A 55,819-nucleotide genomic window follows, 5' to 3' on the forward strand; every position below is an offset into this window, starting at 1 on the left:
CCTCCAGGTAGCCCTGGACCTGCTCACCGCCCTGCCAGCCGCCGGTGAACTGCCCCCGCGCCGAGTGCGTGGACAGGTCCTCGGGGAGCTTGACCGCTGCGAGGACTTTTTCCTTCTCCGCCCGCAAATCATCGGCGTTGAAGGAGATGGGCTCCTCCATCGCCGTGAGGGCCAGCAGCTGCAGCAGGTGGTTCTGGATAACGTCGCGGGCAGCGCCCACGCCGTCGTAATACCCCGCCCGGCCGCCGGTGCCGATGTCCTCTGCCATCGTGATCTGGACGTGGTCCACATAGTTCGCGTTCCACAACGGCTCAAACAGCTGGTTCGCGAACCGCAGCGCCAGGATGTTCTGCACCGTTTCCTTACCCAGGTAGTGGTCGATCCGGAACACCGCATCCGGCGGGAACACGGACTCCACGATGTCGTTGAGCTTCCGGGCGGACTCAAGGTCATGCCCGAACGGCTTCTCGATCACCACCCGGCGCCACTTGTCCCCGTCGGCCTGCGCGAGCCCGTGCTTGGACAACTGCCGGCAGACCTGCTCAAACGCCTTCGGCGGGATCGACAGGTAGAACGCGTGGTTCCCGCGGGTGCCGCGGACCTCATCGAGTTCCTTGACCGTGTCACCGAGCCGCTGGAACGCTCCGTCGTCGTCGAACTCGCCCTGCACGAACCGTATGCCCTCGGCGAGCTGGTTCCACACCGCCTCATCAAACGGCGTCCGCGCATACGACTGCACCGAGGACTTCACCTGAGCGGCGAAATCCTCATCACTCCACTCCCGGCGCCCGAAGCCCACCAGCGCGAAACTCGGCGGCAGCAACCCGCGGTTGGCGAGGTCATACACCGCCGGCATCAACTTCTTCCGCGCCAAATCGCCAGTGACCCCAAACAGCACCAACGACGACGGACCCGCAATCCGGTTCAAACGGCGGTCCCGCGGATCCCGGAGCGGATTCCGCCCCCGGCCCGCGGCCTTCCTGCCGCATTCAGTTTCTGGCATAGTGCTTGTGCGCCTTTAGCTTTCGGTTGCGGATGCGCGGGCGGAGAGCGCTGCGATGATGTCTTGCAGCTGCGCCACGCCGGCGGCACGGTTGGTCAGGTGCAGGCGGAGGACGGGGCGGCCGTGTCCTTCCAGGACCTGGGCATCGCCCGCAGCCTGCGCGGAAATCAGCTCACCGAACGTGAAGGGCCGGTCCGGGATGGCCAGGTCTTCCGCCGCGGATGCCGTCACCTGGAGGAACACACCGATGGCGGGACCGCCCTTGTGGAACTGGCCGGTGGAGTGCAGGAAGCGCGGTCCCCAGCCGAAGGTCACGGGCCGCCCGGTGGCGGCCGCGAGCTCGTCGCGGATGCCTTCCAGTTCCGCGAAGGCCAGGCGGTCGAAGTAAGCCTGGACGCTGAGGTAGCTGTCCGGGGACAGCGTGCCCAGCAGGGCCTTCACGGCACCTTGGACGGTGGCTGCGTCACCGAGCCAGTCGCCGCCGCGGACCTCGATGGCGCCGTCGACAAACGCCGCAGCCGTGGGTTCGGGCTGTGCGTCCAGCAGGCCGCGGGCAGCGACCTTGGCTGCCTCCACGTCCGGCTGGTCGAACGGGTTGATGCCCAGCAGGCGGCCGGCGACGGCCGTTGCGAACTCCCACACCATCATCTGCGGTGCCAGGCCGCCGGCGATGGCTACCTGGTTTTCGCCGAGTTCGACGTCGGCGTCCGCGTTCACAAGGCGCACCACCAGCACGTCCGGGGCGCCGTAGCTGACCTCGGGGGAGGCGGGGCCTGCAACAACCGGCAGGACACCCGTGCCCAGCTTGCCCGTCGATTCCGCGATGAGCTGCTCGGCCCAGTCGGCAAAACCGACAATGCCGGATCCGTCCTCGGCAATCACGATCTTGTTGCGCAGCGGCGTGGTGCCGCCCAGCGCAGCACCGAGGGCCAGGCCGATGTTCTCCGGTGCGTCCTCATTGAGGATTTCCGCAGCTTCTTCGGCTTCATCCAGGAAGGCCTGGATGTCCACGCCGGCCAGGCCCGACGGCACCAGGCCGAAGGCGGTCAGCGCCGAGAAACGGCCGCCCACGTTGGGGTCGGCGTTGAACACCGCACGGTAGCCGGCCTCACGGGAAGCCTTGTCCAGCGGGGAACCCGGATCGGTGACAATGATTATCCGGCTTGCGGCGTCGATGCCGGCGTCGTTGAACGCCTTCTCGAACACGCGGCGCTGGGAATCCGTTTCCACGGTGGAGCCCGACTTGGACGAGACCACAATCGCGGTCTCGGCCAGCCGGTCCGCCAGGGCAGCACGGACCTGGTCCGGGTCCGTGCTGTCCAGCACTGTCAGCTCGACGCCGGCGGTACCGGTAATGACCTCGGGTGCCAGCGAGGATCCGCCCATGCCGCAAAGCACGATGCGGGTCACACCCTCGGCCCGAAGGGCGTCACGGAGTTCCAGGATGTCCTGCACCAGGGGCTGGGAGACGGTGGCTGCTTCCACCCAGCCAAGCCGGATTGCCGACTCGGACTCGGCGTCCGTACCCCACAGGGTGTGGTCCTTGGCGAAGATCCGGGTGGCAATCCGATCCGCCACCAGGGTGGGAATGTGCTGCTCGAGTGCCTGCTGTGCTGCGCCGGTGGCGTCGTAGCTGAGAGTGCTCATCTGGGACTAGGAAGCCTTCCGTGCGGAGGCGAGGGCACCTTCGACGTCGGCCAGGAGTTCCTTCCAGCTGGCCACGAACTTGTCCAGGCCTTCGGATTCCAGGATCGCGACGACGTCGTTGTAGGAGACGCCGAGGTTCTCCAGGGCGTCGAGGGTGGCATTGGCCTCGGCGTAGGTGCCGCTGATGGTGTTCCCGGTGACCACGCCGTGGTCGAAGGTGGCATCCAGGGTCTTCTCGGGCATGGTGTTCACCACGCCCGGGGCGACGAGTTCGGTGACGTAGAGGGTGTCCGGGTAGGCCGGGTCCTTCACGCCGGTGGAGGCCCAGAGCGGCCGCTGCGGGCGGGCGCCGGACTGGGCCAGCAGGTTCCAGCGTTCGGTGGCGAAGAGCTCTTCGTAGACCTGGTAGGCCAGGCGGGCGTTGGCGACGCCGGCCTTGCCCTTGAGGGCGAGGGCTTCATCGGTGCCGATGGCGGTCAGGCGCTTGTCGATCTCTGTGTCCACGCGGGAGACGAAGAAGGAGGCCACGGAGTGGATCTTGGAGAGGTCGTGGCCGTTTTCCTTGGCCTGTTCCAGGCCTGACTGGAAGGCGTTGATGACGGCGCGGTAGCGCTCCAGGGAGAAGATCAGGGTCACGTTGACGCTGATCCCCTCGGCCAGGGTGGCGGTGATCGCCTCAAGGCCTTCCAGGGTGGCGGGGATCTTGATCAGGACGTTGTCCTTGTTGACCTTCTTGAACAGGTGCTTGGCCTCGGCGATGGTGCCGGCGGTGTCCCAGGCCAGGCGGGGGTCCACCTCGATGGAGACGCGGCCGTCCACGCCGTTGGTGGCTGCTGCCACCGGGGCGAAGAGGTCGCAGGCGTCGGCGACGTCGGTGGTGGTGATTTCGAAGATGGTGTCTTCGATGCTGGCACCGGCGGCGGCCTGCTTGGCGATGGTCGCGTCGTAGTCGGTGCCGGCGGTGATGGCGGCGTGGAAGATGGAGGGGTTGGTGGTCACGCCAACCACGTTCTTCTCTTCGATGAGCTTGGCAAGGGTGCCCGTTTCCAGGCGTCCGCGGGACAGGTCGTCAAGCCAGATGGAAACTCCGGCGTCGGAGAGCTGCTGGGTGGGAGTAGTCATGATGGTTTATCTCCTCAAGTGTTCTGGGTTTAGGCCTGGAGGCCGGCGAGGGAGTCCTTGGCGGCGGCGGCGACTGCCTCCGCGGTGATGCCGAACTCCTGGAAGAGGCGCTTGTAGTCGGCGGAAGCGCCGTAGTGCTCGAGGCTGATGGAACGGCCGGCGTCGCCGACGAATTCCTTCCAGCCCAGGGCAAGTCCTGCTTCGACGGACACGCGGGCCTTGACGGCGGCAGGCAGGACGGATTCGCGGTAGGCGGCGTCCTGCTTGTTGAACCATTCAACGCACGGCATGGACACGACGCGGGCGGCAATGCCTTCGGCCTGCAGGGTTTCGCGGGCCTTGACGGCGAGCTGGACCTCGGAGCCGGTGGCGATCAGGATGACGTCGGCCGGGACGGTGGCACCGTCCTTGGACGCTTCGGCCAGGACGTAACCGCCCTTGGCAACACCGGCGGTGGAGCCGAAGGTGTCACCGGAGGCAACGCCCTCGCCGCGTTCCCAGGTGGGGATGTTCTGGCGGGTCAGGACTATGCCGGCCGGGTTGTCGTGGTTTTCCAGCATGGTCTTCCAGGCAACTGCCACTTCGTTGGCGTCACCGGGGCGGACGACGTCCAGGCCCACGATGGCGCGCAGGGTGGCGAGCTGTTCCACCGGCTGGTGGGTGGGTCCGTCCTCGCCCAGGCCGATGGAGTCGTGGGTCCAGACGTACAGGGACGGGACTCCCATCAGCGCACCGAGGCGGATCGCCGGGCGCTGGTAGTCGCTGAAGATCAGGAAGGTGCCGGAGAACGCACGGGTGCGGCCGTGCAGGCTGATGCCGTTCACGATCGACGCGGCGGCGTGTTCGCGGATGCCGAAGTGCAGGACCCGGCCGTAGGGGTTGCCGGACCATGCATCGGTCTGCTTGGACGCCGGGACGAACGAGGGCGAACCTTCGATGGTGGTGTTGTTGGACTCGGCGAGGTCGGCGGAGCCGCCCCAGAGTTCGGGAAGGACCGGGCCGAGGGCGTTCAGAACCTTGCCGGACGCGGCGCGGGTGGAAACGTCCTTGCCGGCCGGGAAGACCGGCAGGGCCTCATCCACACCGGCCGGAAGTTCCTTGGCCTCGATCCGCTGCAGCAGCGCGGCGGCTTCGGCGTTGGCGGCCTGCCAGGCGTTGAAGGACTCCTCCCATTCCTTGCGGGCTGCGGCGCCGCGGTCCACCACGGAGCGGGCGTGGGCCAGGACTTCCTCGTCAACCTCGAAGGACTTGGCGGGATCGAAGCCCAGCACCGTCTTCAGCGCAGCGACTTCCTCGGCACCCAGGGCCGAACCGTGGATTTTGCCGGTGTTCTGCTTCTTCGGGGCGGGGTAGCCGATGATGGTGCGCAACGACACGATGGACGGCTTGGAGGTCTCGGCCTTCGCAGCAAGCAGCGCGGAGTAGAGCTCCTGGACGTCTTCCTTGTACTCGCCGGTCTTGGTCCAGTCAACGCGCTGGACGTGCCAGCCGTAGGCCTCGTACCGCTTCAGGACGTCCTCGGTGAAGGCGATGTCGGTGTCGTCCTCGATGGAGATGTGGTTCTCGTCGTAGATGACAACGAGGTTGCCCAGTTCCTGGTGGCCGGCCAGCGAGGAAGCCTCGGCCGTGACGCCTTCCTGCAGGTCGCCGTCGGACGCGATAACCCAGATGGTGTGGTCGAACGGGCTGGTGCCCGGGGCGGCGTCGGCGTCGAACAGGCCGCGCTGGCGGCGCTGCGAGTAGGCAAAGCCCACCGAGGAGGCCAGGCCCTGGCCAAGCGGGCCGGTAGTGATTTCCACACCGGCGGTGTGCTTGTACTCCGGGTGGCCGGGGGTCAGCGACCCCCAGGTCCGCAGCGCCTGCAGATCCTTCAGCTCCAGGCCGTAGCCGGAGAGGAACAGCTGGATGTAGATCGTCAGCGACGTGTGGCCGGGGGAGAGGATGAAGCGGTCACGGCCGATCCAGTCCGGATCCCGCGGATCGTGGCGCATCAGCTTCTGGAACAGCAGGTAAGCGGCCGGAGCCAGGCTCATCGCAGTGCCGGGGTGGCCATTGCCAACCTTCTCCACGGCATCGGCGGCCAGCACGCGGACGGTGTCCACGGCGCGCTGGTCCAGGTCGGTCCAAGACAGTTCTTGCTCTTCCAAATGTGGCACGAAAACCGGGCCCCTCTCTGTGCTGATGGCAGGCGGCACACCGGGTCCGAGTAAAGGCACGCTGTGTGGCGCCCGCTGCGGTGTGTACCAGCCGTTCACCATCGAAACGTTGATCTCTCACTCAGCCACTTGCAATCTGGGAATGCGTTTTCCACCGCTTCCCTGCTGCGTGCTGATCTGGTGACAGCTTAGCTCCATTCCAAAGTCCGGGCAGCGCAAATCTCAGGATTTGGACGCAATTTCCCCTTATATGAATCAGCCTGAAGTGAGCCTGAGTTAATCTGCTCGAATTGGCACCCGAGCGATCAAGTGTGCATATCAGCGGGCAGGTGGGAGGGTGGCGGCACGGTATGATATTCGGAGGCCAATGCCGGGCAGCGGACCTTTCCAGCCGTCCGTAGCTGCACCGCCAGACACAACTGCCACACAGAACGGGTGACTGCCACCGTGAGCACAACAGATACGCCGCTGAACGCATCCCGGTCGTCAGGTGCCGGGTTTGCCCGTAAGGCCAAGGCGTATCTCGCCCTCACCAAACCCCGCGTTATCGAACTGCTGCTGGTCAGCACGCTGCCCACCATGATCTACGCGGAGCGCGGCTTCCCCTCCATCGGACTGATTCTGGCCACTCTGGTGGGCGGTGCCTTCGCGGCAGGCAGTGCCGGTGCCTTCAACTGCTACATCGACCGCGACATCGACAAACTGATGCACCGCACCGAAAACCGTCCGCTCGTGACCGGCGAGGTCACCCCGCGCGAGGCACTCGTGTTCTCGTGGGTCCTGGGGGCAGCGGCCATCGCCATCCTATGGTTCGGGGCCAACCCGTTGTCCGCCTGGCTGGGCCTGGGCGCCATCTTCTTCTACGTGGTGATCTACACGATCATCCTCAAGCGCCGCACCGCACAGAACATTGTCTGGGGCGGCGCCGCAGGCTGCTTTCCCGTGCTGATTGCCTGGGCGGCCGTAACCAATACCGTGGAATGGCCCGCCATCATCCTCTTCATGGTGATCTTCCTCTGGACGCCGCCGCACTACTGGCCGCTGTCCATGCGGTACGGCGAGGACTACCGCAACGCAAAGGTGCCCATGCTGGGAGCCATCGCTGGCGCCAAGGTGGTCTCTGTCCAGGTGGTCCTCTACGCCTGGGCCATGGTGGCCTGCTCGCTCCTCCTGGTTCCGGCCGGCGGTGCGGGATGGGTCTACACGGCAACCGCGGTCCTCGCCGGTGCATGGTTCCTGTACGAATCACATTCCCTGTACAACCAGGCCCAGCGTGAAGAGATCTCCGGCAAGCGTGCCATGAAGGTCTTCCACGGTTCCATCAGCTATCTGACCCTGCTGTTCATTGCGCTGGCTGTTGACCCGTTCATCGGTCCGGCCGTTATGGGAGGCTAAGTCCGGCGCCTGTCGGCACGGACCCGCTTTCCCCCGTCGCAGCGGGACTAAACCTGCGTCTGGTCTGCATCTTCGGCGCGAAGCGCATTGTGGAACTGATTGGCATCTCCTGGCGGAAACCGTCGATGTCACCTTCCAAAGCGAACGCAGCCAACTTCTCGTGCTCAACGGCGATTTTATGGAGGTCGCTGCAAGTTCAATGGTCGACCGAGAAATAGAGACGCAGTCTGCTCTCCAGACCGTTCCATAGGGTGCAGGGCTGCGTTCCCCGAGAATTGCTTCCCCAGTTCACGATCTCGTCACTTGTCGATGACGCACTCCTGCGGGTACCTCCGTGAGTTTTGATTAATCTTCATGTGTAGACATTGGCTTCGCGATCCATTACGATTGTCAACAATTGACAACGCGACAAAAGGAGAACTTTATGCGTCCGTACGTGTACGTGCCTGCGGCCAAAATCGTCGGGGAGCTCGAGCCCAATGGTCACCGTCCTGGCTACGACTCGGGCGACCCGAAGACGTCGATCCTGAAGTTCGACACCGCCATCAAGACGGGTGTCTGGGAGTGCCAGCCCGGAGGCTGGGATGTGACTCCTCGGGAAGACACCGAGGTGTGCTACATCGTGAGCGGCCGCGCAACCGTTACCGACGGCGCCACCGGCACCAGCTACGAGATCTCCGGTGGTGACGTGATCGTGCAGCCCAAGGATTGGTCGGGCCGCTGGGTGGTGACCGAAACCATTCGCAAGGTTTACTGCCACGGCTTCGACTGAGCGCCGACCCGCCTGACACGATCCTGACGTGCGGGCCGCTCCCTCATCGAGGGTGCGGCCCGTTCGCGTTTTCGGCGCGGTTCCCCGGGGACGGCTTCCCGCCGCGAGCCGGGGCCGGGAGCTAGCCCGCGGTGCTTCCTTTGCTTAGTGCAAGAAGTTTCAGGTCGCGCGAAACAGCTTCTATCGCGGCGGCCCGGCTAGCAGTTTTTCTCTTAGCTGCACGTTTTCAGCTCGGTCGTGCGTGATGGATGGATGACCCGTGAAGAGAGATACCTGCAGGCGTCCCGGGCAGGTAATGGGAGAGGGGATCATGGAACACCATCTCAGGCCCTCGAGGGGTTGGGGCTCCGGCAGGGGATGGTTTTGGAGCCGTTGAACTCGGATCCGTGGGCGCAATGGATGTGGCTTCAGTCATCGCAACGCACCCAGTTGAAAATGAGTAGCGAGAACGATCGAGCCCAGGGCAAGGATCCCGGCAATGACCTGCAACAGCGGCAGGCAGGATTTTTCGTTGCTGCCTGTGCTTGTGGGGCGCCGTTGAACCTGCAGGACAGCACTGGAGCTGGTCACTATGCCGGCTGCGGTGACTACTATCAGGATGAGCACTACGCCCACGCCCCCCAGTATCCGGAAAGGCGCTCGTCTCCTCCACTGGCGGGGTTAAGAAGCCCCTTTGCACCTTTGGTGGGTCCCGGCTTTAAAGCGGTGGTGGCGCCGGCGGGCTCTGCATGCAGATGAACGACGACTTTGTCGCATCTCTCTTGACCTTTCTCGCAGATCGTAGATTGTCAACAATCGTACACCGGCGGCGTCTCCGTCACTACATATGCGGGAGACCGGCGCCCTGGCGCCGGTCTCAGTGGTCGCTCCTGCCAGTTGTCAGCTGTCCCCGCCGGGTCAGGCTGACGAGTTCCGGGAGCGTGTGTTAGTCAGTCGGGCGTGGAGCCACGTTGTAGAAGCGGATTGTTTCGAATTCTTCGAACCTTCGGCGCTTCCGCGTCCAAGGCCTGACTGCGTGATGCCGCCGACGAGCGCAGGAGCGTTGGACGGGACGCCTTGGTTGATGCCCACGATTAGCCGGCCGGTCGGGGCGAAGAAGTGGCCTGCCGAGTCGCAGCCGGTTGATGCGGTTGGCTCCAATGCAGGACTGTCCGCCATTGCGCAGCTTCGCGGCGAACGTTCCATCCACCGCAGGCTGAAGGTTATACAGTTTCCGCCAAGACCGGGCGCGGCGCTCCGGCTTTCAGTCGCGGCAGTCGGGCCAGAGCTGCTCGCCGTCTTGAATGCAGTTACCGGAGTTCCATGCCTGTGGAGCAACGTTTGGAGTCCATCTTCCGGTGGGGTAACCGGGCCCGCCCGGCGCTTTGACGTCCGTGCCCGTGCATGCTGGCCTGCCGAGGGCCTGGCGCTCTGCTATGCGTTTCATGTCAGGCCGCTGGGCGGTCAGTGGTGCTGCCGCGGACGACGGATATTACTTCCAGCGCTGCTGTTTGCTTCATAGCTCTTCCTGCCCCACGAATATCGCTTGTTGCCTAAGGCGCCGGCGGAGCGGTTGGTCCCGTCGGGTGTGCTGCTGGAATCAGCATGCCCCCGCCGCATCAAGACTTCCCCTGGTTCTTGATAGTGCAAGTGCAATTCTTGGGCAGAATCAGGCAAGCATCATGCGCCGGCGCTGGACGGACACGGCATGACAGCAATTGTCATATCGATCACGTTTTATGTCACTGTTCATGACTGTCTGCCTACTCTGGAATGGATCCGGCCCGCGAGCAAAGGAAATCCATGGCACAGGAATCCGACCCCACCACCGTTCCCAGTTCCAGTCCCCCGGCAGCCAACCAATCCGGAAGCACGAACAGATCCCGGACCCCGCACTTCCTCAAACACCTCCGCTCGGACTTTCCTGCGTCGCTGGTGGTGTTCCTTGTGGCCCTGCCGTTGAGCCTAGGCATTGCCGCGGCTTCCGGCGCCCCGATCATGGCCGGCCTTATCGCAGCCGCCGTGGGCGGCATCGTGGCCGGCAGCCTGGGCGGCTCGCCCCTCCAGGTGAGCGGGCCCGCTGCCGGACTGACCGTCATCGTGGCCGGACTGGTCCAGGAATTCGGCTGGCAGGTAACCTGCGCCATCACGGCCGCGGCAGGCGTCGTCCAGCTCCTGCTGGGTATCAGCCGCGTCGGCAGGGCAGCACTGGCGGTCTCGCCGGTGGTGGTGAAGGCGATGCTCGCCGGCATCGGCATCACGATCATCCTGCAGCAGATCCACGTCCTGCTCGGCTCCCGGGCGGCTGGTTCAGCCTTGGAGAACCTGACTGCCCTTCCGTCGGCCATCACCAACCTCGAACTCCATGCCGCGCTGCTGGGCCTCGCCGTCGTGGCCATCCTGCTTGTCTGGAAGCACCTGCCGCCGGCAGTGCGGCGGATTCCGGGGCCGCTGGCCGCCGTCGCCGCCGGAACGGCCCTGTCCGTTGCGTTTGCGCCCGCCGTTGAGCGCATCTCCTTCTCCGGTTCGATTTTCGACGCCGTTGCGCTGCCCCAGTTGCCGGACGGCAACTGGCGGGCCGCTGCATTCGCCGTCCTCTCCATGGCCCTGATCGCCAGCATCGAATCGCTGCTGTCCGCCGTCGCCGTCGACAAAATGCAGGCAGGACCACGCACCAACCTGAACCGGGAACTGATGGGCCAGGGAGCAGCCAACATCGTCTCCGGCTCCCTGGGCGGACTTCCCGTCACGGGCGTCATCGTGCGCAGCGCCACCAACGTGGAAGCCGGTGCCGCCACGCGGACCTCGGCGGTCCTGCACGGTGTCTGGGTCCTGACCTTCTCGGCCCTCTTCGCCGGCCTCATCCAGCTCATACCGATGGCTGTCCTCGCCGGACTGCTCGTGGTGATCGGTGCCCGGCTGATCAAGGTGGCGGATATCCGCACCAGCCTCCGCACCGGAGACTTCCTGATCTACTCCGTCACGCTGCTCTGCGTCGTCTTCCTCAACCTGCTGGAGGGCGTCCTCATCGGGCTGGCGCTGGCCGCGGCCAGCGTGCTGTGGCGCGTGCTGCGCGCGTCCGTCCAGGCGCACCAGCCCGTGCCGCCGTCGGTCCTGTGGCGGATCACCATCAACGGGTCCTGCAGCTTCTTCTCCCTGCCGCGGCTGAACCGGGTGCTGCATTCGGTTCCGGAGCGCAAGGACGTTGTGGTGGAACTGAACGCCGACTACCTGGATCATGCGTTCCGGGAGGCGGTGCTCGCCTGGCGCCGCCAGTACGAAGCCGCCGGGGGTACCGTCCATGTTGAGGAGCACGGCAACAGCCTGTTCCGCGATGCTGCGGACCGCGCCCCCCAGCGGAAGGAAGCCAGCGAACTCCCGCTGCCGCCCAGGAGCTCGTGGCAGGCGGGCGGGCCGGCGCAGGAGGCCGGACGGGACCCGCGGCGTTCGCTCCTGATGGGGATCAACAAATACCACCGCCGCTTTGCAGACAAGGTCCGGCCCATGGTGCAGAACCTGGCGGAAGGCCAGAACCCGGACGCGCTGTTCATCGCTTGCGTGGATTCCCGCGTGAACCCCAACCTGATCACCAGCAGCGGCCCGGGCGACCTGCTGACGCTGCGGAACATCGGGAACGTGGTGTGCCACGACGGGCAGGATGCCTCCATCGATTCCGCCCTGTCCTTTGCCGTCAGAGGCCTGGGCGTGAAATCAATCGTGGTTTGCGGGCATTCGAACTGCGGGGCCATGAAGGCCGTCATCGCGGACGCCGGCGGCAGCACTGCCACATCCCTCGGTGCAGGGTTTGACGCCTGGCTGGAACATGCGCGGCCAAGCTACGAGGAGCTGCAGGCGGGCCACCCGGTGGCGTTGGCTGCAGCCGAGGCCGGTTACGGCGAAGCGGACCAGCTGGGGATGGTCAACGTGGCGGTGCAGCTTGCGAAGCTGGAAACCCACCCGGTGATCGGTCCCGCGCTGGCAAGGGGTGCCGTGCAGGCAACGGGCCTGTTCTACGACATCGCGACGGCGCGCGTGCTGCTGGTCAACGCATCCGGGCTTGAGTTCCTGGATGCGGCCCCTGCTGCGGAATTGGCGAACGCCGGGCCGGTGCGTTGACCCGGGGTTAAAGTAGCGGCCCATGACGCGAAGCGCCCCGGTTCCTTGGAACCGGGGCGCTTCGCACTTTGCTGACTTGTCGTGGAGTCCTACTCCACCGGGCTGGAGCGGGCGATGTCCCAGGCGTTCGTGGCCGCGGACATGAGCAGCGCGGCCCCGAGCATGTGGGCGGCCACGAGCAGCACCGGAATGCCGTTGTAGTACTGGGTGAAGCCGATGACTGCCTGCAGGACCGTCACGCCCAGGAGCCCCAGCACGGCAGTCCGGAACGGGCCGGTGATGCCGCGCATGAACACCAGCGCCAGGGCCACGACCGTACCGGCGGTAATGAGGTACGCCGGAACCGCATGGATGTGGGAAAACAGGTCCCAGTCAAGGCCGTTCCGCGGCGCGTCCGCGTCGCCGGCGTGCGGACCGGCTCCCGTCACTACCACGCCGAGCATCACGGCAAGGGCGGAAAAAAGCGCGACGGCGGACGTTACCGGGCGCATGATTCCCGGCAGGGCGCGGTGCCGGTAGGCCATGAACCTGCCGGTCCTGCCAAAGGCCCGGTTCACCAGCAGGGTGGCAAACACCACCAGGGCCATCGACACCAGGAAGTGCAGGCCCACCACCCAGGGGTTGAGGTTGGTCAGGACGGTGATCCCGCCGATCACTGCCTGGGCGGGGATGCTGGCGAGCAGGCCGAGGGCGAGGAGGAAGAGGTCCCTGCGTTCCTTGCGAAGGTTCCACAGATAGACCAGCATGAGGGCGGCGACGGCGGCCAGCGCAAAAGTGAGGAGCCGGTTGCCGAACTCGATGAAGCCGTGGATGCCCATCTCAGGGGTGTTGACCAGCGATGTTTCCGTGCAGCGCGGCCAGGTGGGGCAGCCAAGGCCGGAAGAGGTCAGCCGGACCGCCCCGCCTGTGACCACGAGAAGTGTCTGGCCGATCAGGGAGGCGACGGCGAGGCGGCGCACCCGGGCGTCCACGGTGCGGGGCAGCCTTGATACCAGGCGCCCGGCCAGTTGGGGTAGGCGTGAAGCCGTGCTCACGATTATCTCAATTCCACTTGAACCAACGGATGGCTGCTGCCCCGGCGACCAGGGTCCAGAGCAACAGTATGAGGGCGGCGCCGGCGTTCAGGCCGCCGCCAAGGAATGCCTCGCGCAGGGATTCGCCCAAAGCGCCGGACGGCAGGAAACCGACCAGAGACTGGGCCGTTGCCGGGAGCTTTTCGGCGGGCAGAACAATGCCGCCCAGGGCACCCAGGAGGATCCACAGCAGGTTGGTGATCGCGAGGGTGGCCTCCGGCCGGACGGTTCCCGCCACCAGCAGGCCCAGCGCAGTGAAGGCGGCCGCGCCCAGTGCCAGCAGCGCCAGCCCGGGAAGCCAGCCCGCCGCCGGCGGCTGCCAGCCCAGCGCCAGCGCCACGCCAGTGACCACTGCAACCTGCAGGCACAGTACCGCCAGGACCGAGAGCGCCTTGCCGGCAATGAGTCCGCCGCGGCCCAGGGGAGTGGTGGACAGAAGGCGGAGCACGCCGTAGCGGCGGTCGAAACCGGTGGCGATGCCCTGCCCGGTGAAGGCCGTGGACATGGCGCACAGGGCCAGGATGCCTGGAACGGCCACATCGATCCGGCTCGCGCCCATTCCGTCCAGGAATGGCGTCACGGTCAGGCCGACCAGGGCAAGCAGCGGCAGCACAACGGCAAGGATCAGCTGTTCCCCGTTCCGCAGCATCGCCAGCGACTCGTACTTGCCCTGCAGCAGCACGCGCCGCAGCAGGGTGGCAGGCTCCTGCTGGCCGGCAGGTCCGGTCAGGACTGCGTCGGCGGGGTTCCGGGTCATCGGATATCCTTTCCCGAAATATCCAGAAAGACGTCTTCAAGGCTACGCGCCTGCAGGCTCATCGAACCCGGCATGATGTCATGCGCTTCCCACCATGCGGCAAGGGCGGCGAGATGGTGGGGTGTCAATGCACCCGTGACGCAGTAGCTGCCGGCCCGGTCCTCGGTCACATCAATGCCGGCCGGGAGGACCTTGGAAAGGTCAAGCCCAGGGGGTGCTTCAAAAAACAGTGTCCGGACGTGTTCGGCACCTGCCTCTACCTCCGGGGCGCGCTGTAGCAGTTCCTGCACTGTTCCCTCGGCAACGTTCCGGCCGCCGTCAATGATGTAGACGTAGTCCGCAAGGCGCTGGGCGTCATCCATGAGGTGCGTGGTGAGGATGATTCCCATCCCGGCGTCGCGGAGCTCCGCAATGAGGTCGAACACCAGCTGCCTGGACTGGGGGTCCAGGCCCGCGCTGGGCTCGTCGAGGAAGAGGACTTCCGGCCTGCCGATCAGGGCAGCCGCAAGGGCCAGGCGCTGCTTTTGCCCGCCGGAAAGCCTGCGGACCGTCGTCCGGCTAAAGGTATCAATCCCCAGGCGCTGAACCAGCTCATCCACCGGCCAGGGCCGGGCATACAGTCCGGCAACGTGGCGCAGCAGCGGAATAGGGCGTGCCGACGGCGGGAGCCCGCCATCCTGGAGCATGACACCAACGCGGGACCGCAATCCGGCCCCTGCCGTAGCGGGATCCTGCCCGAGCAGCGAGATGCTGCCGCCGGTGCGTTTCTGCAGGCCCTGGGCGCATTCAAGGGTGGTGGTTTTCCCTGCCCCGTTGGCCCCGAGCAGTGCGGTGACCTGTCCCCGTTCGGCGGTCAGTGAAACGCCGCTGACCACCCGGAGCATCTTTCCGTCCAGGCTGGGCAGCGGACCAACATCCTTTATGAGCCCGCTGATGGACAGAACAGGGGATTGGGGGGAACGCACCCCAGTATTCTACGGGAAGTAGTATTAGCTGCCGTCCTGCCGGAGCCCGGGCTGAGGTCAGCCTGTCCTTACTGGAGCGGGGGACTAAATTACGCCATGATTGTGTTGTGTATTCCATGAGCAATGCTACTGCTGTGCCTTTTGCCGGGCACGGAGCCTCCCAGGCTCCCGCAGACCGGGGCCGGATGGCTACCGGTCCGGTGGCTGATGCCGATGAGCGTACCCGCGACCGCGTCCTCGCGGCGGTCCTGGAACACGGACCTGTCAGTGCCGCCGAACTCGGCGACCTGCTCGGATTCACCCCGGCGGCAGTACGCCGCCACTTGGACCATTTATCCCGCGACGGCGTCATTGAAGTCAAGAGGGTAGCCAAGTCCGGTGCCGGCGCGGGCCGGCCCGCCAGGCGGTACGTCCTTAGCTCCCAGGGCCAGTCCAGCCTCGGCAATGACTACCTGGACATCGCCGCCCTGGCCCTCCAGCAGCTGCAGAAGGTTGCCGGGCCCGACGCCGTCCGCGCATTCGCCGTCGAGCGATTCTCGGATATGGAACGGCGGTATGCGCCGGAGATCGAAAAGGCCGGTCCGGACATCAGCGACCGCGCCCGGGCCCTTTCCGATGCCCTGACCCGCGACAACTTCGTCTCGTCCACCGCCACCATCGAGGCCAAGGCACCCCTGCCGGCCGCGCTGTCCAGCGTCCAGCTGTGCCAGGGCCACTGCCCGATCCAGCAGCTTGCCGCACGCTTCCCCGTGTTCTGCGACGTGGAAACGGAAGTGTTTTCGCGGCTGGTGGGCGTTGACGTGCGCCGGCTGTCCACGCTGTCCCGCGGCGGGCACGTCTGCACCACCCACATTCCTACAGGCAGGCCGTCTGTCCAGGAGCCCACAAGGCCTCCGGCAGCCCCCGCCCGCCTGAACGAAGAAATCAACCATCAGCAAGAAAGGCCGTGATGACGGACCAACTATCAGAGAAAGCGGTAGCCGAAAACACTGTGATCTCGGAAATTCTGGAAAAGAATCCCGAGCTCCATGGCATCGGCAACTACGAGTACGGCTGGGCTGACAAGAACGACGTCGGCGCCAATGCACGCCGTGGGCTTGACGAAGAGGTAGTCCGCGACATTTCGGCCAAGAAGAGCGAACCGGACTGGATGCTCGACCTGCGCCTCAAGGGCCTGAAGTACTTCGACCGCAAGCCCATGCCCACCTGGGGTGCGGACCTGTCCGGCATCGACTTTGACAACATCAAGTACTTTGTCCGTTCCACGGAGAAGCAGGCAGCCACCTGGGAAGACCTGCCCGAGGACATCCGGAACACGTACGAAAAGCTGGGTATCCCGGAAGCCGAGCGCAGCCGCCTCGTTTCCGGTGTTGCCGCGCAGTACGAGTCCGAGGTTGTCTACCACCAGATCCGCGAGGACCTCGAGGCCCAGGGCGTCATCTTCCTGGACACCGACACCGCGCTGAAGGAGCACCCGGAGATCTTCCAGGAATACTTCGGCACCGTGATCCCGGTGGGCGACAACAAGTTCGCCTCGCTGAACACCGCCGTGTGGTCGGGCGGGTCCTTCGTCTACGTCCCCAAGGGCGTCCACGTCGACATCCCGCTGCAGGCATACTTCCGCATCAACACTGAGAACATGGGCCAGTTCGAGCGGACCCTGATCATTGCCGACGAGGACTCCTACGTCCACTACATCGAAGGCTGCACGGCACCGATCTACACCTCGGACTCCCTGCACTCCGCCGTGGTGGAAATCATCGTCAAGAAGGGCGCCCGCGTCCGGTACACCACCATCCAGAACTGGTCCAACAACGTGTACAACCTGGTGACCAAGCGTGCCATCTGCGAAGAGGCCGCCACCATGGAGTGGGTCGACGGCAACATCGGCTCCAAGGTCACCATGAAGTACCCGGCCGTCTACCTTGTGGGCGAGCACGCCAAGGGCGAGACCCTCTCCATCGCGTTTGCCGGTGAGGGCCAGCACCAGGACACCGGCTCCAAGATGGTCCACATCGCGCCGAACACCAAGAGCTCCATCATCTCCAAGTCGGTGGCCCGCGGCGGCGGCCGTGCAGCCTACCGCGGCCTGGTGCAGGTCCGTGAAGGTGCCAAGCACTCGGCCAACACCGTGCGCTGCGACGCCCTGCTCGTGGACACCATTTCACGCTCTGACACCTACCCGTACATCGACATCCGCGAGGACGATGTGCAGCTGGGACACGAGGCAACGGTCTCCCGCGTCAGCGAGGAGCAGCTGTTCTACCTCATGTCCCGCGGCATGCCCGAGGACGAGGCCATGGCCATGATCGTGCGCGGCTTCATCGAGCCGATCGCCCGTGAGCTCCCCATGGAATACGCCCTCGAGCTGAACCGCCTCATCGAACTCCAGATGGAAGGATCCGTCGGTTAATGACTGCCGAAGCTACAACCGAAAAGGCGCGCATCGGCGCACCGTCGATCGCAGGTTTCACCGAGGAAGGCGAACAGCTCGTTCCCGCCAAGGTTGACCGCCACCACAGCCACGGCGTGCAGGTCATGGCCTCCCGCGCGGAGCGCCTGACCAGCCACGACGTCGCCGACTTCGCCCTGCCCAACGGCCGGGAAGAGGAATGGCGCTTCACCCCCGTGCGTGAACTGGCCAACCTCCTCTCCGACGCACCCAGCGACGCCGGCGTCCTGAACGTCGCGTTCGAGGCGCCCGCCGCCGTCGTCCAGCGCACGCTGCACGCAGGCGAGGCCCCCCGCGGGACCACCCTGGTCCCGGCCGACCGCGCCGCCGTCGTGGCTTCCGCCAACACTGACGACGCGCTGCACATCCAGATCCCGGCAAACGCCGAACTGGACGAGCCCGTCCGTGTCGTCCTGACCGGCAACGGTGCAGGCCGCCGCTCCAACTCCCACCATGTGATCGAGGCCGGCGAAAACAGCCGCGCCGTGGTCATCCTGGAGCACGACGGCGCAGCCGACCACAACGGCAACGTTGAGGTCTTCGTCCGCGGCGGCGCCCAGCTGACGGTGGTTTCCGTCCAGCTGTGGGAAGCTGACGCGAAGCACCTGGCCCAGCACGACGCCGAGGTGGCCAAGGACGCCGTCTACAAGCACATCGCCGTCACCCTTGGCGGCAAGATCGTCCGCCTGAACTCCAACGTCCGGTTCTCCGGCGAAGGGGCCGAGGCGGAACTCCTCGGCCTGTACTTTGCCGACGCCGGGCAGCACCTGGAGCACCGTTCGTTCGTGGACCACAACATGCCCAACTGCAAGTCCAACGTCCTGTACAAGGGCGCGCTGCAGGGCAAGGGTGCGCACACCGTCTGGGTTGGCGACGTCCTCATCCAGAAGCAGGCCGAAGGCACCGACTCCTACGAGAAGAACCAGAACCTGGTCCTGACCGACGGCTGCCGCGCGGACTCCGTGCCGAACCTCGAGATCGAGACCGGCCTGATCGAAGGCGCCGGCCACGCCAGCGCCACCGGCCGTTTCGACGACGAGCACCTGTTTTACCTCATGGCCCGCGGCATTCCGGAAGACGTTGCCCGCCGCCTGGTGGTCCGCGGGTTCCTCAATGAGATCATCCAGCAGATCAAGGTCCCGGCCCTCGAAGAGCGCCTGACCGAGGCTGTGGAACGCGAACTCACGGCAACAGAAAACTGACGAGGGACAGGCAGGGACGCATGAGTGGGAAGCCCAAGGGCGAGCTGGTTTGCAGCGCCAACGACATCCAGGTCAAACAGGCGCTGCGCATCCTGATCGACGACTACCCGGTAGCCGTGGTGCGGGATTCCATGGGTGATATCCACGCCATCGGGGACACCTGCTCGCACGCCGACATCTCGCTCTCGGAAGGGGACGTGGAAGGCTGCGCCATCGAGTGCTGGGGGCACGGCTCGCAGTTCGACCTGCGCAGCGGCCAGCCCCTCCAGCTCCCCGCCTACGATCCCGTTCCCGTGTTCGCCGTCGAGCTCGACGGCGACGACGTCTACGTGGATGTCACCAACGTTTTGAACGGCGCGGCAGTAGACAACTACTGAGCGCCCTGCAGCACAAGACTTACGAACGAACAAGAAAGAAGAGCATGTCAACTCTTGAGATCAAGGACCTGCACGTCAGCATTGACACGGAGCAGGGCACCAAGGAGATCCTGAAGGGCGTCAGCCTGACCATCCGGACCGGCGAAACCCACGCCATCATGGGCCCCAACGGCTCCGGCAAGTCCACGCTGGCCTCCACCATCGCAGGCCACCCCCGCTACAACGTCACCAGCGGCTCCATCACCCTCGACGGCGAAGACGTCCTGGAGATGAGCGTTGACGAGCGTGCCCGTGCCGGCGTGTTCCTGGCCATGCAGTACCCCGTGGAGGTTCCCGGCGTCACCATGACCAACTTCCTGCGCACCGCCAAGACGGCCATCGACGGCCAGGCTCCGGCCCTGCGCACCTGGACCAAGGACGTCAAGGCGGCCATGGAACAGCTCCGCATCGACGCCGACTTTGCCCAGCGCAACGTCAATGAAGGCTTCTCCGGCGGTGAGAAGAAGCGCGTCGAGATCCTGCAGCTGGAACTCTTCAAGCCGAAGTTCGCCGTCCTGGACGAGACCGACTCCGGCCTGGACGTTGACGCGCTCAAGGTTGTTTCCGAGGGCGTCAACCGCGCCCACGCACAGGGCAACATGGGCACCCTGCTCATCACGCACTACACCCGCATCCTCCGCTACATCAAGCCGGACTTCGTGCACGTGTTCGTGGACGGCCAGGTTGTTGAGGAGGGCGGCCCCGAGCTGGCCGACCGCCTGGAAGAAGAAGGCTACGACCGCTACGCCAAGGGCGCCGGCCCCGCCGTCGCCGCTCCCGCAGCAGTACAGGCCTAGTTAGGACTCTGCCATGACCGAAATCACGCCGGGCCGCACGGCCCTGGAGGATGTCGAAGAGGCGCTGAAGGACGTCATCGACCCCGAGCTCGGGGTCAACGTGGTGGACCTTGGCCTGCTCTACGGGCTGAAGTACTCCGATGACGACGGCGCACTGCTGATCGACATGACGCTCACCACCGCCGCCTGCCCGCTCACCGACGTGCTCGAGGAGCAGGTGGGCAAGGCACTGGACGGTGTTGTTGACGACTGGCGCCTGAACTGGGTGTGGATGCCGCCATGGGGTCCGGAACGGATCACCGACGACGGCAAGGACCAGATGCGGGCCCTCGGCTTCAACATCTAAATTAAAGTACGACGACGGCCCGGCCACCTTCTGTGCGAAGGTGGCCGGGCCGTCGGGGTTTAAAGACGGGAGGCCCCTACAGGCCCGGGGCGGAGAACGTGTCGCACTGGTTGATGTCGCCGGTTTCGTAGCCCCGGTAGAACCAGCGCTGGCGCTGCTCGCTGGAGCCGTGCGTCCAGGCCTCGGGCGTGACCCGTCCGGTGGCCGCTTCCTGGATGCGGTCATCGCCCACCGCGGAAGCCGCGGACAGCGCGTCATTCAGGTCCTGCTGGGTGAGGGCTTCCAGGAACGGCTGGCCGTCCGGGCCGGGCTGGGTGGAGGCGTGCTTGGCCCACAGTCCCGCGTAGCAGTCGGCCTGAAGTTCAACCCGGACGGCGCCGGACTCAGGGCCCTGCGGATCCTGCTGCGCGCGGTCCAGGTAGCCCAGGACATTCTGGATGTGGTGGCCGAACTCGTGCGCCACCACGTACTCCTGGGCCAGCGGCCCGCCGGAGGAACCGAACCGGTTTACGAGTTCCGTGAAGAATCCGGGATCAAAGTAGGCGGTGGTGTCGGTGGGGCAGTAGAACGGACCCACGGCGCTGGAGGCCGTTCCGCAGCCGGTGCTCACGGCTTCGTCGAAAATCACCGTCTCGGGCTGGGGGTACTGGACGCTGTACTGCTCCAGGTAGGCGGGCCAAAACGCGTTGAGGCTGTTGACGGTGCCGGTGATGCGGCAGTCCACGCGCGCATCGGCGTCGGCACCGGTTTTGCAGGCCGGGGCGGTGCCCTGGCTTTGCGGGGCGGGAGCAGCGCCGCCCGCCAGGCCCTCCAGGAGCTGGGGGTTGACACCCAGGAGAGCGGCGATCAGCAGCAGCAGACCGCCGCCGATGCCGCCGCCCACTTTCGCTCCGCGGCCCATGCCGCGCCGGTCCTGGACCTGCGAGGGGTCCAGCTGCACATTGTCGTTGAAACTCATGAAGTCACATTACCCTCGGGCCCGGAGGTCAATCCGTGCAGGCCGGTAAAGTTGATCCGATGCCTTTCCTCAACAGAATCCAGCGATGGGCCGGCGAACGGCCCCACGACACCGCCGTCGTGGTCGCGGGCCGCCGCCTTTCCTGGGCCGAACTCCGGGACGCCGCGGCCGCCCAGGTTGCGGAAACGAAGGCGGTCACCGCACTGTGTGAGGCCAATTCCGTCGGTTTCGCCGTCAACTTCACGGCCGCCGTGGCAGGCGTGCGCCAGTGCGCCGTCCTGGATCCCGCATGGCACCCGCACCTGCAGGAAGACATCATCCGCCGCATCGAGGCCTCGGCCTTACCTGGAATGGTGTCACCGGACGACGAACTTCGCGACGGGCCGGCGGAGAGCACCTTCCTGATTGGGCTGACGTCCGGCACCACGTCCGTACCCAAGGCGTTCACCAGGTCCCGGCGCTCCTGGCAGCAGTCCTTTGACGCCTCCATCGAGTTTTTCGGCCTGCGGCAGGATGACGTAGCGCTGGCCCCCGGTCCGCTGGCCGCAAGCCTGAACCTGTACGCGTTGAGCGAGTGCCTCTACGCCGGCTCGGAATTCCAGACGCTCGAGCATTTCGACGTCGGGGACGTCCACTCAGCGATCACCCACGACCGCGTCACCCGGCTGGTCCTGGTGCCCACTATGCTGCGGATGCTCAGCGAACGCGGCCTTACCGGCTGCGTGGACGCCTCCGGGGTGCGCACCATCATCTGCGCGGGTTCAAAGCTGGACGCACGGACCCTTGAGGCTGCCCGGCGCTGGGCGCCGCATGCCACCATCTTTGAGTACTACGGCGCCTCGGAATTGAGCTTCGTGTCCGGTGCCGGGCTGCCTGCCGGCGAGCCTGCGGCCGTCGGCGGAACCGGCATCGGCCAGCCGTTCCCGGGCGTGGAGGTTGCCATCCTCGACGACGCCGGGAAGCCTGTGCCCGGCGGCGCATCCGGCAACATCTGCGTGCGGAGCGGGATGGTCAGCAACGGCTACCTGTGGGGGGACGACGGGCAGGCCCTGCGGTCCTTCGGCAACTGGTTCACCGTGGGGGACCAGGGCTACCTGGAGGCAGGGGAACTGCACATCCTGGGCCGCCGCGCGGACATGATCCTCAGCTCCGGCAAGAACGTCTATCCGCATGAGGTGGAGCTGGCCCTCGCGGCCGTGCCCGGGGTGGCCGCGGCGGTGGCTGCTGGCATGCCGGACGATCTCCGCGGCCAGCGCGTGGTGGCGGGCATCGTTCCGTCCGCCGGCGGGATCACGGCGGCGCAGCTGCGCGCGGGCCTGGAGGAGATCCTGCCCCGGGACAAGCGGCCGCTGCAGTACTTCGTCCTCTCGGAACTTCCCGTGACCGGCGCCGGTAAGATCAGCCGCAACATGCTGCTGGACTGGATCCACACGAACGACCGGCGGGTGCGGAACCTTGGCGGCTGAGCTGTTGCCGGCGGACCGGCAGCCGGTGATCATCGCCGCCAGGCGGACCCCGGTATGCCGCACCAACGGGGCGCTGGGCAGGCTGCGGGCACACCAACTGCTGGCACCCGTGCTGCGGGAACTGCTGGCCGAAACCCGTACGGAACCGGCAGCCGTTGACGATGTGGTCATCGGAAACGCGGTGGGCGGCGGTGGGAACGTGGCACGCCTGGCACTGCTGGAGGCGGGCCTCCCGGTCAGTGTTCCGGGCATCACTGTTGACCGCCAATGCGGTTCGGGCCTGGACGCCATCGTCCTCGCGGCCCGGCTGGTGGCAGCTGGCGGCAGCCCCCTTTTCCTTGCCGGGGGAGTGGAAAGCACCAGTACGGCGCCCCTGCGTGCCCACCGGACGGACGACGGCGGCGCCGAATTCTACCGACGCGCCCAGTTTGTGCCGGCGGATTTCGGCGATCCGGACATGGGTCCGGCTGCCGAGACAGTGGCCCAACGGTTCGGGATCAGCCGGGAGCGCCAGGATACTTTCGCGCTGACAAGTCACCGTCGGGCCCTTTTAGCCGCGGATGCAGGGCATTTCGACGACGAACTGGTTGCCCTGGAGACCGGCTCTGGAACCGTGTCGACAGACGATGGCCCCCGCCGCGGCCTGACTCCCGCGGTGATGGCGAGGTTTCCGGCCGTCTTTGTCGACGGCGGAACCGTCACCGCCGGAAACTCCTGCTTCGATGCCGACGCCGCGTCCGCCGTCGTGATCACGTCCCTTAAACGGGCACGGGCAATGGGGGCCGCCGACGGCCTTGTGGTGCTCGGCACCGGCACCGCCGGCGTGCATCCGGAAATCCTGGGCGTGGGGGCCGCCACGGCGGCCCGCGATGCCCTGGCCGGGGCCGGCCGTGCCGCCGATGAGCTTGACTTCGTGGAATTCAACGAGGCCTTTGCTTCCCAGACCCTGGCATGCCTGGACCAGCTGGGCATCGCGCCGGAACGGGCGAACACCGACGGCGGTGCGCTGGCTTTGGGCCATGCGTACGGGGCATCCGGCGCCGTCCTGGTGACACGCCTCCTGGCGCAGGCGCGCCGGGCGGGGGCTCCGGGCAGCCTGGCCTTGGCAATGATCAGCAGTGCCGGCGGGATGGGCACGGCTGCCCTGCTGGAGTACCGGCAGCTCCAGGACGGCTAGGCCCCGGATACCGGCGGAAACGCCTCAGTCGTCGGTCTCGTCGTCGGCTTCGCCCAGTCCGCGGGCGGCGAGGGCCTCGCCCGTCTGGCGCGCGAACGCCACGGAGGTGATGAACACCGGCAGGACCAGGGCCCGCGGGTTCCGTTCCAGGCCCCGGGCCCGAGCGGAGTCGCGGACGTCGGCGAAGGTCCCGGCAATGTAGGGGATGCTCCGCAGCATGATCCCGATGGTCAGGGCGAAGCGTTCCGGATCGGCTCCGAACCTTTTGAAGGGGCCTGCCGCCTTGACCACGCCGTCGAGGAGTTTATGGACGGGGGTGGTGGCGGTGAGCAGGGATGCGGCCACCACGCAGACAAGGATGTTCAGGACGATCCTGCCCGCGGTCGGGGCGCCCAGCTGCCACCACTGGAACAGGCCGATGACCAGCAGTACGGCAGCGAGCGGGCGGATGGCAGCCCACAGCCGCTTCAGGCCCGCACCGGTCAGCAGGAAGAGGCCGGAGAGTGCGCCGAGCATCGCCAGCGACATCCGCCAGTCCACTGTCACGAACGATGCCAGGCCGCAGGCGAACACCAGGAGGAACTTCAAGACCAGCGGCGCCCGGTGAACCAGGGAATGCCCCGGGACGTAATTGGCGAGCAGGAAGCCGTGTCCCCTCACGGCTGCGCTTCCTGCGTGTCCAGGGTTGCCAGGCAGAGCGCCCGGTAGGCGGCCACGGCGGGGGCGGCGGCGCCGTCGAACACTACGTTGCCCTGGTCGATGACCAGGACGCGGTCCATGTCCAGGGCCATGTCCAGGTCATGGGTGGACATGATGACCTGCTGGTCCAGGCCGGCCAGGGTCCGGCGCAGCAGTTCGCGGTTGCGCAGGTCCAGCAGGGTGGACGGTTCGTCCAGGACCAGCACGGCGGGCTCGACGGCGAGGACGGCGGCGAGGGCCATCAGCTGCCGCTCGCCGCCGGACAGTTCGTAGATGCTCTGGTCCGCCAGGTGCAGCAGGCCCAGCCGGTCCAGGGCGTTTTCCGCCAGCCTGCGCCGCTCGGCACCGTTCTTCACGGACCGGCGCAGGGACAGCTCCACGTCCTCCCGGCCGGTGGGCATGACCAGCTGGGAGAGGGGATCGGTGAAGACGAACCCGACGGTGCGGCGCACGGCCCGGACGGACCGGACAGTGTCCGCGCCGTCCACCAGCACGTGGCCGGAACTGGGCTGGACGAGCCCGTTGACCAGGCGCAGGAGGGTGGACTTCCCGGAACCGTTGGCACCGATGACGCCCACCCGCTGCTCCGTCAGCTGCAGGCTCACGCCGTCCAGGAGGGCCTTGGGTTCCGGGAGGTGGTCCACCGGAACGGTTACGGCTGCCTGGTCAAAGGTCACTTTGGGCATAAAGCAGGGTCCTAGGCTTGGGCGGGCTGCGGGAGGGTCCGCTTGACCCGACGGACCAGGATGTCCGGGAAGGCACGGTGCAGGGCGACGGCGATGAGCGCAGCCAGGACGTTCTTGATGATGTCGCCGGGGTAGAACACGACGTCGCCCAGGAAGGCCTGGCCCCAGGTTGCCTTGGTGTTCAGCACGATGCCGGCGATGCCCAGCGAGTGCACCACCACCACGCTGGTGACCGTTGCGGAGAGGAACAGCCACAGGGCACGGGCCTTGATGGTCCGGCGGATGACCACCGTGGCCAGCCATCCCACAAGTCCTGCGGCGATGGGGAAGGCAATGATGTAACCGGCGGACGGGCCGGCGAGGATGCCCAGGCCGCTGCGTCCCTGGCTGAAGATGGGCAGGCCCGCGAGGCCCAGGAGGACATAGAGCCCGACGGCGGCGAAACCCCGTCCGGGGCCGAGTACCAGGCCGGTCAGCATGACGGCGAGCGTCTGGAAGGTGATGGGGACGCCGAAGCCGTTGACGGCAAGGCCGGGGACCAGCGCCGAGGCGGCCACCAGGGCGGCGAAGACGGCGATCAGGCCGAGGTCCGTGGCGTTCCAGCGGCGGCGGCCTGCCTGTTGGGTGTTTGTGGCGGTGGTTTTGGTGTTGCTCATTGGGGGTCCTGTCGGGGTTGTACAAGCGGAATCTAATGTACTGCCGACGCTACCGGGACGGAACCGGGGCCATTTTGTAGATGCCCTACTAAACGGGGGAGCGGAGGCTGAGGGACTTGTCCAACTGCCACAATGGCTTCATGGGGTGGATGCGGATAAGGGAGTGGCTGATTGGTGCTGCCGGGATGCTGGTTGTCCTGGGTATCGCGGCCGCGGTTTTCTGGTGGGCTGTCAGTGACCCGGCCGGAACGGGTGGGGAGGGACTCTCCCGGGTCCCTGGCGCTGAAAGCCCGGCAGGCACGGCCCCTCCCGAAGAACTGCTTGACGGTGAGGTGTGGCTCTCCGACGTGGTGCTTGATGCGGGGTCGGTGGCTGTGGGAGGCTCACTGCTCCGCGACGTTCGGGCCACCGGACAGGACGTTGTCTCGGGCCCGGACGGGCTGGCTGCTGCACGCCTTGCCGTTGATGCCACCGTGCCGTTCGACGTCGTCGCCGGCGAACTCGGAAACGGGGCAGTGGTCGGGGCAGCCGGTGGCGGCGAGGCCAGGGTGGTCCGCACCGTTGAGGCGTTCGGCCGGGAACTGCGCGTCACAGCCACCGGCACTGTTGAGGTGGAGGCTGGGAAGGTTGTTGTCGAGCCGCGCTCGATCGACTTCGGCGGACCTGGCTTTCTCTCGGACGCCACTGCCGCCGTCGTTCGCAGGCTCGTGACCATCGAGCATGAGGTAGAAGGGCTGCCGGAGGGACTCGTACTCCGGGACGTGGCGGTGCGTGACGATGGCTTCCGCGTTGGCCTCCGCGGGGAGGACGTCCGGCTCGTCCCGTGAAGACGTGATGCCCTCGGCTTAACGGCCCGGTCTGAAGGGGCCGCCTTGGGAGAATGGAGTCATGGACTTCAACCGGCTGCTGCAGATCCGGCGCATCTTTGCCCAGCCCGCGGCGCTGGAGCTGCCCCGCGGCAAGGAGATCGTCGCGCGCTGGCCGGAAGCCGACGTCGTGCCCGTGGAAAACCACTGGAACATTCCGGAACTTCACGGTGACGAGACAAATGTCCCGCGCTGGTCCCGGATCAAAACCGAGGCGCTGGTGCTGGGCGTCAAGAAGGCGCTGACCGTGAAGCCGAACGGCCGATCTGCTGATTTCATCGCACCCTCCACCGCGAACGGCTGCGCCATGGCATGCGCCTACTGCTACGTGCCCCGGCACAAGGGGTACAGCAACCCGGTCACCGTGTTCGCCAATATCGACCAGATCGCGGGCGCGCTTGAGCGGCATGTCCTTCGTCAGGGCATCAAACTGGAGCCAAACCAGTGCGATCCCGAGCTCTGGGTGTACGACATCGGGGAGAACAGTGACTGTTCCGTGGACGCGCTGATCAGCGACAACGTGGAGGACCTCGTCTCGCTGTTCCGGGACCTGCCCACCGCCAAACTGTCCTTTGCGACCAAGTACGTGAACCCGGCGATGCTCGGCTGGGACCACGGCGGGCACACGCGGGTCCGCTTTTCCCTGATGCCGGCGGACCTGGCCAAGTCGGTGGATGTCCGGACCTCGCCGGTGGCCGAACGCATGGCCGCGATCAACGACTTTGTGGACGCCGGCTACGAGGTGCACGTTAATTTCTCTCCCGTTATCGTGACAGACACCTGGCTCAGTGACTGGGAGGAGCTGCTGCGCCAACTCGACGCCACACTGACGGATGCCGCGAAGGCGCAGCTTGCGGCGGAAGTCATTTTCCTGACGCACAACGAGGGGCTCCATGAGGTCAACCTGGGGTGGCATCCGCAGGCCGAGAAGGTGCTGTGGCGCCCGGACCTGCAGGAGTCCAAGGTCTCCTCCAACGGCTTCAGCAACGTGCGGTACCGTTCCGGAGCCAAGGCCGGGTACGTCCGGCAGTTGACGGCGCTGATTGAGAGGATCGCGCCGTACTGCCGGATCCGCTACGCGTTCTGAGGTCTGGAGGGGGCCTTGCCGCGCTAGACTGGTTCGACCATGACTGGTGCCCGATCCCGTCTGTTTGCCTGGCTGGTTGCCCTGGTGACCGTCCTCGCTGGCTGTGCGCCCGCCGTCGGCTTCAACGAAAATTCCGCGCCGCAAACGGCACCGGCTTCCTCTGCTCTTCCGGCCTCGCCGGAACCCGCTGCGGCGCCGCCAACTGCCCCGGCTCCTACGCCGACGCAGGCTCCCGCACCGCCCCCGGTGCCGCAGCCGTTTGTCCTCAACCTGTACCAGGAAGGGGACTTCGTGCCGCAGTACACGTTTGACTGGTGCGTTGCGGCGAGCATCCAGATGGCGCACAACCTGATGGATGACACTGGCGGCGGCACCTGGAGCGATTCCGCCCATCAGGGGGAGCTGTGGGAGATGGCGCGGGCGCGGTCGTCCAACTCATTCAACGGGGCGAACCCGCGGGGATGGGCGCAGGTGTTGACCGAGGTGGGCATGGGGCCGTATTCAGTGGTGAGTGTGCCTGGCTATCAGGACGCGCTGCGGACGGCCGCCCGGGCCATCGCGGAAACCGGCCGCCCGGTGGGGCTTGTGATGTGGAGCGGCCGGCACGCGTGGGTGATGAGTGGGTTTGAAGCGGTTGGCGACCCGGCAGTGTTCCCGGAGTTCACGGTCACGGGTGTTCGCGTCCTCGATCCGTTGTACCCGCACGGCAGCGAGCGGTGGGGCCCTTCGCCGGTCCCCAACAGCCTGCTCACGCCCGAACAGCTGGCAACGCAGCTCGTGATCCGCGAGCCCCGGCGCTGGAGTTCCGACCTGCCGGCGGGCTACATGCTGGTGCTGCCAACGCAGGGTTAGCCCATTGACGGTTTAGTCGTGCCCTTTCTCTGGCGGGGGAGAGCTTGGGCTTCCTGCCCCGCAGGCGCCCTTTGGCTTTGGCGATCTGCATTCCTTCCCTGGTTCGAGCCCTGATCAGATCCGATTCGAATTCGGCCACCATGGCCAGCATGTTGAAGAGCAGCCGGCCGACAGGGTCATTGGGGTCGTGGATGCTGCCGCCGATGTTCAGCTTTACCTGGCGCCGGGTGAGTTCCTCCACGATGTCGCGTGCATCAGGAAGGGAGCGGGCGAGCCGGTCAAGCTTGGTAATGACGAAGGTGTCTCCTTTCCTGCATGCCGCCAGGGCTTCCCGCAGTCCGGGGCGGGCCCTGTTGGTGCCGGTGTATCCGTGATCGACGAAGATCTGCTCGTCCTCGACGCCAAGGTCGCGGAGAGCGTTGATTTGCGCGGTGAGTTCCTGTTCGGCGGTTGATACGCGGGCGTAGCCGATATGTAGTGCTGTCATGGCGCGAACTGTAGCGCTTGGGCCACCTTCAGCGGGCAGTTTTTTGGGCGGGGTATTTGCAGGGCTTTTGCTCAAACGCTGAGGAAAACTTGTGTCAGTTTCAGGAGTCGTCTGCACCAATGTCAAAAGCCGTCTGCACGGGCCCGGCCCGTTGATCCAGAGGCTGTCTTATATCGCCAGTGATTCGAGGCAGGACCGGCTAGCGGGACAGCAGGAGGATTTACCGCTCGGCACCGCCGGACCGACACTTCGGACAGGAAGCGCCTAACCCAACAGAACGTTGTTACTGACTGCGCCCTGCTACGGGTAGTTTCTCCGGTCAGCCGTCGTCACCCCGACTATCAGTGAGATTATGAGATCCTATTGATCCGCTCTTTGCTGTTTGCAGTTGCTATACGGCAACAAGCCACACGTGAATTGCGGCAGAAGCAAGCCCCAGAACTAGATCAAGTAGAAGCAACCTCCAGGGCGGGGTGTTTGCCATCATTGATGGTAATTCTTTTCACGCCCGCGTATGCGCCGATTCCAAGACCAAGTGCCAGGGAAATGAGCATTGCAATAAAACTAAAGGTCGAGGCTTCCACGCGGTTCTCCGACTCTCTAACAATCCCAGGTTGTTCTGGGGCCCAACCCAGACAGTAAAGCGCCGTTGTAAAACCAGCAACGGACCGGTAGGCGGATGCTAGTCGGCCTGATTACCGACGGGCAGCGATCGGTGAAGGATCCGCTGACGGCCGCGGCAGCATGGCTAGAAGAATGAGCCCAGCCAACAGAGTGTGTTCCGTTGAGGGTTCGCTTCAGTACACCAACGGTGATAATGGCGCTGTAAAAATGCCAAGAGCACTGCTGAGTTTCATAATCAGAGGGAAACCGACTGCCGAATTTTTCCTGCTGCTATTGAACGCCGTCAGCACATGGGGAATGCTTCACTTGAGTCGAGAGGCAAGCTAAGTATGGAACCATGGATTGACCCGCGGGAGCGCCGAGCCTGGTGGTATTTTGCAAGCCTTCTATTGCTTGGCATCGGCACTCTGCTTGCGATGGTAATCCTGCTCATGCTGGCTGAAATGACACCAGAAGAGGATGCGATTGCACTAGTGACAGCCCTGCTATCACTTCTGGGTGCGGTTTTGGCCGCGCTGAAACTGAGACAGCTGCCGCACGAATTTAGGCAGCAGGAAGACACTAGCGAATAAGTTCGAGTTGTGGGATTGCTCGGGCCAGCAACGTGTCGCGTGAGAGGTTCCTCGGGGACAGGCTAATGGGACGTTACGCGGACGAGCCTCTTACGGGACGTGTGCGGAAGGATCGCCACTTGGCCTGGCATCAGAGTAGAGGGTTATCCTCCGTCTGCGGCTACCGCTATTCCGGCGGGCTGTTTAGCAGTTGTGGTTCGCTGCCGGCCGTAGCACCGGGTGGTCCCTGCCACATTCTTATGAAACGTGGCAGGCTCTTGCCTCTTTCTGATTGCGATGACAGGACAGATGCTGGTGATGGTGGCTCCTTCCAGAACTGGACCAGGTGGCGCTCAACTGGGGACTCCACGACATCGTCGAAGGCGGTGTCGCGGCCGTTGGCATGGAGCCTGATGCGGTATGTGCCCTTCTGCTCGCCCTCAATGGTGCCTATATCCTTTTTGTCCCGGCCTGTGGGCTCGTTGAAGTATGCCTTGCCTTCAGGGAACGTCAGGGACAACTCGTGAATGTCCTCCCAGTCTGTCGCCGTAGTCTCCGGTCTCTTGCTGAGGACCTCGATAGCCAGGTCGACTGGCCCGGCAGCGATGCCAGTGTAAATCAGTGGAACCATCAAGGGAGTTTCCTGCCTCTCACCACGCATCGCCGCTTGCACGGCGGCTGCGGGATCTGTGGGCGGAAAGGGCTCCACGACGAAATCGACTACATGCTCGAATGCCTTGAGAACGAAAGTTTCTGATTCGATCAACCTGCCCACTGCCTCTCATTGGATGTCGACATGAAATGCGCCTGCCGCAATTATCCGCAAAGGGGACCGACAACTGAATTCAGGAACGCTGACCGGGAAGTAAGCTGTGCCCAGGCAGCAGCGAAGTGGAGGATTACCCCTGTAATCAGCACGCGGGTAATCACAGCGACCCTTGAGGACAAGGAACGAGTATGTTCGGCATCTATAAGCGCGAGTACAAAGATCCACTCTTGGGGCTCAAATACGTTGCTGACCCAGATCGCCTGGTTACGTTGCAAAGGGTAGCCGGGTTGTCACATAGCCCCGGAGCCGCTTTTAAGATGACTGTCGGGGAGGCAGTAATTCCCTTTGAAGTCACGGGTGACCTGTTGACTGATCCGGAAACCGGGCAAGAGTTCGTCCTCCGACGGTTTGAGTCTTTCGGAGCGAGCGCTACCGCCAAGCTCCTGGGACGGATTGAGCCCTACGAGTTTTCTGATGAGGAGACAAGAGCAAGGTTCCTCTTGCTTGCCGCGGAGGCGCTGATTGTCTTTGGTTGGAGTTACGACGGCTTCTCTCAAGCCGAGGGCTTCATCCGCGTAGATGTAGGCGGACGAACACTGACTCTCCGAGACATTGCCCCTCCCTAAAGTAAGGCGCGCCGACAGTTCGAGTTGAAGTGCCCTCGGCTCAGGCGATTGGTTGTCGATGCGCTCTAAGGTTGGATGATGGGGAATGAAAAAAACCGCCCGGGTCACAACACACACCAGGACAGTGCACGTGAACCTGATTCAGTGGCACAAATTAGGGCCAGCTCGAACTGGCATGCCTGCCGTCACCTGTACCACGGATGGACCCGGGAACGCACAATCGAACGAATGCAGTCCGCCGCACCGGGCTTCCCACTCGAAGCCTATGAACGGGAACTCACCCGCGCGATGGAATGGGCAGAGGAAAACAGGCAAGACGGTCTCCGGCGCCGGCAATTGGATATTGAGCAAGCCAAGACACTAGATGTACTGAACGCAGTATTCGTCCTATACCTCCTCAATACGAGATACGGCAGCCACTACGTCCAAGATGGCTTGGGCTATATCGACATACAGCACGAACTCGGCAGCATCTTCTCGTCACGGGAGATCGAAGCGGCCAAGCACAGGGCGGACGACGTTATCAAAAACGCCTCGAACCGAGTGTGGCGCTCCTGGGATGGCCCCCACTTGGAAGAGCTAAGAGCCAAGTTTCCCGAGTACACCGACAACAATCTCTCAGCCGCTATCGGGCACGCGTACTGGCTCAACCGATAGCCAGTAACGCACCTCTTGAAACCGTCACCCTCACCGGCCTGCTTCACGCTGACCGCCTTTTGCCTACTGCGTCGAGGTCCGCTCTTGCTGACGCTGCGCGCTAGTGCCCCGGTGAAGGATCGGCTTATGGGCGGGCAGGACCGTCATCGGTATCGGTCATACCCCAGGGGACATAATCGTGAGTTCCCCGCTGCCTAAGAACGCAGCCACACAGTTAGCAACGCGGAGGGCGTCGGCTTCAGATGCTCCTGACTTAAGCCGGAATCCAAGTCTGGAGGTCGGCATGTCCGCACTTTGTACAGCTATTTCCACGCTGGGATCGTCTTCGCACTTATCAAGAGATGAAAAGACAGGGTAGCTCAAGCCCACGCCCCACCGGTCGTCGGTAGAAGCAGTACGTGGATAGTCCGCTGGATCGGAGGGTTCAGCGCACGCGGCCAGCAACGCAACAACGAGCATCGGCGCCAAAGGTCGCTTTCCCATCGCGCTCCCCAAACTCTTGGTTTTGCGTCAATCGTGGCATTTCGATCGTATCTACCGGAAGGCGAAGCACGGTCAAACGGATGGGCGGCGGGGGTACCTGAGGGAGGATCCTATACTGGACATGAGGCGCTAGTCTCACTTCATGAAGCGTCGGTGGGTACTCCTCGTTGCAGTCGGCATGAGTATCGCAGTGTTGACTGCTGTCATTGGCGGCATGTCTCGGGATTCCCGGGTGTGCCCGGCCATTGGCTATGCCTACACAGGTCCGGTGGAGCTGGTCTTCTCAACTCCACCGGCGTCAGTTGCAGCTTGTTTTGGGGAAGGGTGCACCCCTCAGGCGGTGGCACAGAATGATGAGAGGAAGTGGCTGGTACCGCAATCCGCGCCCTACCTGAACAAGCCCGTCAGCGTCACTTCAATCCATGTTGAAGCGACAGCTGCGCTCGGCGGCCGTACAGCGGTTGACTTGCCAGTAGAAACGGAATCCACCGGAGAACATCCGTTCGGGGTCGGATGCGGGGGGCCTTTCAAATTCAAGCCCGTGCCGGTCATTCTTAGCTGAAGACCGGAGTGGCTTCTGCGCTGATTCGCGACAGGGCGGCGTCGCGTGATGACGGATCCCCTTGTGGGCTGGCCATGCGCCAAATAGCGCCGCAAAAACACCGCCACTCATCGCCTAAAGTCACACAACATTCCCTAGAGGCGTGCCGACCATCGGTCAAAAACGGTCGTTATTGAACGGCGCTGTGGAGAAGCTCAAGATATAAACAATAAGCGGCCAAGATGGAGAAAATCCTTCCGCGTCATCACGCGGCTTTCTAGAGTGGCCATAGCAATACAGACGAGGACGTTCCTCGGAACTAGCACGTGTCTTTGGTGCAGGCCACGTGCTGATCTGCGTCTGGTTCGTTGCCTTCTTGACTACTTTCGCGTTCGGTATCAGGGGTGAGGGATGAATATTTTCCGGTTCATTTCCCGGCTGCCGCAGCCGTTGAAGGCGCTCTACATTCTCTTCATCGCCGTTTTCATCGCAGGAATCATCCCGGTCCTGCTGCACATCCCCCAGGCTTCCCGATGGATGTCAGGCGGAATCGGTACAGCGGGCCTGCTCCTGGGGCTGTGCCTCGTCATCAACGTGAATAATTCTGCGGAAGGACTGGCCGGAGCAGTCGCGGAAGAGAAACCCATGGGGGTCGACTACTCCGCAACCTTCATGGCAAGGCCGGTCTTCGCCCGGATCTTCGGCCTGATGTTTGTAGTAGTCGGGGCTAGCTTCATCGCGAGCAGCTTCATGGGGAACTGAACCGTCACAGCAGGATGAAGACCGGTTCTGACACCAGCGAAGGACACCGGAGCCCGTGAGCAGCACCAAGCCGGAACAGAGGGACATATGAACCATCGCTTCAAAGCATGGACGTCGGATTGGGTTCATCCTGTCGTGAAACGGGGCACTATCTATTGGACCGCTCAAGCTATCGGGTTCACCGGGGCTGCTGTCTTCTTCATCTTCTTCGCCCTGCTGAATCCCACCGTTGAACGTCTGTGGTGGGCTGGCCTGGCTGGAATTGCCGCAGTCCTCGCTTGGTTCTTTTCCAGGAAGATGATCAACGACCTTCAACACGAGTTCCGATACGGAGAGGACGACAGCGCCACAGATCAAAGTTGAGGATCATGCACAGGATCACACCGCTTGCCTCTTGCTGGGGTAATGATGGACGAAACTGTCGCGCTAGAGGTTCCTGAGTAAACAGGCAATGGGCCTCGGGCCCTCTACTCTTGCCGCGACTCGATTGGCGTGAAGGGCTCGGGGCCGCTCAACCTTTTGCCGCTCCTGTGAGACGAAACTGCTACTGCCATCGCGAAGACGACGGCGCAGGCTACAGGCACAGCTAGCGCATCCGGAGCTACCGGGCTGAAGTTTCTGACTATCCAAGCGACACCCAAACCGAGCGGGATGGCTGCAACCAGCCAGAACCAAAACAACCAGCGCGGCGGGACCTCCCGGCTCTTCATGTTCCCCGTTGCCGAAGCATAATCCCGCCCTAATCAGAATGCACTAAATCTGAAAAACCTGTGCGCCGTTAAAGGTGCAGGAATAATCATCACGGTTTCAACCCGTCCCATAGAAGGTTTCCCCTATCGCCCCCTGGGGAAGGATTGTTCCACTGTCCGTGCGAGGAACCTACCCGCGCGCCGGAAATTGCGTAGGAGAAACACAATCCCCACCATCAAGACGCAGATGAAAGCTGCAAAGACCCATCCGAATGGTTCGTCACGCTGGACCTGACGGACAGCTTGGGGGATGAAGAGCAAGGGATAGAACGGCATTAGGAGCAGTTGTGTCGCGAGGGCCTTGCGCATCTGTACGGCCGCGCCACGGGTTACCGTAAGTTGCTCCGGAATGATTGCTGCCTTGCCTGCTATCTGGCGGCGAATTTGCTTTTCGTTCCTCGCCCGTCAGTGAAAGCGTCACGTCGACCTTTCCGTACTCGGCGGCTGGCACTACCTTCTTCGAGTTGTAGACAAGGCCTCCGACGAGGAGGCCCAACCCGGCGAGCATGACGCCAAACAGTAGGTAGGACGGCCAGGCGGCTAAAGAGCCTTGGAACGTCAGGACCGCGCTTACGGTGCCGATTCCAGCCAGGACGACCACTCCGGCTGGCACGAAGCGGATGTAGTAGTTCTTCACGGCTTCCCCCAGGCCGTTGTCCGCCAACCCCTGGGCCCTCCTGTCGGCCTTAGCCCAACGTTCGTTGGACTCCGCCACAGGACCTTCAATTCCGCCCATCGTTCCGTTCCTCTACGTGGAGGCTGCGCTGTTCGAAAAGCGTAGCGGGCATTTCGGCGAGATTAGGTCCACTGTGAGCAATCGAAGGTAGAAATCACTTCCTCGCCTAAAGAGATAAGACCGGACGTCACGCCGGAAACGGCCTCTTCACGCGACTGCGCCATTGAATCTTTATGGGCGTCAACGTTCCGGGCAAGGTCAAATATCTTCGATCTGGGCATATCGGTCCGCGTTGTGCACGCAAAGTAGACGGCCATCGTCAGAGTATTGCAGTCCTTTCACTATCGGCTTGGGGTTGCACCAGATCCAGGGCGCGCTATGGACCGAGCATATGTCAGCAAGCGTCCCGTCCAGGGTTACGGTAACTGCAATTCCCAATGCAGAATGCCGTCTGTCACCGCGGGCCGTGAGGAGAAGACTGCCTGTCCTGTGCGCAGGCTGGTGAGCGTCTCATGAAGCAGCATTTCAGTGGACGGCCAGATGGCCGGGCGCCAATCGGCCGCGTCCTTGAAATACTTGCTGACGCAGCCGTGCTTCCTCCCTGATCTGAGATCGACGAACAAATAGTCGCCGGCGTTGTTGTCTGCGATGGGCAGGAATGGGGCGGTAAAGATCCAGGCGCGGGTACCTGCCTGGTCAGCTTCAGCACTTGCTGGGTCGTAGGGTTTGTGGGGTTCTGGCGTGGGGACCCTGCTGTGGGCTTCGCTGACCGCCCGTAGGTTTAGGTGCAGCGGGGAGCTTTGCTGCCGTTCAAATGCTTCGTTCATCTGGGCCCCGACTTGGGCCCAGATGTCCAGCATCATTTGCCGGGTCTTCTTGGCTTCTTCTAAGGGCAGCGGCCGGTAGCGAGGGAAGATGTACCCGGCTGTTGATGGTTCCGTGCCGTCGAAGAGCCGGTACAGGATCGACAAGTCATTGGGCCACCCGTTTGGCGCGGCTGGTTCAAGTGGACGAATTAGAGGTTCCGGTGCCGGTGGTCGGATGGTTCTGGCAGTTACGGGTGCGTTGATGTTGAGCCAGCTGACGGTGTCTGTCCAGAGTTCTTGTGTCCCCATGCGGCGAATTTACGCTCTGTAGGTGCCGCTGGGCTACAGCCCTACCTAAGATGCCGTAGAGGAAGGCGCCTGCACGCCGGAGTCGGCGCAATACGCTAGCTAACCTTCTGCGAATGCCCCGTTCAGCTTTACTTCTTACTTGCGCCCCGCGGCTTTGATGGACGCGCTGTCAGCCAGCTCTACTGGCGGCTTTCTTCCCTGAGCGGCCTCAGGTGCCGTGGAATCTCTTCATTTGCCAGGTTGGGGAACGTGCACGTGAACTCGCCCCGGTACCCGAACAGGAACCCCGCTACCGGGTTCCGCACCTGCATTTGGATGGTGTAAACGCCACGCTCATCATCAAAGCCTTCGTAGAGGTCTGCGGTACCCGTGAGGACCGCGGGAAAGGTGAAGCCCACGAAGCCTTCGTAGAACCGCTGGGCCGTGGACTGCAGATGCAAGGAGCCGTCAGCCGTAACCTCCAGGTTGAGATCGGTGGCCAAATGCTGGTGCGTTCCAAGGTAATCCACAATAGATCCACGCTGGGGGCTGTAAATCATGGTGGCATCGAAGCGGCGTCTCTTGGACCGGGGCAGTTCGAGGGTCCTCACGAAGGTAACCGTTGGCCTGCCGAGGCCGTCAATATAGGGATAGTTCTCGATCGTGAAGGGGATGTCACGGCCTTGGTCGGGAAAGAGGATGTTGCGGTAGGCGCCCAGTCGGAGGAATGGAACTGTCCACCATGCGCCACGGCGGACTTCGGAGAAAACCCCACGCCCCACGCAGGCATATCCGCTGTCGACATCCACACCGAAGCGCTTTTGCAACATAGGGTGCAATTTCTGAAAGTCCCGGCCCAGTGCCAGCTGAAAAATCGAGGTCACAGCTATTCCTCCCTCATCCCTGATTCGCTGGGGATGTCCGTGACGAGGGTGCCGGCAGCCCGCTCAGGGCCGATGGGGCACGTCCAGAGCGGGCATCCGGAGCCGCCCGGCGGCAACGTAGCGCCCGAGGCACTGTTCGGTGCGCCGGGAGAGCGGTGAGCGTCAATAGCGCTGCAGCACCCATAAAGGCCCAGGCTGCATTCCTGCCGAGAAGGGCTTTTCGGAGCAGCACTCCGGCGACCAAGACACTTGCGGCTCTCGCTGCGCCGTCCATGATCCAGCGGTTCCGGGCATCGCCGGGATCGAGCTCCGACTCCGCCCAGAGCCGCAGGCGGTCAAAGCTGAGGGCAGTGGCCCATCCCAAAGCGGGTCGGATCAGCCCGGCGTCGAGGGCGCTACCGACCATTCCCATTCCCGGCCGGTAGTTGTAGCCGGTGATGAACCGCACCCCAGTATCTGTGGGGATGTAGCGCCAGTACCCCGATCCTGCCCCGATGGGAGACAAGGAGTCCGACGTATCAAACTTGAGCACCGAAGTTGCCTGTCCATCCTTGCGATAGCGGTGCCCCAAAGATGTCCCGGTCCCGCGGATGGTGTGCAACGGCAGCCGGAACTCGTAGCGAAAATGAACGGCCCCTTCTCGTCGCCGGTCATCGGAACAATGCGGGAAAAACGCAGGTCCCAGCGGGGATGGAGTGCCGGGTCCTGGCTTAACGTCCACACCAGGTCCATTGAGGCCCGAATGCCAATTTCAACGTAGATTGGCCTGAGCTTCCCCGGGCCTTCCCGCATTATGTTTTTCCCCATTTGAGAAGCATAAAAGGCAGTCCAGACGAGACAAGCGGGACATGGCCCAGTTAGGGCGTGATCGTCAGAGTTTCCATAGGCGTTGCGCAAGAAGCACGTAAAAGATCTGCAGCCCCGCCCACCCTGTTGTTCTTGCCTGAGTCATCGCACCAGTCGATCGCGTAGGGCACGGCGGTCACTGTCGCCTCGCCAACAGGCATGTCTGCAGGAACCGTGAAAACATACGAAAACTCTCCGGCGTCGGTCATCGGATCTGTTGTATTTATGACTTCAACCCCTTCAGCGTCGGTGATGATGATCTGAATCCGGGCATCAGTTCCATACCGCGGATTACACTTTGCTGCGGGTGCGGAGACGATTACGCTCGCTCCCGGCTGCGCGCTGTCGGGAGCAACCGTGTAGGCCGGCGGGAAGCATGGAGGCTCGCCGGTGGTGGAGGGACTGCAGGCGCCGGCGGATCCCATCACGGCGCCGCCCAGAACCGCGGCAACGAAGACGGAACGCATTCCCGCCGGCAAGGCCGGACGGAATGACAGCTTCATCTCCCCAGTGTGGGGCAGACGGAACGACGGGAAAAGGGCTGAACGATGCATACAGACAGCGGCTGGGTGGATGTGCCCCACGCCAGGATCTATTGGGAAGCCACGGGAAATCCTGACGGCATTCCTGTTCTTTACCTGCACGGCGGGCCGGGTTCTTCACTCGGCCAGGGCGGCTACCGGAAACGCCACGACCCGCGCCGCTTCCGCACGGTAGGACTGGACCAGCGCGGCTGCGGCCGCAGCACTCCGGCGGCCTACGAAGACCTCGACCACCTGCACGAAAACACAACCCAGTCCCTGATTGAGGACATCGAGGCGGTCAGGGAGCACCTGGGCATAGAACAGTGGATTGTCACCGGCGCATCCTGGGGCAGCACACTGGCCCTTGCCTACGCGCTGGAGCACCCCGGACGCGTCCTCGGCATCGCCCTGGTGGCGGTGACGACAACCAGCCGGGAAGAGATCACCTGGATCACGGAAGACGTGGGGCGGGTCTTTCCCGAAGCGTGGGCGGACTTCGCCGAGGCCGCGCACGCGGCACCAGGCGAACGCCTCGTCGAGGCCTACGCCCGCCGGCTGGCGGGACGGGACAGCGACGACGCGCGGCTGGCCGCCGCCTCCTGGGATCGCTGGGAATCGACCCACATTTCGCTGGACCCCCACTGGCTGCCGGGCCAGCGGTTTGACGACGAGGGGGAGCGGATGACGTTCGCGCTCCTGGTCACGCACTACTGGGCCAATGACGGCTTCCTGGCGGACGGCCAGGAGATCATGGCCCGCGCGCACCGGCTCAACGGCGTCCCCGGGCATCTGATCCACGGCCGGCGGGACATCAGCTGCCCCGCCGTCACCGCGTGGCGGCTGCACCGCCGCTGGGCATCAAGCCGGCTGGTCATCGTCGAGGAGGAGGGGCACGGCGGCCCGGTGTCGATGGCCGCACTCACGCAGGCAGTCGAGGACATTGCCGCAACGCTGTGAGCCAACCGCCCGGCAAACACGGAAGGGCAGCCAACCCAGGCAAGGTCCCGAACGGGTTGAACCGGGCGGTAGACTTGTACGGGCCGTTCTCCGGCCATTCTGCCCCGCGTCCTCCTGATCCTCCCGAGGTTGGGGCGTTCCCTGTTGTGAAAGGCCTTACCTGCTGTGATTACCGTCCAGGACCTCGAACTGCGCGCCGGCGCCCGGCTCCTCATGGACCAGGTGAGCTTCCGCATCGACAAGGGCGACAAAATCGGCCTGGTGGGCCGAAACGGCGCCGGGAAAACAACCCTGACCCGCGTCCTGGCGGGGGAGGGCCTGCCGGCGGCAGGCAAGGTCACCCGCAGCGGCGAAATCGGCTACCTGCCGCAGGACCCGCGGACCCCGGACATGGAGCAGCTCGCGCGGGACCGCATCCTGTCCGCCCGCGGCCTGGACGTCGTCGTCGGCAAGCTCAAGAAGGCACAGGCCGACATGGCGAGCGAGGACGCTGAAGTCCAGCGCAAAGCCATGGCACGTTACGACCGGCTGGAGGCCGAGTTCCTTTCCGGCGGCGGCTACGCCGCTGAAGCCGAAGCGGCGGCCATCTCCTCCAACCTTGCGCTGCCCGAACGGATCCTCAATCAGCCGCTCAGGACCCTTTCCGGCGGCCAGCGGCGCCGCGTGGAACTGGCCCGGATCCTCTACTCCGGCGCCGAAACCATGCTCCTCGACGAGCCCACCAACCACTTGGATGCCGACTCCATCTCCTGGCTCCGCGACTTCCTCAAGAACCACCAGGGCGGCCTGATCGTCATCAGCCACGACGTCGAACTGCTCGAGGCCACGGTCAACAAGGTGTACCACCTGGACGCCAACCGCGCCCAGATCGACTTCTACAACATGGGCTGGAAGCGCTACCTGCAGCAGCGCGAAACGGACGAGCGTGCCCGCAAGCGCGAACGCGCCAACGCCGAAAAGAAAGCCCAGGTCCTGATGGACCAGGCCAACAAAATGCGTGCCAAGGCCACCAAGGCGGTGGCCGCGCAGAACATGGCCAAGCGTGCCGAGCGGCTCCTCAGCGGCCTGGAGGCAGTCCGCGAGCATGACCGCGTGGCAGCGCTCCGCTTCCCGGATCCCTCGCCGTGCGGCAAGACCCCGCTCACGGCCGAAGGGCTCAGCAAGTCCTACGGATCGCTGGAAATCTTCACCGACGTGGACCTCGCCATCGACCGCGGCTCCAAGGTGGTCATCCTGGGCCTCAACGGCGCCGGCAAGACCACGCTGCTGCGGATGCTCGCCGGCGTGGACCAGCCGGACACGGGCGACATCGTCCCCGGCCACGGCCTCAAGGTGGGCTACTACGCCCAGGAACACGAAACCCTGGACCACGACCGCACGGTCCTGGAGAACATGCGCTCGGCCGCGCCGGACATGAAGGACGCCGAGGTCCGCGGCATCCTGGGATCATTCCTGTTCTCCGGGGACGACGTAGACAAGCCCGCCGGCGTGCTCTCCGGCGGTGAGAAGACGCGCCTGGCCCTGGCCACCATCGTGGCCTCCAGCGCCAACGTCCTCCTCCTCGACGAACCGACCAACAACCTGGACCCCGCCAGCCGCGCCGAAATCCTCGGCGCCCTGCGGAACTACACGGGCGCCGTCGTCCTGGTCAGCCACGACGAGGGTGCGGTGGAAGCCCTCAACCCCGAGCGTGTGGTGCTGCTGCCGGACGGCGTCGAGGACCTCTGGAACGAGGACTACCTCGACCTGATCACGCTGGCCTGACTCTTCCGACAACGGCTGGTTGCGTCCGCGTCCCCGGCCGGACGATTTGCCGCTTGCTGGCTCGTTCCTCGCCTCTGACGCAAGCTACACAAATCACCCGGCCGCTGACGCTAGTGAGCATGTACCGACTGTGCCGCGCACCTTCCGGAGAGTTCTCCGGATTGCGGCGTTTAGAGCCGCCTGCGTCCTGGAGAATCTCCACCTTGCAAGTGAGCCGAACGGACGGCGGGGAGGCGTGCGCTGCTGCCGTGGCCGCGTATAGCCGACTTAAGTCGCTGTTGGCACAAGCGAGGCGGCGTGGGTGATTTCTGTAGCGTGCGTCAAAGCGAGGAACGAGCAGCACGCGGGAAATTACGCACGCTGCATCGCGGACGCAACCACGACGGAGACGGACGGACTGAACGCATCCGCCGTCGTCGTGCTCCGCCGGGTCAGTACCCCTGCGCGTCCAGGAGCGCGTCTTCCTCTTCCTCCGACGTCGCCTTCTTCCGCTTCCGCGGGGCGGAGGGACGACGGCGGGCGGACGCGGCGGAATGGACGGTTCCGTCATCCAGGGCGTCATCCTCGGCGTCGATGGCCGCGTTGCGCGCCTGCTGCCGCGCGGCGTAACCGAAGCCCACGAACATCAGGATGCCGAAGGCGAACCACTGCAGCGAGTAAGAAAGGTGCGTGCCTTCCTCGGTGGACGGCTTCGGGAAGGCGGCCGGCATTTCCGCCGCCGGCGGCGTCTCGGACGCGAGCTGACCGTACGCGCCCGTCAGCAGGGGATAGCCGAGTTCCTTGGAATAGGCGGCCAGGTCGATGGACGCCAGCTGGCCTTCCGGTGCCCCGCGCTGCAGTTCGGGTTCCGGATGCTTCAACCGCACGACGGCGGTGACGTCACCGGCGGGCGGCGCCGGCACCGAATCCGGGCTGCCCGGGTTCTTGTTGCCGATGGGGAGCCAGCCGCGGTCCACCACCACGGTTTCGCCGGACTCCAGCCGGAACGGGACCACAACCTCGTAGCCGGGCTGCCCGTTCAGGGGACGGTTCCGCACAATGCGCTGGCCCGCCACGTCATAGGAGCCCTTCAGCTCCACCTGGGTCCACTCCTTGGCCGGATCCAGGCGGGTGAACTGGTCGCGTGCCTGGTCGAAGGGAATGGGGGTGGCGGAGTAGTTGGTCACCACGCGGTCGATCTCGGCGAGCGTCTCCGCCCGGCGGTCCATCTGCCAGCGGCCCAGGAACACGCAGGCGGTGGCAAAGATCGCGGCCAGCAGGAGATAGCCCAGCCACTTGCTGGAAAAAAGGAAACGGTACATTCAGCTTTCCTGCTCCCAGGCGCTGTCCGGGGAACGGGCGTCGAGCGGGAGGGTTTCCTTCCACAGCCCGCGCGTCTGCAGGTAGTCCTCCAGCCAGTCCCGGTGCTCTGCGCAGGCCAGCCAGATCTTGCGCCGCTCAGGGGTATGGATCTTCGGGTTGTTCCACAGGAGCTGCCAGGAGGCGCCGGACCGGCACGCTTTGCGGGAGCAGATTGCCCTTGTTTCGGCCACTGCAGGATCGGTCCCTGCGGCAAAGTCGAAGATGCTCATGATGCCTGCCGCTCCTCCCCGGGTTCGGTCCCGTCGTCGTTGATCAACTCGCCCTGCAGTACCTCGCCGCCGGGACCGTCGTCGCGGGCGGGCTGCACCGGGCTCTCTATTTCCGCCAGGGGAGCGGAGTCCAGCAGCGAATCGCTGTGCGCCTCGGCTTTGTCGCTCCCATTCGCGATGACCACCGCGATCCACGGCAGGAACACGGCGCCGGCAACCATGATGATCTTGAACCAGCCGTCCACCACGAAGATCAGGATCAGGCACACCATGCGGATGCCCATGGCCAGGGCGTACTGGATCATGCGTCTGTGCATGTCCTCGGAATGGGCTCCCGCGGCATCCGTAATGCTGTGGACCTCCGAGTCACCGGAGAACCTCCCGGGTTCTCCGGCCGCGGTCTGTCCCGCATGGTTTTCAAGGGTCACGGTGGCTTATCACGCTCCAAAGGCTTGCATCAATTCTCTCACCATCGGCAGTGCCACCCAAACCCGCGCCGGAGCTGGCGATAAGATCGTAGGCAGTCCATCCCACCTTTGCTACCGCGGCGCAGCGTGCCGCAGAATTCCGGAGTGTCTTAATGACTGAAGCAGTTTCCGCCCCCCGCAGCGTCCTCATCACCGGCGGCAACCGCGGCATCGGCCTGGCCATCGCCGAGGCATTCCTGGCCAACGGGGACAAGGTTGCCGTGACCTACCGCAGCGAGTCACAGCTGCCGGACGGAATCCTTGGCGTGAAGGCGGACGTCACTGACGAGGCATCCGTGGACGCAGCCTTCAAGGAGGTCGAAGCCGCCCACGGCCCCGTTGAGGTTCTGGTGGCCAACGCCGGCATCACCAAGGACACGCTGCTGCTGCGCATGAGCGAGGACGACTTCACGTCCGTCATCGACACCAACCTCACCGGTGCTTTCCGTGTGATCAAGCGCGCCTCCAAGGGCATGATCCGCCTCCGCAAGGGCCGTGTTGTCCTCATCTCGTCCGTCTCCGGCCTCTACGGCGCCCCAGGCCAGATCAACTACTCCGCCTCCAAGGCAGGCCTGGTGGGCATCGCCCGCTCCCTGACCCGCGAGCTCGGGTCCCGTGGCATCACCGCCAACGTGGTGGCCCCAGGCTTCATCAACACGGACATGACCGCCGAGCTCCCCGAAGCCACCCAGAAGGACTACCTGGCCAGCATCCCGGCGGGCCGGTTCGCCGAGGCGTCCGAGGTAGCCAACGTGGTCCGCTGGATCTCCAGCGACGAGGCCGCCTACATCTCCGGCGCGGTCATCCCGGTGGACGGCGGCCTGGGGATGGGCCACTGACCCCTCCCGTCAAACTAGCCCTGCGGGGCTTCTTTGTGGGACCCGGACAACGGAATCGGCACCGGCCGCTGGCATGATGGACAGCAGGCCTTCATGGATTTAGACGTATCGAACAAAAAGGAGCCCCTGTGGGACTGCTGGACAACAAGACCGCCATCGTCACCGGATCATCGCGCGGCATCGGTGCTGAGGTAGCCAAGATCCTCGCCGGCGAGGGCGCCGCCGTCGTGGTGAACTACCGCCAGAAGGCGCCCCGCGCCAACAAGGTGGTCCAGGGGATCGAGGCCGACGGCGGGCGCGCCGTGGCCGTGGGCGCGGACCTCACCACCCAGGAAGGCGTCCAGGCCCTGGCTTCCGCGGCGATGGAGAACTTCGGTTCCCTGGACATCCTGGTCCTCAACGCCTCCGGCGGCATGGAAACCGGCATGGGTGAGGACTACGCGCTCAAGCTGAACCGCGACGCCCAGCTGAACATGCTCAACGCCGCGGTGCCGCTGATGAAGGAAGGCTCCCGCGTGGTCTTCGTGACCAGCCACCAGGCGCACTTCATCAACAGCGTCCCCACCATGCCCGCCTACGAGCCCGTGGCCCGCAGCAAGCGTGCCGGCGAGGACGCCCTGCGCGAGCTCATCCCCAGCCTGGCTGAGAAGGGCATCTCCCTGGTGGTGGTGTCCGGTGACATGATCGAGGGCACCGTCACCGCCACGCTGCTGGACCGCTCCACGCCCGGCGCCATCGAGGCCCGCCGCGCAGAGGCCGGCAAGCTGTACTCCGTGGAGGAGTTCGCGCAGGTGGTGGCAGGAATGGCGACCGCCGACGTCGAATCCGGCCACACCGAGTACGCCGGCGGCGCAGATTACTTCGGCAAGGGCGCGCAGCAGTAGCCCAACGAGCCAAAGAAGAAGGAGTCCGGTGCACCCGCACCGGCTCCTTCTTCTCTTGCGTTATTGAAAGACGTTCAGACGCCGGCGACGTGCCGGACCGCGTCGAGGTACGGCATGTTGACCGCGGCGTCCGCCACCGCCCGGACGGCGGGTTTGGCGTTGAAGGCCACACCGATGCCGGCCGCCCCCAGCATGTCCAGGTCGTTGGCGCCGTCGCCCACGGCCACCGTGTGCTCCAGGGCAATGCCCTCGGCGGCCGCCCATTCGCGCAGGTATTTCTCCTTGGCAGCGCGGTCCACCACGGCACCCAGCACTTTGCCGGTCAGCACGCCGTCAACGATTTCCAGCTCGTTCGCCTGCCAGTAGTCCAGGCCCAATTCCTCAGCGATCGGCTGCAGGATCTGGTTAAAGCCGCCGGACACCACGGCCACCACATGCCCTGCCGCCTTGAACGCGGCCACGAGCTCGGCGGCCCCTTCGCTGAGTTTCACTTCCTGCCGGACGGAAAGGACAACGTCGGCCGGCAGCCCCGCCAGTACGGCCACGCGGGCGTGCAGGCTTTGGGTGAAGTCCAGTTCGCCCCGCATGGCGGCTTCAGTTACGGCGGCCACCTCTTCGAATTTGCCGGCATACGCTGCGAGGAGCTCGATAACCTCCTGCTGGATCAGGGTGGAATCCACATCCATGATCAGCAGCTTGCGCGGGGCGGACCGCAGGCCGACAGGAACAAGGGCGGTGTCCTGGCCTTCGATGCCGGCTTCGGCCACGGTCCGGCGGAGGGCGGCGAGGCCGGCGGCGGTGGCATCCGGAAGGGCCAGTTCCGCCACCTGCACGCGGTAACGCTCGTCACCCAGGGAGTCTTCCCGCAGCACTGCGGCGCCGGCCGCGGCCAGAACGGAACGCAGCTGCTCCAGCCCGTTTGGAGTCATATTTTGGCCATAGCTGACCGCAGTCACGTTCGAAGTCATGCCTGCAATCTTATCGAGCCGCTGCCGGGTCCTTTGCATTCATTGCGCACACTCCCGCAACTGCGCAATCCCGGTGGTGGACGCGGTGTTTCGGCACCCGGCCACCGGTTATCAGTCGGCCTCTTTTTTGTCCTAGTGTCTACTCCTATGAGTGATGTTCTGGAATTGTCTTCCGTCAGTGTTGTCCGAGGTAAGAAAACCCTGCTGGACAAGATTGACTGGGAAGTCAATGAAGGCGAACGCTGGGTCATCCTGGGCCCCAACGGTGCCGGAAAGACCACCCTCCTGCAGATCGCAGCCGCACGGCTCCACCCCAGCAGCGGAACCGCCGGCATCCTGGACGAGACCCTGGGCCGCGTTGATGTGTTCGAGCTCCGCCCCCGCATCGGCCTTTCCTCGGCAGCCCTCGCCACCCAGATCCCCGAACACGAGAACGTCCTCAACGTTGTGGTGACCGCCGCCTACGGCGTCACCGGGCGCTGGCGGGAAGGCTACGAGCGGGACGATGAACGCCGCGCCTTCCGCTTGCTGAACGAGTGGGGGATGGGCCCGCTGCTGAACCGGACCTTTGCCACCCTGTCCGAAGGCGAACGCAAGCGCGTCCAGATCGCCCGTGCCCTCATGACGGACCCCGAACTGCTGCTGCTCGACGAGCCTGCCGCCGGTCTGGACCTCGGCGGCCGCGAGGAGCTGGTGCACAAGCTCGGCGAACTGGCCAGCGACGAGGCGGCGCCGGCGATGGTCCTGGTGACCCACCACCTGGAGGAAGTCCCGCCAGGCTTCACACATGCCATGCTCCTGCGTGACGGCGGCGTGGTTGCCGCAGGCCCGATCACCGAAGTGCTCACCGATGAGCACCTCAGCACCACGTTCGGACTCGACCTTGATGTCATGGAGAGCGCGGGCCGTTACACCGCCACCGCGCGCCGCTAAGCGGCAAACATCACGTTGGACCTGCTCAGCAGCATCCTTGTGTCCGTTGCCGGCCTCTGGGCCGGCACCATCAATGCGGTGGTGGGTTCCGGCACGCTGGTGACGTTCCCGGTGCTCATCGCACTGGGCATCACACCGGTGGTCGCTTCCATGAGCAACGCCATGGGGCTTGTGGCCGGCGGCGCCGCGGGAGCCTTCGGATACCGGCGGGAATTGAAGGGCCGCGGCCGGCAGCTGATGCGGCTCCTGCCGGCGTCGCTGCTGGGCGGCGTTTCAGGCGCCTGGCTGCTCCTGCACTTGCCGGAACAGGTCTTCCACTACGCCGCCCCTGTGCTGATTGTCCTGGCACTCCTGATGGTGGTGTTCCAGCCCCGCCTGCAAGCCTGGGTCCGGTCCCGTGAAGAGAATCCCGAGCACGCAGTGCGGGACAAACAGCACGGTGTCCTTCTAGTGGCGCTGGTTTACCTTGCCGGGGTTTACGGCGGCTACTTCGTGGCGGCGCAGGGAATCCTGCTGGTGGGGATCCTGGGTGTCTTCCTCACCGGCACCATGCAGAACGCCAACGCCATGAAGAACATCCTGGTGCTGGGCGTCAACCTGGTGGCCGCCGTCTCCTACCTGCTCTTTGCCTTCGACCGGATCAACTGGCTGGTGGTGCTGCTGATTGCCGTCAGCTCAAGCATTGGCGGTCTTCTCGGGGCGAAGATAGGCCGCCGGCTCGCACCGACAGTGCTGCGCGCCGTGATCCTGGTCCTGGGCCTGGTGGCACTGGGATTCCTGATCGCGAATCTCCTGAAATAATCGCCCGGTGACAATCCACTATCTTGAGTCCGCGGACGATCCCCGGGTGTCCGACTACACGCAGCTCACCGACGTCCACCTGCGCAAGCTCCGCGAGCCGGCGGAGGGCATGTACATCGCCGAATCATCCCGCGTCCTCCGCCGTGCCCTCGCCGCCGGCCACCAGCCGCGGTCTTTCTTCCTGGCCGAGAAGTGGCTTGAGGACCTGCAAGACGTCCTTGACGCCTACCCCGGCGTCCCGGCCTTCATCGGCAAGGCGGCGCTGCTCGAGGAAATCACCGGCTTCCACCTGCACCGGGGCGCCATGGCCGCCATGCACCGTCCGGCCCCAGTCCCGCTGCCTGAACTCCTCGCAGGCGCCCGGCGGGTTGCCGTGCTGGAGGACATCGTGGACCACACCAACGTGGGCGCCATCTTCCGGTCCGCCGCCGCCCTGGACATCGACGCCGTCCTGGTCTCGCCGCGGTGCGGGGACCCCCTCTACCGCAGGAGTGTCAGGGTCAGCATGGGGACGGTGTTCCAGGTTCCCTGGGCCCGGCTGGACAGCTGGCCGCAGGACCTCCAGGTCCTCAGGGACCACGGCTTCGAAGTGGCCGCCCTGGAGCTCACGGCGGATGCCCAGGACGTAGACGTTGTGGCGGCGCGGAACCCGGACAGGCTCGCCCTGGTGCTCGGCACCGAAGGCGCCGGAATGAGCGCGGTGACGCTTGCCGCCGTCGACCTCGCCGTGAAGATCCCCATGCGGAACGGGGTGGATTCGCTCAACGTCGCTGCGGCGTCGGCCGTGGCCTTCTGGGAGCTGCGGGCACGCACGTAGCCGGTTCGTCAGCACCACTGACGTCCGGTATGATTGATAGCTGGTTGTCCTGCCGATTCCGTTTCGGCCCCGGCAGGAACCATCCCATTCATACCTGGCAGCTGGCAAAATCCAGCGCGTGAACAAAGGTCCCATTATGAAGTCTGATATCCACCCGAAGTACGAAGCTGTTGTTTTCAACGACCTGGCTTCCGGCACGAAGTTCCTGACCAAGTCCACCGTTTCTTCCTCGAAGACCATCGAGTGGGAAGACGGCAACACCTACCCGGTCATCGACGTCGAAATCTCCTCCGAGTCCCACCCGTTCTACACGGGCAAGCAGCGCATCATGGACTCCGCCGGCCGCGTCGAGCGCTTCAACGCTCGCTTCAAGGGCTTCGGCGGCAAGAAGTAATTCTTCCTCCAAGCTTCTTCGGAAGGCCCGCACCGGCAACGGTGCGGGCCTTCCTGCTTTAACACCGGAGGCCCATCTGCGGCAGGATGGAGGACATGAGCCAGCACCCCCTTCCGCATCCTGATTCCAGCAACAACCTGCACGGCGAGTACAAGGTGCCGGGCGGGAAACTGGTGGTGGCGGACCTGTCGGTGGCAGACGGGCGCCTGGTGGACGTCTCCATCAGCGGCGACTTCTTCCTGGAACCGGACGAGGCCCTGCTGGCCATTAACCGTGCGCTGACCGGCCTGCCTGAAACCACGCCTGCCGCCGAGCTCGCCGCGGCCGTCACAGCAGCGCTTCCGGCGGAGGCAGCCCTGTTCGGCTTCTCCGCCGACGCCGTGGCCGTCACAGTGCGCCGGGCGCTGGCCAAGGCCACCTCCTGGACCGACCACCACTGGGACGTCATCCGGCCCACAGTCCTGCCCACCGAGATCAACGTTGCCCTGGACGAGGTCCTCACCGAGGAAGTCGGTGCCGGCCGGCGCAACCCCACCCTGCGGTTCTGGGACTGGCAGGAGCCGTCCGTGGTCATCGGCAGCTTCCAGTCCGTCCGGAACGAGGTGGACCCCGGAGGCGTGGCAAAGCACGGCATCAAGGTGGTCCGCCGGATCAGCGGCGGGGGAGCGATGTTCATGGAGGCCGGCAACTGCATCACGTACTCGCTGTACCTGCCGCAGACGCTCGTTGACGGGCTCAGCTTCGCCGACTCCTACCCCTTCCTGGACGCCTGGGTCATGGCAGCGCTGGAGAAGCTGGGCATCACGGCCTTCTACGTGCCGCTCAACGACATCGCCACGGACCAGGGGAAGATCGGCGGCGCGGCGCAGAAGCGGCTCGCCAACGGCGGCATGCTGCACCACGTCACCATGAGCTACGACATTGATGCGGACAAGATGGTGGAGGTACTCCGGATCGGCAAGGAGAAACTCTCGGACAAGGGGACCCGCAGCGCAAAGAAGCGCGTGGACCCGCTCCGCCGGCAGACCGGCCTGGCCCGGACGGCGATCATCGAGGCCATGGCGGAGGTGTTCACCGGGCGCTACGGGGCCACCACCTCAGCACTCACCGAGAATGAACTGTCCCTGGCCCGCGAGCGCGTGGCCACGAAGTTCGGCACCGAGGAATGGCTCCACCGGGTTCCCTAGTCAGCGGGATGGAACCACGACGGCGGCCTGTGCGGTGAGTGCCCGGAGCAGGTGGCTGCGCTGCTCCACGATGATGCGGCGCAGCGCCCGCGGGGCGTCGGCATGCGCAGCCAGCCATTCGTCGGTCCTGCGGAGCACCGGGTGGTCTGCAGGTTCCATGCCCTCCGCCAGGTCCTGGTTCAGGGGGAACAGGCCGCGGACAATCCTGCTGGCGATTTCGATGCTCCGCCCGTCCCACACGCCGCGCAGGCACTCAAAATACGGTTCCACGTACGGATCCAGGAGGCCGGCCGGGGCGGTGGTGAAGCCGCTGATGGTGGCGCTGAGCAGTTGGTTGGAGAGTGCGTTGCCGTGGACGGCTTCCTGCCATGCGGCGGCTTTGACGGCAGGGTCCGGCCGGGCGGCCACCGCTGTAGCGTGGCCGGCACGCCCGGAAGCGGTGGTGTCCCGCGCCAGTTCGGCATCGAGTTCGGCAAGGGTTGCCTGGCCGTTGGCGGCGAGTGCGTGCCATATATGCCAGCGCAGTTCGGCGTCCACCGCCAGGCCCTCGACGGGTGCCGAGCCGTCCAGCAGCCCGCGCAGGCGGGGGAGCAGGGCGGGGTCATGCCTGCTGAGCGTCCCCACCGTCCTGGCCCATGCCAGTTGGTGGTCGGACCCGGGGACGGCACGGTCCAGCTCAGCATTGACAGCCGCCAGGAACGGGGACCGTACGCCCTCCCGTCCGGCAGCGGGCGTGTAGCGTTCGACGGCGGTGCAGGCGTTTTCGAGGATGTTCAGCAGGACCCCGATCCCGGTTTCTGCGGGGCCGAACGCTGCCACCGCGTCCACGTAGTGTGCGGCCGGGCTTTCCCCGTCCCGGGCCGAATTCCACAGCGCCGTCCAGCACAGGGCCCGCGCCATGGGGTCGGTGATCCTGTCCAGTGACTCCAGGACAGTGTCCAGGGAGACCGGATCAAGCCGGACTTTGGCGTAGGTCAGGTCGTCGTCGTTGAGGAGCAGCAGCGCAGGCCGCGGCTTGCCCGCCAGTTCCGGAACGGGCGTCGAGGAGCCGTTGACGTCGGTTTCCACGCTTCCGGTGCGGACCAGGGCGCCGGAAGCGTCGAAATCGTACAGCCCCACCCGGAGCCGGTGCGGCCGGGGCTCGTCCCGTCCCGTGACCGGGTCCGCCGCCTCCTGGACGATAGCCGCACTGCCGATGGCGCCGTCGTCCGTTGCATCCGACGTGATGTCCAAGGCGAGGAGGGAGATGCCCGAGGTCTGGAGCCACTGCCGTGCCCAATCGCTCAGGTCCCGGCCGGAGGCGGCGCTGAGTGCCTCCAGGAGATCCGCCAGGGTGGTGTTGGAGTAGGCGTGCCTGCGGAAGTACTCCCGCGAGCCTGCGATGAAGGCGTCAAAACCCACGTACGCCACCAGCTGTTTGAGCACCGAGGCGCCCTTGGCGTAGGTGATGCCGTCGAAGTTCTGCTTGGCCGCTTCAAGGTCGGGGATGTCCGCCACGATGGGGTGCGTGGTGGGCAGCTGGTCTTGGACGTACGCCCAGGCCTTGCGCTTGTTGGCGAAGTTCACCCAGGCGCTATCCCAATTCGTGGCCCGGTCCACGCCCAGGGTGCCCATGTAGTCGGCGAAGGATTCCTTCAGCCACAGGTCGTCCCACCACTGCATGGTCAGCAGGTCGCCGAACCACATGTGCGCCATTTCGTGCAGAAGGGTGTTGGCGCGTCCCTGGTACTGGGCGTCGGTGGCGCGGGACGTGAACACGTAGCTGTCAGTGAAGGTGACCAGGCCGGGGTTCTCCATGGCGCCCAGGTTGTACTCCGGCACGAACGCCTGATCGTACTTGCCCCACGGGTAGGGGTAGGCGAAGAGCCGGTTGAAGAAGTCCAGCCCGTTTTTGGTCAGCCGGAACAGCTCGTCCGCATCGAAGGATTCCGCCATGGACGCCCGGCAGTAAAGGGCCAGCGGGACGTCCAGGGAGGACCCGTCGTCGAGCGTTGCCTGCCAGCGGTCCTCCGCCTTGAAATAGGGTCCGGCCAGCACGGTGGTGATGTAGGTGGACATCGGCTCCGTGGTGGCGAAGTCCCAGCGGGCGGTGGCGGGGTCACTGGTGAGCAGGGTGCGTGCCGTTTCCACCCCGTTGGATGCCACCTGCCAGTCCGCCGGCGCCATGACGTGGAACGTGAACGTGGCCTTGAGGTCGGGCTGCTCGAAGTTGGCGAAGACCCGCCTGGCGTCGGCCGGTTCGTACTGCGTGTACAGGTAGCACTGCCCGTCGGCGGGATCCACGAAGCGGTGCATCCCTTCGCCGGAGCGGCTGTACAGGGCGGTGCCCGTGACGGTGACCTGGTTCTCGAGCTGCAGGTTGTCCAGCCGGATCCGGGGCCCGTCCACCACGTCCTCCACCCGCAGGCCCTTGCCGTTGAGGAACACGCTGTGGACGCCGCCGCCGATGAAGTCCAGGAAAGTTGACGTGCCGGCCTCTGCGGCGGAGAAGGTGATGACGCTGCGGCTGGTGTAGCCCGGGACGTCCGGATCCGCCGCCTGCCGCACGTCCAGCGAAACGTCGTAGCTGGTGGTGGTGATCAGGGCTGACCGTGCGGCAGCCTCATCGCGCTGCAGATTCTGATTCGACACCCAGCTATCTAATCACGGTGCCGGGGCGCGGATCAGCGGGCAATCAGCAGGGCGGCAGCGAGTCCCAGGGCGGCAATCAGCAGCCACGACGCAAGGGCCGCCAGGAGCGCCCGCCCGCCGGTCAGGAGCAGGGTCCGGATCCGTACGGCCGAGCCCAGTCCGAACAGCGCCGCGCCCAGCAGGACATCCTGCAGCACCGCCCCCGCTTCCAGCCACTCACCGGATACCCAGCCCGTGGACCGGAGTCCCACCATCGCCACGAAGCCGAGCACGAACAGCGGCACCACCGGCGGCAGCTTGGCGTCCGTCCCGTCGCTGTCCGGGCGGACCGAGAAGCGCTGGTGCGTGCCGGCCATGGCGGCCACCGGTGCCAGCAGCAGGACCCGGGTGAGCTTGACGACGACGGCGATGCCCAGCGCCGCGGTGCCTGCGGTTTGCGCCGTGGCCACCACCTGGCCGACGTCGTGCACGGACGCGCCGGTCCAGGCGCCGAAGACGGGAGCGGTGAGCTGGAGCGGATGCACCAGCAGGGGCAGGACGCCGATGGCGAGCGTCCCGCACAGCGTCACCAGGGCCACCGGAAGGACAGTGTCCACATGCCGGATGCGCCGCACGGCGGCGATGGCGCCGATGGCTGAGGCGCCGCAGATCGAGAACCCGGTGGCCACCAGGAGCGCCGTCACGGGTGGCAGCCGGAAGAGCCGGGAAATCAGGTAGGTGCCGCCGAAGCTCGCCGCCACCACCCCGGTGATCAGGACCAGGGAAAGCCAGCCCAGCCCCAGGACGTCCATGACGCTGACCTTCAGCCCCAGCAGGACAATCCCGCCGCGCATCAGGTGCTTGCCGGCGAAATCAAGGCCCGGCCTTGCCCGTCCCGCGGTCCACACACCCGCCAGTGGAAGGTTCGCCGACAGGACTCCCAGCACCACGGCCATGGTCATCGCCGGCAGGACCGGAACCACCGCGTGGACCAGGAATGCGGCCACCAGGGCCACCGCGGCGGTGGCCAGCCCAGGGAGCAGCCGGTCAGCGCGGCGGGGCTGTCCCTCACCGGGCGCTGGATGGCTTCTGCTGACAGGCACCTCCCTACTGTGCCGGATGCGGCGCGGAAACAGCGAACCGGCGGCCACGGCCAACACGCCAAATGAAGGCCGGTTTATGAGTTCGAAACAAAAAGATGGTTGGCTATTGGGCATGCCAGACCTATTCCAGGAGTACTCCGAGGCCGCAGCCCGGACCGGAGCCTACGATGAGATGTTCGCCCCAGGCCAGCAGGCACGGGACTCGTACGGGCAGGTGGCAGACGCACTCCGTAAGCTCTCCCTGGCTGATGTCAGTGCCCGCGCCGACTCGATGGCGCGCACCTTCCTGGACCGTGGTGTCACCTTCGACTTCGCGGGGGAGGAGCGCCCCTTCCCGCTGGACATCGTGCCGCGGGTCATCCCCGCCGCCGAGTGGGATGTCCTGGAACGCGGCGTCGCGCAGCGCGTGCGCGCGCTGGAGGCGTTCCTCAACGACGTGTACGACAAGATGACCGTGGTGTCCGACGGCGTGATCCCCCGTCAGCTGGTGACCACCAGCGCGCACTTTCACCGGCAGGTCCACGGCTTCGAGCCCGCAGGCGGCGTCCGGGTGCATATCTCCGGTATCGACGTCGTGCGTGACGCTGCCGGGACGTTCCGGGTCCTGGAAGACAACGTTCGCGTCCCCTCGGGCGTCAGCTACGTCCTGGAAAACCGCCGCGCCATGGCCAAGGGCCTGCCGGAGGCGTTCGGCCAGCAGCTCATCCGCCCGGTGGAGGAGTACCCGCGCCGGCTCCTGTCGGCCCTGCGCAAAACGGCACCGGCCGGCGTCGACGACCCCACCGTGGTGGTCCTGACCCCCGGCGTGTTCAACAGCGCTTACTTCGAGCACACACTGCTCGCGGGCCTGATGGGCGTGGAGCTGGTGGAGGGCCGGGACCTGATCTGCCGCGGAAACCGTGTGTACATGCGCACCACCGCCGGTGAACAGCGCGTGGACGTCATCTACAAGCGGATCGACGACGACTTCCTGGACCCCCTGCAGTTCCGCGCCGATTCCATGCTCGGCTGCCCTGGCCTGGTCAACGCCGCCCGCGCCGGCGGGGTCACCATCGCCAACGCCGTGGGCAACGGCGTCGCGGACGACAAACTGGTTTACAGTTACGTTCCTGACCTGATCCGCTACTACCTCGGCGAGGAGCCCATCATCGCGAACGTTGACACGTTCCGCCTCGAGGAGAAGGAGGCCCGGGAGTACACCCTGGACAACCTTGCCGAGCTGGTGGTCAAGCCGGTGGACGGCTCCGGAGGCAAGGGCCTGGTGATCGGCCCGGACGCCTCCAAGGACGAGCTGGACGCGCTCCGGCAGCGGATCATCACCGATCCCCGCGGCTGGATCGCCCAGCCCGTGCTCCAGCTCTCCACCGTGCCCACCCTCAGCGGCGACAAGTTCGGTCCCCGCCACGTGGACCTGCGCCCCTTCGCAGTGAACGACGGCGACAACGTCTGGGTGCTGCCCGGCGGGCTCACCCGGGTGGCGCTGAAGGAAGGGTCGCTGATCGTGAATTCCAGCCAGGGCGGCGGCTCCAAGGACACCTGGGTCCTGGCCGATTCGCCGCAGATGCCGGTGGAAACCGTTCCCCGGCCGTCCATCTCGGTGCGCGAG

At 65.1% G+C, this 55,819-nt stretch carries 52 protein-coding genes and 1 pseudogene (1 of these 53 cut by a window edge); 29 read left to right on the forward strand and 24 right to left on the reverse strand.

Annotated features, from left to right (window positions below):
* The 4 genes from zwf to tkt all read right to left on the reverse strand — a co-directional run.
* On the reverse strand, positions 1–1,003 hold a 1,003-nt coding region (gene zwf / locus AC5RT3_RS14675), incomplete at its 3' end, for a glucose-6-phosphate dehydrogenase (protein WP_494124537.1).
* Positions 1,004–1,018: 15 nt separating this feature from the next.
* A complete protein-coding gene (locus AC5RT3_RS14680) occupies positions 1,019–2,650 on the reverse strand; it encodes a phosphoglucose isomerase-related protein (RefSeq protein WP_494124538.1) in 1,632 nt (543 codons plus the stop codon).
* A gap of 6 nt (positions 2,651–2,656) precedes the next feature.
* Positions 2,657–3,772 (reverse strand): transaldolase, encoded by a 1,116-nt coding sequence (gene tal, locus AC5RT3_RS14685; protein ID WP_494052274.1) that lies wholly within the window; start codon positions 3,770–3,772, stop codon positions 2,657–2,659.
* A gap of 29 nt (positions 3,773–3,801) precedes the next feature.
* A complete protein-coding gene (tkt, locus tag AC5RT3_RS14690; RefSeq protein ID WP_494124583.1) occupies positions 3,802–5,919 on the reverse strand; it encodes a transketolase in 2,118 nt (705 codons plus the stop codon).
* A gap of 444 nt (positions 5,920–6,363) precedes the next feature.
* On the opposite strand from tkt, the gene AC5RT3_RS14695 reads away from it, so the two are divergent.
* The 3 genes from AC5RT3_RS14695 (at position 6,364) to AC5RT3_RS14705 (ending at position 12,190) form a co-directional block, all read left to right on the forward strand.
* Complete coding sequence (locus AC5RT3_RS14695; protein WP_494009083.1) at positions 6,364–7,323, forward strand: heme o synthase; 960 nt, start codon at positions 6,364–6,366, stop codon at positions 7,321–7,323.
* Between the two features lie 424 nt (positions 7,324–7,747).
* Positions 7,748–8,095, forward strand: coding sequence for a cupin domain-containing protein (locus tag AC5RT3_RS14700; protein WP_494052276.1), 348 nt, complete (start codon positions 7,748–7,750; stop codon positions 8,093–8,095).
* A 1,782-nt stretch (positions 8,096–9,877) separates the two neighbouring features.
* Complete coding sequence (locus tag AC5RT3_RS14705; protein ID WP_494124539.1) at positions 9,878–12,190, forward strand: SulP family inorganic anion transporter; 2,313 nt, start codon at positions 9,878–9,880, stop codon at positions 12,188–12,190.
* An 89-nt stretch (positions 12,191–12,279) separates the two neighbouring features.
* Here the strand turns inward: AC5RT3_RS14705 and AC5RT3_RS14710 are convergent, their stop codons facing one another.
* Genes AC5RT3_RS14710 through AC5RT3_RS14720 form a run of 3 tightly spaced genes read right to left on the reverse strand, consistent with a single transcriptional unit; the run spans position 12,280 to position 14,985 of the window.
* Complete coding sequence (locus AC5RT3_RS14710) at positions 12,280–13,224, reverse strand: COX15/CtaA family protein (protein ID WP_494124540.1); 945 nt, start codon at positions 13,222–13,224, stop codon at positions 12,280–12,282.
* Between the two features lie 7 nt (positions 13,225–13,231).
* The gene (locus tag AC5RT3_RS14715) at positions 13,232–14,020 is read right to left on the reverse strand and encodes an ABC transporter permease (protein ID WP_494052279.1); all 789 of its coding nucleotides are present in this window, start codon (positions 14,018–14,020) and stop codon (positions 13,232–13,234) included.
* Positions 14,017–14,985, reverse strand: a complete 969-nt coding sequence (locus tag AC5RT3_RS14720; RefSeq protein WP_494052280.1) for an ABC transporter ATP-binding protein — start codon at positions 14,983–14,985, stop codon at positions 14,017–14,019. Before AC5RT3_RS14720 ends, AC5RT3_RS14715 begins: the two co-directional genes overlap by 4 nt.
* Positions 14,986–15,101: 116 nt before the next feature.
* Here AC5RT3_RS14720 and AC5RT3_RS14725 point away from each other — a divergent pair, with 116 nt between their 5' ends.
* The 6 genes from AC5RT3_RS14725 to AC5RT3_RS14750 are packed head-to-tail and all read left to right on the forward strand — an operon-like array spanning position 15,102 to position 20,198.
* On the forward strand, positions 15,102–15,935 hold the full coding sequence (locus tag AC5RT3_RS14725; RefSeq protein ID WP_494052281.1) for a helix-turn-helix transcriptional regulator: 834 nt from the start codon (positions 15,102–15,104) through the stop codon (positions 15,933–15,935).
* Positions 15,935–17,398, forward strand: coding sequence for a Fe-S cluster assembly protein SufB (gene sufB / locus AC5RT3_RS14730; protein ID WP_494009090.1), 1,464 nt, complete (start codon positions 15,935–15,937; stop codon positions 17,396–17,398). Before AC5RT3_RS14725 ends, sufB begins: the two co-directional genes overlap by 1 nt.
* Positions 17,398–18,639 (forward strand): Fe-S cluster assembly protein SufD, encoded by a 1,242-nt coding sequence (gene sufD / locus AC5RT3_RS14735; protein ID WP_494124541.1) that lies wholly within the window; start codon positions 17,398–17,400, stop codon positions 18,637–18,639. Before sufB ends, sufD begins: the two co-directional genes overlap by 1 nt.
* 20 nt (positions 18,640–18,659) lie before the next feature.
* Entirely contained in the window at positions 18,660–19,016 is a 357-nt protein-coding gene (locus AC5RT3_RS14740; RefSeq protein WP_494009092.1) for a non-heme iron oxygenase ferredoxin subunit, read from the forward strand.
* Positions 19,017–19,060: 44 nt separating this feature from the next.
* Positions 19,061–19,852, forward strand: a complete 792-nt coding sequence (sufC, locus tag AC5RT3_RS14745; protein WP_494009093.1) for a Fe-S cluster assembly ATPase SufC — start codon at positions 19,061–19,063, stop codon at positions 19,850–19,852.
* Positions 19,853–19,865: 13 nt separating this feature from the next.
* A complete protein-coding gene (locus AC5RT3_RS14750; RefSeq protein WP_009357674.1) occupies positions 19,866–20,198 on the forward strand; it encodes a metal-sulfur cluster assembly factor in 333 nt (110 codons plus the stop codon).
* 76 nt (positions 20,199–20,274) lie between these two features.
* Here AC5RT3_RS14750 and ypfJ read toward each other — a convergent pair whose 3' ends face one another.
* Positions 20,275–21,156: a KPN_02809 family neutral zinc metallopeptidase gene (ypfJ, locus tag AC5RT3_RS14755; protein ID WP_494124542.1), complete on the reverse strand. Its 882-nt coding sequence runs from the start codon at positions 21,154–21,156 to the stop codon at positions 20,275–20,277.
* 59 nt (positions 21,157–21,215) lie between these two features.
* On the opposite strand from ypfJ, the gene AC5RT3_RS14760 reads away from it, so the two are divergent.
* Together AC5RT3_RS14760 and AC5RT3_RS14765 are read left to right on the forward strand one after the other, a co-directional pair.
* A complete protein-coding gene (locus AC5RT3_RS14760; protein ID WP_494124543.1) occupies positions 21,216–22,622 on the forward strand; it encodes a class I adenylate-forming enzyme family protein in 1,407 nt (468 codons plus the stop codon).
* On the forward strand, positions 22,612–23,799 hold the full coding sequence (locus AC5RT3_RS14765; RefSeq protein ID WP_494124544.1) for a thiolase family protein: 1,188 nt from the start codon (positions 22,612–22,614) through the stop codon (positions 23,797–23,799). The genes AC5RT3_RS14760 and AC5RT3_RS14765 overlap by 11 nt, the downstream gene beginning before the upstream one ends.
* Before the next feature lie 24 nt (positions 23,800–23,823).
* Here the strand turns inward: AC5RT3_RS14765 and AC5RT3_RS14770 are convergent, their stop codons facing one another.
* The 3 genes from AC5RT3_RS14770 to AC5RT3_RS14780 are packed head-to-tail and all read right to left on the reverse strand — an operon-like array spanning position 23,824 to position 25,840.
* On the reverse strand, positions 23,824–24,459 hold the full coding sequence (locus AC5RT3_RS14770) for an energy-coupling factor transporter transmembrane component T family protein (protein WP_494009097.1): 636 nt from the start codon (positions 24,457–24,459) through the stop codon (positions 23,824–23,826).
* Positions 24,456–25,184, reverse strand: coding sequence for an energy-coupling factor ABC transporter ATP-binding protein (locus AC5RT3_RS14775; RefSeq protein ID WP_494124545.1), 729 nt, complete (start codon positions 25,182–25,184; stop codon positions 24,456–24,458). Before AC5RT3_RS14775 ends, AC5RT3_RS14770 begins: the two co-directional genes overlap by 4 nt.
* A gap of 11 nt (positions 25,185–25,195) precedes the next feature.
* Positions 25,196–25,840, reverse strand: a complete 645-nt coding sequence (locus AC5RT3_RS14780) for a biotin transporter BioY (protein WP_494124546.1) — start codon at positions 25,838–25,840, stop codon at positions 25,196–25,198.
* 140 nt (positions 25,841–25,980) lie between these two features.
* Between AC5RT3_RS14780 and AC5RT3_RS14785 the strand changes: the two genes are divergently transcribed.
* The 3 genes from AC5RT3_RS14785 to AC5RT3_RS14795 all read left to right on the forward strand — a co-directional run bounded on the left by AC5RT3_RS14785 (position 25,981) and on the right by AC5RT3_RS14795 (position 28,645).
* Complete coding sequence (locus tag AC5RT3_RS14785) at positions 25,981–26,667, forward strand: LmeA family phospholipid-binding protein (RefSeq protein WP_494124547.1); 687 nt, start codon at positions 25,981–25,983, stop codon at positions 26,665–26,667.
* 61 nt (positions 26,668–26,728) lie between these two features.
* Positions 26,729–27,793, forward strand: coding sequence for a spore photoproduct lyase family protein (locus tag AC5RT3_RS14790; protein ID WP_494052289.1), 1,065 nt, complete (start codon positions 26,729–26,731; stop codon positions 27,791–27,793).
* A gap of 39 nt (positions 27,794–27,832) precedes the next feature.
* The gene (locus tag AC5RT3_RS14795; protein ID WP_494124548.1) at positions 27,833–28,645 is read left to right on the forward strand and encodes a hypothetical protein; all 813 of its coding nucleotides are present in this window, start codon (positions 27,833–27,835) and stop codon (positions 28,643–28,645) included.
* Between the two features lie 25 nt (positions 28,646–28,670).
* Here the strand turns inward: AC5RT3_RS14795 and AC5RT3_RS14800 are convergent.
* Positions 28,671–29,132 (reverse strand): annotated as a pseudogene (locus AC5RT3_RS14800) (recombinase family protein); the annotation flags it as partial.
* Positions 29,133–29,578: 446 nt separating this feature from the next.
* A complete protein-coding gene (locus tag AC5RT3_RS14805) occupies positions 29,579–29,716 on the reverse strand; it encodes a hypothetical protein (RefSeq protein WP_494124549.1) in 138 nt (45 codons plus the stop codon).
* Between the two features lie 369 nt (positions 29,717–30,085).
* Between AC5RT3_RS14805 and AC5RT3_RS14810 the strand changes: the two genes are divergently transcribed.
* Positions 30,086–30,328, forward strand: a complete 243-nt coding sequence (locus AC5RT3_RS14810; RefSeq protein ID WP_494124550.1) for a hypothetical protein — start codon at positions 30,086–30,088, stop codon at positions 30,326–30,328.
* A gap of 166 nt (positions 30,329–30,494) precedes the next feature.
* On the opposite strand, the gene AC5RT3_RS14815 is transcribed toward AC5RT3_RS14810, so the two are convergent.
* Positions 30,495–31,082: a hypothetical protein gene (locus AC5RT3_RS14815; protein WP_494124551.1), complete on the reverse strand. Its 588-nt coding sequence runs from the start codon at positions 31,080–31,082 to the stop codon at positions 30,495–30,497.
* Between the two features lie 182 nt (positions 31,083–31,264).
* Here AC5RT3_RS14815 and AC5RT3_RS14820 point away from each other — a divergent pair, with 182 nt between their 5' ends.
* The 4 genes from AC5RT3_RS14820 to AC5RT3_RS14835 all read left to right on the forward strand — a co-directional run bounded on the left by AC5RT3_RS14820 (position 31,265) and on the right by AC5RT3_RS14835 (position 34,508).
* Positions 31,265–31,702: a hypothetical protein gene (locus AC5RT3_RS14820; RefSeq protein WP_494124552.1), complete on the forward strand. Its 438-nt coding sequence runs from the start codon at positions 31,265–31,267 to the stop codon at positions 31,700–31,702.
* 228 nt (positions 31,703–31,930) lie between these two features.
* On the forward strand, positions 31,931–32,359 hold the full coding sequence (locus AC5RT3_RS14825; RefSeq protein WP_494124553.1) for a hypothetical protein: 429 nt from the start codon (positions 31,931–31,933) through the stop codon (positions 32,357–32,359).
* A gap of 1,435 nt (positions 32,360–33,794) precedes the next feature.
* Positions 33,795–34,145, forward strand: a complete 351-nt coding sequence (locus tag AC5RT3_RS14830; RefSeq protein WP_494124554.1) for a hypothetical protein — start codon at positions 33,795–33,797, stop codon at positions 34,143–34,145.
* A gap of 87 nt (positions 34,146–34,232) precedes the next feature.
* A complete protein-coding gene (locus AC5RT3_RS14835; RefSeq protein ID WP_494124555.1) occupies positions 34,233–34,508 on the forward strand; it encodes a hypothetical protein in 276 nt (91 codons plus the stop codon).
* Positions 34,509–35,114: 606 nt separating this feature from the next.
* On the opposite strand, the gene AC5RT3_RS14840 is transcribed toward AC5RT3_RS14835, so the two are convergent.
* The 4 genes from AC5RT3_RS14840 to AC5RT3_RS14855 all read right to left on the reverse strand — a co-directional run bounded on the left by AC5RT3_RS14840 (position 35,115) and on the right by AC5RT3_RS14855 (position 38,897).
* Positions 35,115–35,630 carry a hypothetical protein gene (locus AC5RT3_RS14840; RefSeq protein WP_494124556.1) on the reverse strand — a complete coding sequence of 172 codons (516 nt, stop codon included), beginning with the start codon at positions 35,628–35,630 and terminating at the stop codon, positions 35,115–35,117.
* A gap of 356 nt (positions 35,631–35,986) precedes the next feature.
* The gene (locus AC5RT3_RS14845; protein WP_494124557.1) at positions 35,987–36,685 is read right to left on the reverse strand and encodes an SMI1/KNR4 family protein; all 699 of its coding nucleotides are present in this window, start codon (positions 36,683–36,685) and stop codon (positions 35,987–35,989) included.
* Between the two features lie 179 nt (positions 36,686–36,864).
* Positions 36,865–37,494 (reverse strand): DUF4166 domain-containing protein, encoded by a 630-nt coding sequence (locus AC5RT3_RS14850; RefSeq protein WP_494124558.1) that lies wholly within the window; start codon positions 37,492–37,494, stop codon positions 36,865–36,867.
* 911 nt (positions 37,495–38,405) lie between these two features.
* Positions 38,406–38,897: a hypothetical protein gene (locus tag AC5RT3_RS14855; protein ID WP_494124559.1), complete on the reverse strand. Its 492-nt coding sequence runs from the start codon at positions 38,895–38,897 to the stop codon at positions 38,406–38,408.
* A gap of 45 nt (positions 38,898–38,942) precedes the next feature.
* Here AC5RT3_RS14855 and AC5RT3_RS14860 point away from each other — a divergent pair, with 45 nt between their 5' ends.
* The gene (locus AC5RT3_RS14860; protein ID WP_494124560.1) at positions 38,943–39,875 is read left to right on the forward strand and encodes an alpha/beta fold hydrolase; all 933 of its coding nucleotides are present in this window, start codon (positions 38,943–38,945) and stop codon (positions 39,873–39,875) included.
* A gap of 165 nt (positions 39,876–40,040) precedes the next feature.
* A complete protein-coding gene (locus AC5RT3_RS14865) occupies positions 40,041–41,639 on the forward strand; it encodes an ABC-F family ATP-binding cassette domain-containing protein (RefSeq protein ID WP_494124561.1) in 1,599 nt (532 codons plus the stop codon).
* Positions 41,640–42,070: 431 nt separating this feature from the next.
* On the opposite strand, the gene AC5RT3_RS14870 is transcribed toward AC5RT3_RS14865, so the two are convergent.
* From AC5RT3_RS14870 to AC5RT3_RS14880, 3 genes are read right to left on the reverse strand one after another with little or no spacing between them, the layout of a single operon-like run.
* Positions 42,071–42,940 (reverse strand): SURF1 family cytochrome oxidase biogenesis protein, encoded by an 870-nt coding sequence (locus AC5RT3_RS14870; protein ID WP_494124562.1) that lies wholly within the window; start codon positions 42,938–42,940, stop codon positions 42,071–42,073.
* Positions 42,941–43,210 carry a hypothetical protein gene (locus AC5RT3_RS14875; protein WP_494124563.1) on the reverse strand — a complete coding sequence of 90 codons (270 nt, stop codon included), beginning with the start codon at positions 43,208–43,210 and terminating at the stop codon, positions 42,941–42,943.
* Entirely contained in the window at positions 43,207–43,638 is a 432-nt protein-coding gene (locus AC5RT3_RS14880) for a DUF3099 domain-containing protein (protein WP_494124564.1), read from the reverse strand. The genes AC5RT3_RS14875 and AC5RT3_RS14880 overlap by 4 nt, the downstream gene beginning before the upstream one ends.
* A gap of 152 nt (positions 43,639–43,790) precedes the next feature.
* Between AC5RT3_RS14880 and AC5RT3_RS14885 the strand changes: the two genes are divergently transcribed.
* Positions 43,791–44,516, forward strand: a complete 726-nt coding sequence (locus AC5RT3_RS14885; protein ID WP_009358277.1) for a beta-ketoacyl-ACP reductase — start codon at positions 43,791–43,793, stop codon at positions 44,514–44,516.
* Positions 44,517–44,644: 128 nt separating this feature from the next.
* Complete coding sequence (locus AC5RT3_RS14890; RefSeq protein WP_494009122.1) at positions 44,645–45,400, forward strand: SDR family oxidoreductase; 756 nt, start codon at positions 44,645–44,647, stop codon at positions 45,398–45,400.
* 74 nt (positions 45,401–45,474) lie between these two features.
* Here the strand turns inward: AC5RT3_RS14890 and serB are convergent, their stop codons facing one another.
* Positions 45,475–46,368, reverse strand: coding sequence for a phosphoserine phosphatase SerB (gene serB, locus AC5RT3_RS14895; RefSeq protein ID WP_494052311.1), 894 nt, complete (start codon positions 46,366–46,368; stop codon positions 45,475–45,477).
* A gap of 147 nt (positions 46,369–46,515) precedes the next feature.
* Here serB and AC5RT3_RS14900 point away from each other — a divergent pair, with 147 nt between their 5' ends.
* From AC5RT3_RS14900 to lplAB, 5 genes are all read left to right on the forward strand, one after another.
* Entirely contained in the window at positions 46,516–47,301 is a 786-nt protein-coding gene (locus tag AC5RT3_RS14900; RefSeq protein ID WP_494052312.1) for an ABC transporter ATP-binding protein, read from the forward strand.
* 15 nt (positions 47,302–47,316) lie between these two features.
* Positions 47,317–48,102 carry a sulfite exporter TauE/SafE family protein gene (locus AC5RT3_RS14905; protein WP_494052313.1) on the forward strand — a complete coding sequence of 262 codons (786 nt, stop codon included), beginning with the start codon at positions 47,317–47,319 and terminating at the stop codon, positions 48,100–48,102.
* A 7-nt stretch (positions 48,103–48,109) separates the two neighbouring features.
* On the forward strand, positions 48,110–48,919 hold the full coding sequence (locus tag AC5RT3_RS14910; protein WP_494124565.1) for a TrmH family RNA methyltransferase: 810 nt from the start codon (positions 48,110–48,112) through the stop codon (positions 48,917–48,919).
* A 136-nt stretch (positions 48,920–49,055) separates the two neighbouring features.
* Positions 49,056–49,313 carry a type B 50S ribosomal protein L31 gene (locus AC5RT3_RS14915; RefSeq protein ID WP_066275740.1) on the forward strand — a complete coding sequence of 86 codons (258 nt, stop codon included), beginning with the start codon at positions 49,056–49,058 and terminating at the stop codon, positions 49,311–49,313.
* A 95-nt stretch (positions 49,314–49,408) separates the two neighbouring features.
* Positions 49,409–50,500: a lipoate-protein ligase LplAB gene (lplAB, locus tag AC5RT3_RS14920; RefSeq protein ID WP_494052315.1), complete on the forward strand. Its 1,092-nt coding sequence runs from the start codon at positions 49,409–49,411 to the stop codon at positions 50,498–50,500.
* Here lplAB and pepN read toward each other — a convergent pair whose 3' ends face one another.
* The gene (gene pepN / locus AC5RT3_RS14925; RefSeq protein WP_494124566.1) at positions 50,501–53,131 is read right to left on the reverse strand and encodes an aminopeptidase N; all 2,631 of its coding nucleotides are present in this window, start codon (positions 53,129–53,131) and stop codon (positions 50,501–50,503) included. It abuts the gene before it with no gap.
* Between the two features lie 32 nt (positions 53,132–53,163).
* Positions 53,164–54,213 (reverse strand): YeiH family protein, encoded by a 1,050-nt coding sequence (locus AC5RT3_RS14930; protein WP_494124567.1) that lies wholly within the window; start codon positions 54,211–54,213, stop codon positions 53,164–53,166.
* Positions 54,214–54,325: 112 nt separating this feature from the next.
* On the opposite strand from AC5RT3_RS14930, the gene AC5RT3_RS14935 reads away from it, so the two are divergent.
* A protein-coding gene (locus AC5RT3_RS14935; RefSeq protein WP_494124568.1) for a circularly permuted type 2 ATP-grasp protein crosses the window boundary here: on the forward strand, positions 54,326–55,819 show its 5' portion. It continues 63 nt past the right edge of the window; only the first 1,494 of its 1,557 coding nucleotides appear in the window; the start codon lies at positions 54,326–54,328; the stop codon falls past the right edge of the window.

It is taken from the genome of Arthrobacter sp. Y3221159 (genome assembly GCF_059089885.1).

What these genes read in the sequence shown, in the direction of transcription:
- sufC (WP_494009093.1), top strand. Translation starts at nt 19,061, where the DNA reads ATGTCAACTCTTGAGATCAAGGACCTGCACGTCAGCATTGACACGGAG.
- AC5RT3_RS14825 (WP_494124553.1), top strand. Translation starts at nt 31,931, where the DNA reads ATGCAGTCCGCCGCACCGGGCTTCCCACTCGAAGCCTATGAACGGGAA.
- AC5RT3_RS14915 (WP_066275740.1), top strand. Translation starts at nt 49,056, where the DNA reads ATGAAGTCTGATATCCACCCGAAGTACGAAGCTGTTGTTTTCAACGAC.
- AC5RT3_RS14790 (WP_494052289.1), top strand. Translation starts at nt 26,729, where the DNA reads ATGGACTTCAACCGGCTGCTGCAGATCCGGCGCATCTTTGCCCAGCCC.
- AC5RT3_RS14750 (WP_009357674.1), top strand. Translation starts at nt 19,866, where the DNA reads ATGACCGAAATCACGCCGGGCCGCACGGCCCTGGAGGATGTCGAAGAG.
- AC5RT3_RS14835 (WP_494124555.1), top strand. Translation starts at nt 34,233, where the DNA reads ATGAACCATCGCTTCAAAGCATGGACGTCGGATTGGGTTCATCCTGTC.
- AC5RT3_RS14760 (WP_494124543.1), top strand. Translation starts at nt 21,216, where the DNA reads ATGCCTTTCCTCAACAGAATCCAGCGATGGGCCGGCGAACGGCCCCAC.
- AC5RT3_RS14855 (WP_494124559.1), bottom strand. Translation starts at nt 38,897, where the DNA reads ATGAAGCTGTCATTCCGTCCGGCCTTGCCGGCGGGAATGCGTTCCGTC.
- AC5RT3_RS14830 (WP_494124554.1), top strand. Translation starts at nt 33,795, where the DNA reads ATGAATATTTTCCGGTTCATTTCCCGGCTGCCGCAGCCGTTGAAGGCG.
- sufD (WP_494124541.1), top strand. Translation starts at nt 17,398, where the DNA reads ATGACTGCCGAAGCTACAACCGAAAAGGCGCGCATCGGCGCACCGTCG.
- AC5RT3_RS14840 (WP_494124556.1), bottom strand. Translation starts at nt 35,630, where the DNA reads ATGGGCGGAATTGAAGGTCCTGTGGCGGAGTCCAACGAACGTTGGGCT.
- AC5RT3_RS14860 (WP_494124560.1), top strand. Translation starts at nt 38,943, where the DNA reads ATGCATACAGACAGCGGCTGGGTGGATGTGCCCCACGCCAGGATCTAT.
- sufB (WP_494009090.1), top strand. Translation starts at nt 15,935, where the DNA reads ATGACGGACCAACTATCAGAGAAAGCGGTAGCCGAAAACACTGTGATC.
- lplAB (WP_494052315.1), top strand. Translation starts at nt 49,409, where the DNA reads ATGAGCCAGCACCCCCTTCCGCATCCTGATTCCAGCAACAACCTGCAC.
- serB (WP_494052311.1), bottom strand. Translation starts at nt 46,368, where the DNA reads ATGACTTCGAACGTGACTGCGGTCAGCTATGGCCAAAATATGACTCCA.
- AC5RT3_RS14785 (WP_494124547.1), top strand. Translation starts at nt 25,981, where the DNA reads ATGGGGTGGATGCGGATAAGGGAGTGGCTGATTGGTGCTGCCGGGATG.
- AC5RT3_RS14780 (WP_494124546.1), bottom strand. Translation starts at nt 25,840, where the DNA reads ATGAGCAACACCAAAACCACCGCCACAAACACCCAACAGGCAGGCCGC.
- AC5RT3_RS14850 (WP_494124558.1), bottom strand. Translation starts at nt 37,494, where the DNA reads ATGTTGCAAAAGCGCTTCGGTGTGGATGTCGACAGCGGATATGCCTGC.
- AC5RT3_RS14900 (WP_494052312.1), top strand. Translation starts at nt 46,516, where the DNA reads ATGAGTGATGTTCTGGAATTGTCTTCCGTCAGTGTTGTCCGAGGTAAG.
- AC5RT3_RS14810 (WP_494124550.1), top strand. Translation starts at nt 30,086, where the DNA reads ATGGAACCATGGATTGACCCGCGGGAGCGCCGAGCCTGGTGGTATTTT.
- AC5RT3_RS14845 (WP_494124557.1), bottom strand. Translation starts at nt 36,685, where the DNA reads ATGGGGACACAAGAACTCTGGACAGACACCGTCAGCTGGCTCAACATC.
- AC5RT3_RS14820 (WP_494124552.1), top strand. Translation starts at nt 31,265, where the DNA reads ATGTTCGGCATCTATAAGCGCGAGTACAAAGATCCACTCTTGGGGCTC.
- AC5RT3_RS14885 (WP_009358277.1), top strand. Translation starts at nt 43,791, where the DNA reads ATGACTGAAGCAGTTTCCGCCCCCCGCAGCGTCCTCATCACCGGCGGC.
- AC5RT3_RS14775 (WP_494124545.1), bottom strand. Translation starts at nt 25,184, where the DNA reads ATGCCCAAAGTGACCTTTGACCAGGCAGCCGTAACCGTTCCGGTGGAC.
- AC5RT3_RS14870 (WP_494124562.1), bottom strand. Translation starts at nt 42,940, where the DNA reads ATGTACCGTTTCCTTTTTTCCAGCAAGTGGCTGGGCTATCTCCTGCTG.
- AC5RT3_RS14680 (WP_494124538.1), bottom strand. Translation starts at nt 2,650, where the DNA reads ATGAGCACTCTCAGCTACGACGCCACCGGCGCAGCACAGCAGGCACTC.
- AC5RT3_RS14795 (WP_494124548.1), top strand. Translation starts at nt 27,833, where the DNA reads ATGACTGGTGCCCGATCCCGTCTGTTTGCCTGGCTGGTTGCCCTGGTG.
- AC5RT3_RS14705 (WP_494124539.1), top strand. Translation starts at nt 9,878, where the DNA reads ATGGCACAGGAATCCGACCCCACCACCGTTCCCAGTTCCAGTCCCCCG.
- AC5RT3_RS14715 (WP_494052279.1), bottom strand. Translation starts at nt 14,020, where the DNA reads ATGACCCGGAACCCCGCCGACGCAGTCCTGACCGGACCTGCCGGCCAG.
- tal (WP_494052274.1), bottom strand. Translation starts at nt 3,772, where the DNA reads ATGACTACTCCCACCCAGCAGCTCTCCGACGCCGGAGTTTCCATCTGG.
- AC5RT3_RS14740 (WP_494009092.1), top strand. Translation starts at nt 18,660, where the DNA reads ATGAGTGGGAAGCCCAAGGGCGAGCTGGTTTGCAGCGCCAACGACATC.
- AC5RT3_RS14725 (WP_494052281.1), top strand. Translation starts at nt 15,102, where the DNA reads ATGAGCAATGCTACTGCTGTGCCTTTTGCCGGGCACGGAGCCTCCCAG.
- ypfJ (WP_494124542.1), bottom strand. Translation starts at nt 21,156, where the DNA reads ATGAGTTTCAACGACAATGTGCAGCTGGACCCCTCGCAGGTCCAGGAC.
- AC5RT3_RS14875 (WP_494124563.1), bottom strand. Translation starts at nt 43,210, where the DNA reads ATGAGCATCTTCGACTTTGCCGCAGGGACCGATCCTGCAGTGGCCGAA.
- AC5RT3_RS14700 (WP_494052276.1), top strand. Translation starts at nt 7,748, where the DNA reads ATGCGTCCGTACGTGTACGTGCCTGCGGCCAAAATCGTCGGGGAGCTC.